This window comes from Streptomyces malachitofuscus (assembly GCF_055571035.1).
In genome coordinates this window covers 1-57,671 of record NZ_JBVIGA010000039.1, presented here as the reverse complement: position 1 = coordinate 57,671, position 57,671 = coordinate 1, and the positions used below count along the sequence as shown (strand labels likewise).

At 72.2% G+C, this 57,671-nt stretch carries 34 protein-coding genes, 3 pseudogenes and 1 riboswitch (1 of these 38 running past the window's edge); of the genes and pseudogenes, 19 read left to right on the top strand and 18 right to left on the bottom strand.

Going from position 1 to position 57,671, the window contains the following annotated elements:
• On the top strand, positions 1–449 hold the 3' portion of the coding sequence (locus ACZ44S_RS36395; protein WP_466937176.1) for a carbohydrate ABC transporter permease. The gene continues 394 nt to the left of window position 1, outside the view; 449 of the gene's 843 nt are visible here — the last part of the coding sequence; its start codon lies beyond the left edge, outside the window; it ends in the stop codon at positions 447–449.
• On the opposite strand, the gene ACZ44S_RS36390 is transcribed toward ACZ44S_RS36395, so the two are convergent.
• The gene (locus ACZ44S_RS36390) at positions 439–1,926 is read right to left on the bottom strand and encodes a sensor histidine kinase (protein WP_466937174.1); all 1,488 of its coding nucleotides are present in this window, start codon (positions 1,924–1,926) and stop codon (positions 439–441) included. The genes ACZ44S_RS36395 and ACZ44S_RS36390 overlap by 11 nt on opposite strands.
• Positions 1,913–2,593, bottom strand: a complete 681-nt coding sequence (locus ACZ44S_RS36385; protein ID WP_466937172.1) for a response regulator transcription factor — start codon at positions 2,591–2,593, stop codon at positions 1,913–1,915. Before ACZ44S_RS36385 ends, ACZ44S_RS36390 begins: the two co-directional genes overlap by 14 nt.
• 128 nt (positions 2,594–2,721) lie before the next feature.
• Here ACZ44S_RS36385 and ACZ44S_RS36380 point away from each other — a divergent pair.
• Positions 2,722–4,209 (top strand): annotated as a pseudogene (locus ACZ44S_RS36380) (glycosyltransferase family 39 protein); the annotation flags it as partial.
• 132 nt (positions 4,210–4,341) lie between these two features.
• On the opposite strand, the gene ACZ44S_RS36375 reads toward ACZ44S_RS36380, so the two are convergent.
• The 6 genes from ACZ44S_RS36375 to ACZ44S_RS36350 all read right to left on the bottom strand — a co-directional run bounded on the left by ACZ44S_RS36375 (position 4,342) and on the right by ACZ44S_RS36350 (position 11,377).
• Positions 4,342–5,877: a glycoside hydrolase family 43 protein gene (locus tag ACZ44S_RS36375; RefSeq protein WP_466937170.1), complete on the bottom strand. Its 1,536-nt coding sequence runs from the start codon at positions 5,875–5,877 to the stop codon at positions 4,342–4,344.
• Between the two features lie 44 nt (positions 5,878–5,921).
• Entirely contained in the window at positions 5,922–6,626 is a 705-nt protein-coding gene (locus ACZ44S_RS36370) for a methyltransferase domain-containing protein (protein WP_466937168.1), read from the bottom strand.
• A complete protein-coding gene (locus ACZ44S_RS36365; protein ID WP_466937166.1) occupies positions 6,623–8,491 on the bottom strand; it encodes a prenyltransferase/squalene oxidase repeat-containing protein in 1,869 nt (622 codons plus the stop codon). Before ACZ44S_RS36365 ends, ACZ44S_RS36370 begins: the two co-directional genes overlap by 4 nt.
• An 11-nt stretch (positions 8,492–8,502) precedes the next feature.
• Positions 8,503–8,979, bottom strand: coding sequence for an SRPBCC family protein (locus ACZ44S_RS36360; protein WP_190162291.1), 477 nt, complete (start codon positions 8,977–8,979; stop codon positions 8,503–8,505).
• 49 nt (positions 8,980–9,028) lie between these two features.
• The gene (locus ACZ44S_RS36355; RefSeq protein WP_466937164.1) at positions 9,029–10,081 is read right to left on the bottom strand and encodes a polyprenyl synthetase family protein; all 1,053 of its coding nucleotides are present in this window, start codon (positions 10,079–10,081) and stop codon (positions 9,029–9,031) included.
• Positions 10,082–10,159: 78 nt separating this feature from the next.
• The gene (locus ACZ44S_RS36350) at positions 10,160–11,377 is read right to left on the bottom strand and encodes a cytochrome P450 (protein WP_466937162.1); all 1,218 of its coding nucleotides are present in this window, start codon (positions 11,375–11,377) and stop codon (positions 10,160–10,162) included.
• A 255-nt stretch (positions 11,378–11,632) separates the two neighbouring features.
• Between ACZ44S_RS36350 and ACZ44S_RS36345 the strand changes: the two genes are divergently transcribed.
• The 10 genes from ACZ44S_RS36345 (at position 11,633) to ACZ44S_RS36300 (ending at position 22,991) form a co-directional block, all read left to right on the top strand.
• Positions 11,633–12,565 carry a UbiA family prenyltransferase gene (locus ACZ44S_RS36345; protein ID WP_466937160.1) on the top strand — a complete coding sequence of 311 codons (933 nt, stop codon included), beginning with the start codon at positions 11,633–11,635 and terminating at the stop codon, positions 12,563–12,565.
• Positions 12,566–12,634: 69 nt separating this feature from the next.
• Positions 12,635–13,657, top strand: coding sequence for a type III polyketide synthase (locus ACZ44S_RS36340; RefSeq protein ID WP_466937158.1), 1,023 nt, complete (start codon positions 12,635–12,637; stop codon positions 13,655–13,657).
• A gap of 44 nt (positions 13,658–13,701) precedes the next feature.
• The gene (locus ACZ44S_RS36335; protein ID WP_466937156.1) at positions 13,702–14,568 is read left to right on the top strand and encodes an SDR family oxidoreductase; all 867 of its coding nucleotides are present in this window, start codon (positions 13,702–13,704) and stop codon (positions 14,566–14,568) included.
• Positions 14,565–15,773, top strand: coding sequence for a nitroreductase/quinone reductase family protein (locus ACZ44S_RS36330; RefSeq protein WP_466937154.1), 1,209 nt, complete (start codon positions 14,565–14,567; stop codon positions 15,771–15,773). The genes ACZ44S_RS36335 and ACZ44S_RS36330 overlap by 4 nt, the downstream gene beginning before the upstream one ends.
• 1 nt (position 15,774) lies before the next feature.
• On the top strand, positions 15,775–16,467 hold the full coding sequence (locus tag ACZ44S_RS36325; RefSeq protein WP_466937152.1) for a class I SAM-dependent methyltransferase: 693 nt from the start codon (positions 15,775–15,777) through the stop codon (positions 16,465–16,467).
• Between the two features lie 246 nt (positions 16,468–16,713).
• On the top strand, positions 16,714–17,763 hold the full coding sequence (locus ACZ44S_RS36320; protein WP_466937150.1) for a Rieske 2Fe-2S domain-containing protein: 1,050 nt from the start codon (positions 16,714–16,716) through the stop codon (positions 17,761–17,763).
• A gap of 85 nt (positions 17,764–17,848) precedes the next feature.
• Positions 17,849–18,196 (top strand): winged helix-turn-helix transcriptional regulator, encoded by a 348-nt coding sequence (locus tag ACZ44S_RS36315; RefSeq protein WP_190162283.1) that lies wholly within the window; start codon positions 17,849–17,851, stop codon positions 18,194–18,196.
• Between the two features lie 158 nt (positions 18,197–18,354).
• Entirely contained in the window at positions 18,355–20,055 is a 1,701-nt protein-coding gene (locus ACZ44S_RS36310) for an ABC transporter ATP-binding protein (protein WP_466937147.1), read from the top strand.
• Complete coding sequence (locus ACZ44S_RS36305; RefSeq protein WP_466937145.1) at positions 20,052–21,839, top strand: ABC transporter ATP-binding protein; 1,788 nt, start codon at positions 20,052–20,054, stop codon at positions 21,837–21,839. Before ACZ44S_RS36310 ends, ACZ44S_RS36305 begins: the two co-directional genes overlap by 4 nt.
• 81 nt (positions 21,840–21,920) lie before the next feature.
• Positions 21,921–22,991 carry an iron-siderophore ABC transporter substrate-binding protein gene (locus ACZ44S_RS36300; RefSeq protein WP_466937143.1) on the top strand — a complete coding sequence of 357 codons (1,071 nt, stop codon included), beginning with the start codon at positions 21,921–21,923 and terminating at the stop codon, positions 22,989–22,991.
• Positions 22,992–23,052: 61 nt separating this feature from the next.
• Here the strand turns inward: ACZ44S_RS36300 and ACZ44S_RS36295 are convergent, their stop codons facing one another.
• Together ACZ44S_RS36295 and ACZ44S_RS36290 are read right to left on the bottom strand one after the other, a co-directional pair.
• Complete coding sequence (locus tag ACZ44S_RS36295) at positions 23,053–23,262, bottom strand: MbtH family protein (protein ID WP_466937141.1); 210 nt, start codon at positions 23,260–23,262, stop codon at positions 23,053–23,055.
• 23 nt (positions 23,263–23,285) lie between these two features.
• Positions 23,286–42,050, bottom strand: coding sequence for an amino acid adenylation domain-containing protein (locus tag ACZ44S_RS36290; RefSeq protein ID WP_466937139.1), 18,765 nt, complete (start codon positions 42,048–42,050; stop codon positions 23,286–23,288).
• Positions 42,051–42,225: 175 nt separating this feature from the next.
• On the opposite strand from ACZ44S_RS36290, the gene ACZ44S_RS36285 reads away from it, so the two are divergent.
• The 3 genes from ACZ44S_RS36285 to ACZ44S_RS36275 are packed head-to-tail and all read left to right on the top strand — an operon-like array spanning position 42,226 to position 45,279.
• Positions 42,226–43,269: a FecCD family ABC transporter permease gene (locus tag ACZ44S_RS36285; protein WP_466937137.1), complete on the top strand. Its 1,044-nt coding sequence runs from the start codon at positions 42,226–42,228 to the stop codon at positions 43,267–43,269.
• 35 nt (positions 43,270–43,304) lie between these two features.
• Positions 43,305–44,414 carry a FecCD family ABC transporter permease gene (locus ACZ44S_RS36280; protein WP_466937135.1) on the top strand — a complete coding sequence of 370 codons (1,110 nt, stop codon included), beginning with the start codon at positions 43,305–43,307 and terminating at the stop codon, positions 44,412–44,414.
• Between the two features lie 4 nt (positions 44,415–44,418).
• Positions 44,419–45,279 carry an ABC transporter ATP-binding protein gene (locus tag ACZ44S_RS36275; RefSeq protein ID WP_466937133.1) on the top strand — a complete coding sequence of 287 codons (861 nt, stop codon included), beginning with the start codon at positions 44,419–44,421 and terminating at the stop codon, positions 45,277–45,279.
• 33 nt (positions 45,280–45,312) lie between these two features.
• Here ACZ44S_RS36275 and ACZ44S_RS36270 read toward each other — a convergent pair whose 3' ends face one another.
• Positions 45,313–46,260 (bottom strand): methionyl-tRNA formyltransferase, encoded by a 948-nt coding sequence (locus ACZ44S_RS36270; RefSeq protein ID WP_466937180.1) that lies wholly within the window; start codon positions 46,258–46,260, stop codon positions 45,313–45,315.
• A gap of 121 nt (positions 46,261–46,381) precedes the next feature.
• On the opposite strand from ACZ44S_RS36270, the gene ACZ44S_RS36265 reads away from it, so the two are divergent.
• Together ACZ44S_RS36265 and ACZ44S_RS36260 are read left to right on the top strand one after the other, a co-directional pair.
• Entirely contained in the window at positions 46,382–47,725 is a 1,344-nt protein-coding gene (locus ACZ44S_RS36265; RefSeq protein WP_466937131.1) for a lysine N(6)-hydroxylase/L-ornithine N(5)-oxygenase family protein, read from the top strand.
• Positions 47,726–47,802: 77 nt separating this feature from the next.
• Positions 47,803–48,317, top strand: a pseudogene (locus ACZ44S_RS36260) (ABC transporter permease); the annotation flags it as partial.
• Between the two features lie 35 nt (positions 48,318–48,352).
• Here ACZ44S_RS36260 and ACZ44S_RS36255 read toward each other — a convergent pair.
• The 6 genes from ACZ44S_RS36255 to ACZ44S_RS36230 all read right to left on the bottom strand — a co-directional run bounded on the left by ACZ44S_RS36255 (position 48,353) and on the right by ACZ44S_RS36230 (position 55,400).
• Positions 48,353–48,595, bottom strand: a complete 243-nt coding sequence (locus ACZ44S_RS36255; protein ID WP_466937129.1) for a DUF5302 domain-containing protein — start codon at positions 48,593–48,595, stop codon at positions 48,353–48,355.
• Positions 48,596–48,710: 115 nt separating this feature from the next.
• Positions 48,711–50,117, bottom strand: coding sequence for a DEAD/DEAH box helicase (locus ACZ44S_RS36250; RefSeq protein WP_466937127.1), 1,407 nt, complete (start codon positions 50,115–50,117; stop codon positions 48,711–48,713).
• Between the two features lie 177 nt (positions 50,118–50,294).
• Positions 50,295–51,317 (bottom strand): ABC transporter substrate-binding protein, encoded by a 1,023-nt coding sequence (locus ACZ44S_RS36245; protein ID WP_466937125.1) that lies wholly within the window; start codon positions 51,315–51,317, stop codon positions 50,295–50,297.
• Positions 51,318–51,356: 39 nt separating this feature from the next.
• Complete coding sequence (locus tag ACZ44S_RS36240) at positions 51,357–52,130, bottom strand: ABC transporter ATP-binding protein (RefSeq protein WP_466937123.1); 774 nt, start codon at positions 52,128–52,130, stop codon at positions 51,357–51,359.
• Positions 52,130–53,233 carry a FecCD family ABC transporter permease gene (locus tag ACZ44S_RS36235; protein WP_466937121.1) on the bottom strand — a complete coding sequence of 368 codons (1,104 nt, stop codon included), beginning with the start codon at positions 53,231–53,233 and terminating at the stop codon, positions 52,130–52,132. Before ACZ44S_RS36235 ends, ACZ44S_RS36240 begins: the two co-directional genes overlap by 1 nt.
• 120 nt (positions 53,234–53,353) lie before the next feature.
• A riboswitch (cobalamin riboswitch) is annotated at positions 53,354–53,464 on the bottom strand.
• A gap of 37 nt (positions 53,465–53,501) precedes the next feature.
• Positions 53,502–55,400 (bottom strand): ABC transporter ATP-binding protein, encoded by a 1,899-nt coding sequence (locus tag ACZ44S_RS36230; protein WP_466937119.1) that lies wholly within the window; start codon positions 55,398–55,400, stop codon positions 53,502–53,504.
• 129 nt (positions 55,401–55,529) lie between these two features.
• Between ACZ44S_RS36230 and ACZ44S_RS36225 the strand changes: the two are divergent.
• Positions 55,530–56,051, top strand: a pseudogene (locus tag ACZ44S_RS36225) (helix-turn-helix domain-containing protein).
• 18 nt (positions 56,052–56,069) lie between these two features.
• On the opposite strand, the gene ACZ44S_RS36220 reads toward ACZ44S_RS36225, so the two are convergent.
• The gene (locus ACZ44S_RS36220) at positions 56,070–56,690 is read right to left on the bottom strand and encodes an HAD family hydrolase (RefSeq protein WP_466937117.1); all 621 of its coding nucleotides are present in this window, start codon (positions 56,688–56,690) and stop codon (positions 56,070–56,072) included.
• Between the two features lie 166 nt (positions 56,691–56,856).
• Here ACZ44S_RS36220 and metK point away from each other — a divergent pair.
• Positions 56,857–57,671: methionine adenosyltransferase (gene metK, locus ACZ44S_RS36215; RefSeq protein WP_466937115.1), on the top strand; the 815-nt coding region annotated here is incomplete at its 3' end.

Below are 57,671 nucleotides of genomic sequence, written 5' to 3'. Positions count from 1 at the left end.
CGCTGTTCTACATGTTCAACGGTCAGCGCAACACCCTGTTCATCCAGGCGCTGCCGTTCGTCGCCAACGCCTTCGCCGTCTACCAGTTCCACACGTTCTTCCGGAAGATCCCGCCGAGCATCGAGGAGGCGGCCCGGCTGGACGGCGCGGGACCCTGGCGCACCTTCTTCGCGATCGTCGTGCCGATGTCCAGGCCGGTGTTCGCCTCGGTCGCGATCCTCACCTTCCTCATCCAGTGGGGCTCCTTCCTGTGGCCGGTGCTGATGGTGTCCGACCCGTCGGTGCGTCCCCTTCCCCTGGAAATGAGCGTCTTCCAGGGTCAGCAGCCCCCGGACTGGGGCCAGATCCTCGCCTTCGGGGTCCTGCTCGTCCTGCCGGTCCTCGTCGTCTTCGCCTTCTTCCAGCGCTGGTTCGTCCAAGGGGTGGCGAGCTCCGCCGTCAAGGGCTGACCGCACTCGTACGTGGTTCCTCGGCCGGAGCCGGGGCCTGCGGCAGGCGTAGTGCGAAGCACGCTCCGAGGGTCTGGGGAGTGAGGGTGAGGGTCCCTCCGTGGCGGTGGGCCAGGTCGCGGGCGATGGCGAGGCCCAGGCCGGTGCCGCCCTGGTCGCGGGAGCGGGCGTCGTCGAGTCGGACGAAGCGTTCGAAGACGCGCTCGGCGTCCTCGACGGGCACGCCCGGTCCGTCGTCGTGCACCGTGAGGACGACCTGGTCGTCCTGGTTCCGGACGGTGATCTGGATGCGGTGTGCGGCGTGGCGGGCGGCGTTGTCGATGAGGTTGCGCAACAGCCGTTCGAGGTCGTCGGGGTTTCCGCGGGCGTATGCGAGGGCGGTGCCGTCGCAGGTGAGGGTCAACGGCCTTTCGGTGAGGGGGTATTGCTCGGTCAGCCGGGAGGCGAGGGCGGTCAGGTCGACGGATTCCGTACCGTCGGCCGTGGGGGCACGCGTGTCGAGGCGGGCCAGGAGCAGCAGGTCCTCGGCGAGCGCCTGGAGCCGGCGGGTCTGCCGTGCGGCGGTGCCGGCCGCGGCGGGCCAGTCGGTGCGTTCCGGATAGGCGAGCGCGACCTCCAGGCTGGTCAGCAGGGTGGTGAGAGGGCTGCGCAGTTCGTGGGCGGCGTCCGCGACGAAGCGGCGCTGCTGGGCGGCTGCGTTGTCGAGGCGCTGGAGGGTGGTGTTGATGGTGGTGGCCAGGGCGGTGATCTCATGGCCGGTGGCGGGGACGGTGACGCGTTCGCGCGGGTCGTTCGCGGTGACGGAGGCGGTGAGCACGCGTATGGCCTCGACCGGCCGGAGGGCGATGCGGACGGTGAAGTAGGCGACGGCGGCGATCAGTACGAGGCCGACGAGGCCGGCCCGCAGCAACATGGCGTCGGTGCTCTCGGTGATGTCCTTGGCCGCGCTGGGAAGAACCACCACATAGACCCGCACCCTGGCATCGTCGGCGACGCCCAGCGCGGCGGCCGCTTCGCCGCTCAGTTCGCCGGGTTCGATGTCGGCCGTGACGACCTGCTGGATTCCGCCGGCCACGTCGCCCTTGAGTCCGGGGTTGTAGTCACGGTTCACCGGCAGCCGGACGTGGTTGGGTGCCCCTCGTCCGGTCGGAGAGGGCATGACGTGCCGGGTGCCGGGACGGAAGTCGTCCATGCCTCCGCCGTAGGCGACGGCGGTGCGCCGGCCGGTCGCCACGACCTCGTACGGCACGATGCTCGTGCGTGTGGGGACCACCCCCTCCTTCAACTGCTCGACCAGCGACCAGACATGGACCGCGGCCTGCTCGGCGGCGACCTGGGTGTTCTTGCGGTAGACCTCGCGGTGCACCCACCAGCCGATGCCCGTCAGGAGGACCGCGGCGGCCACGGCGGCGGCCAGCGCCGCACGGGCTCGTACCGAACGGGGCCACCAGCGGCGGCGCGGCTCAGAGTCGTTCACGGTCGTCCACCAATCGATAGCCGATGCCCCGTACGGTCTGCAGGGACTTCCGGTGGAACGCGGCGTCCACCTTCTTGCGCAGCGAACTGACGCGTGCCTCGACCAGGTTGGGATCCAGAGCCTCGTCGGGCCACGCGTGATAGAGCAGATCCCCCTTGGTGACCGCCTGGCCCGCCCGGCGAGCGAGCAGTTCCAGCACGGCGAACTCCCTGGGGGTGAGGTCCACCCGGGTCCCGGCCCGGCGGCACACCCGGGCGGCCACGTCCAACGACAGGTCACCGACGGCGAGTACGGGTGGTGCGGCCGTCACGGCCCGTCGGACCAGGGCTCGCAGCCGTGCGACGAGCACCGGGTAGGAGAAGGGCTTGGCCAGGTAGTCGTCGGCCCCCGTGTCCAGTGCCTCCGCCTGGTCCCACTCCCCGTCCTTGGCCGTGAGCACGAGGATGGGAGTCGGGTTGCCCTCCCGGCGCAGCTGGGCGCAGACCTTGTAACCGTTGAGGCCCGGCAGCATCAAGTCCAGTACGAGCAGGGCGTATTCGCCGGTCCGTGCCATCCACAGTCCCTGCCGGCCGTCCTGGGCGAGGTCGACGGTGTAGCCCTCGGCGGTCAGGCCGGTGCGCAGGGTGTGGGCCAGGTCGACCTCGTCCTCGACCACGAGTATCCGCATGCGGTGCAGCCTCGCACAGCGCCGGTCCGCCTTCCTGATCAGCCGGTCAGGTTGGATCAGCGGCCGGTCAAGGAGGTACGGGCACGCTTGCGGGGCTTCCTCGCCCCTGCTGAAAGGCCCTGTCGTCGATGTCCGTTGACGAACGCGTCCCCGCCGTGATCAGGACGGCCCTCTCCCCCGCACCCACCGCCCGCCGGTCGTCACCGGTCGCGGCCCGAAGCGTGGTCGCCCTCGCGCCCCTCCTGCTGACCATCGCTCTCGGGCTCTGGGGCATCCGCAGGAGGAACACCCTGTGGGGAGACGAGTCCGTCACCCATCAGCTCGCGCAGCGCGACCTCTCGCAGATATGGCACACGGTCCAGCATGTCGATCTGGTCCATGCCCTGTACTACGCGCTGATGCATGGGCTCTTCGGTCTCTTCGGCGACGGGCTGCTGACGTTGCGGCTGCCGTCCGTGCTGGCCATGTCCGTGGCGGCGAGCGGAGTCGGGCTGCTGGCGCTCCGCCTGTCGGGGCCCCGTGCCGGGCTGCTGGCCGGGCTGGTGTTCGCCGTCCTGCCCCAGGTGCAGAAGTACGCGCAGGAAGGCCGCTCGTATGCCTTGGTCTGCGCCCTGGTCACCTGGGCCACCTGTGCGCTGGTGGCCGGCGTCACGCATCGCGCCCGGTGGCGGTGGGCGGTCTACGGCCTCACCATGCTGCTGGCCTGTCTGCTGCACGAATTCGCGGTCCTCGCCCTGGTCGCACATGGCGTCACACTGGTCGTCTCCCGTGTGCCACGACCGGTGACGAGGGCGTGGGCCACGGCTGCCGCGGGTGTCGTGGCCGGGCTGTTGCCCCTGGCGGTCCGCAGTGCGGGGCAGTCGGAACAGGTGTCGTGGATCGACGGGCCGGTGCGGCTTCGCTACTTCCTCGTCGTGGCGGTCGTGGGCGTGGTGTGTGCCCGGGCACCCCTGGGGGTCAGGGGGCCTGTACGGCTTTCCGCGGTGGCTCTGCCGATTCTTGTGCTTCCCGGCCTTCTGCTGCTGCTCGCCTCACTGGTCAAGCCCTTGTTCGTGGACCGGTATGTGCTCTACAGCAATATCGGGATCGCCGTGCTGCTGGGCGCCTGGATGGACCACTTCCACGGACTGCGGCGGTCCCGCCGCTACGCGTGGATCGCGGTGGTCGCCGCAGTGGCCGCGCTCGTCCCGCCGAGCCTTTCGCTGAGGACGCCCCAGAGCCGGAGCAATGACGTGACCGCCATCGGCGCCGCCGTGCGCGAGGTGGGCCGTCCCGGCGACGGGCTGCTCCATCTCTCCGGCGGGCACCGGATCCTGACCGCGGGCGACCCCGGGGACACCGGAGTCCTGACGGATCTGGCCCTGGCACAGGACCCGGTGTCGTCGAACACCCTCGCAGGTGTCGAGCTTCCCGCCCAGGACATCGCGGCACGCATGCTGACGTTCGACCGGATCGTCGTGGTCCGTGCGACGGGTGCGCACTCGTTGGCGGATCCGAAGGAGAAGGCGAAGACACGTACCTTGCGGCGCCACTTCCGCGCGTCCGGTACGGCCCACGTCCACGGGGCGCGCGTCACCGTCCACGTGCGGGACCACGTTCACCACGCTCGTTCCGGCGGTCTTGGCCACCAGGGACAGGGGGGGCGCGTTCCGGCCGGTCGGGGTGGCATGGGGGACAGATTGGCCCAACCGGTGAGGACGCCGTCCGGGCGGGTGCCCCCGGGCCGCGGCACCCGCACACCCCTGGGGTCACGCGGAGGGCGCCGGGGCCGGTACGTACTCGAACCAGTCGAAGGCGACCGTGCCCTCGGTGGCGTACATGCCGATCACGCGGCCGGTGAAGCCGCAGGCGACTTCGGTGGAGAGGTAGCGCCCGTCCAGTTCGGCGAGCGGCCGTGCGTCGGGAGCGTCCGGATCGCCGAGCCAGAAGGCGATGGTGTCGGGGCCCGTGGTGCCGCCGTCGGTGAGTTCGGGCGACGCGGGCACGAGGCCGGAGGTCCGGATCGTCACCGTGAGGGGCAGCGGCCCGGGCGGAACCGGCCGGCGGGCCACCGTCTGACGCAGCGGCCCGATCCGGGCGACGACGCGCACCTCCCCGTCGCCGGCCTCCAGTTCGTAGTGGTGGGCCTCGTCCAGGCGCACGCAGAGACCACCGCGTCCCGTGCCCGGGTCGGTCAGGGCGGTGACGCGGCAGTCGTGGTGCTGCTGGCGGCGGCCGACGAAAGTGTACCCGGGGCGGTCGAGGGTGGGGCCGGTGGCGTTGAGGACCAGCCGGCTGGGGCGCTCGGTGAGGGACCAGGAGCCGTCCGTGCGGGCGAACGGCGAGATCCAGTACGGCGCGAGAGCGGGCCCGTCGAAGTCGTCGCGGGCGGGCGGGGCCGGAACGGGATGCCAGGCACCGGCCGGGGCCGCATGCCTCTCGGGGACGGGCGCCACGACCGGCCAGCCGTCCTCGTCCCACTGCACAGGAGTCAGGTACGTCTCGCGGCCGAGCACGTGCACGTCGGGCGTGAAGCCGCGGGGGCGGACCCCGAGCAGCACCATCCACCAGCTGCCGTCGGGAGCCTGGACCAGGTCGGCGTGGCCGGTGTTCTGGATGGAACGGGCGCTGCCGCTGTGGGACAGCAGGGGGTTGGCGGGTGCGCCCTCCCAGGGGCCGCGCGGCGAGCGGCTGCGGGCTACGGACACGGCGTGGCCGCGTTCCGTGCCGCCTTCCGCGATCAGCAGGTACCACCAGTCGCCGATGCGGTAGAGGTGCGGCGCCTCGGGGTACTTGAGGCCGCTGCCGGACCAGGTGGCGAAGGGCCCTTCCAGCACCTTGCCCCCGACCGGGTCGATCCTCGCCATGTTGATGCCGCCTCGAGGACCGGAGAAGGCGCACCAGCAGGTGCCGTCCTCCTCCCAGGCCAGGTCGGGGTCGATCCCGGACAGGTCGATCCACACCGGGTCGCTCCACGGCCCCTCGGGCCGCTCGGCCGTGACGACGAAGTTGCCGCCGCCGTCGACGTTGGTGTTGATGACCCAGTAACGGCCGTCGTGGTGGCGGATCGTGGGGGCGTACAGGCCTCCGGACGCCTTGGCGCCGGGGAGGGGCAGCGGCAGTTGCCCGGGCCGGTCGAGCACGTTGCCGATCTGCTCCCAGTGCACGAGGTCCTTGCTGTGGAAGAGCGGCAGCCCGGGGAAGTACTCGAAGCTGGAGCACACCAGGTAGTAGTCGTCACCGACCCGGCAGACGCTCGGATCGGGGTGGAACCCGCTGATCACAGGGTTGTCGTACACATGCACGGAAACGTCTCCCCCTCGAGCCGCCGGGCGCCGTGCGGGCGATTCTAGGGGACGGGTTTCACCCCGGACACTCCGTAGAGGATGCTCGTCGAGCGGGCGCGGCGCATGCGTACGTCGTCTCCGCGGCGCAGTGACCAGGCGATCAGGTCCCGTGTGCTGGGCACCAGTCCGAAGACGTCCACCGGTACCCCGTGTGCGGCACAGGCGTCCGCCAGCGTCCGGGGAGCGATGAAGAGCCGGTGGTCGTGGGTGCCCTTGGGCGCGGCCCAGGTGACGGGGATGTTCTCGCCGAGGGTGATGACCGCCAGGCGGGCCAGGAGGGTGTCCGCGATGGTGTCGATGATGAGGGTGCCGCCGGGCCTGAGCAGCCGGCAGCACTCGGCGACCACGTCGAGTGGGCGCTCGACGTGCTCGAGACAGTGCCCGGCGACGACGACGTCCGCACAGGCGTCGTCCAGCGGGATGTCGTTGATGTCGGCGATAACGACCTCGTCGACGCCGTGCCGCAGGGCGACTTCGGCGCTCTTGGTGGACACGTCGACCCCGACGTGCCGGTACCCCTTTCCGGCGATGAACGGATGCAGCAGCCCGCCGCCGCAGGCGACGTCGAGGAGCACGGCGTCGGCGCGGGCCGCCGGCGGGATGTGCTCGGCGCGGGCGCGGGCGATCCAGCGCAGGGTCGAGAACGGGCCGCGGCGCTGCCACCACAGCCCCGACCAGGTGTCGTACTCGGGAACCGTGGTGGTCATCGGACCTCCCCCTGCTCGGTGTGGCGGGCGTGCAGGGCCAGCGCCCACAGGGCGTAGGCGTTGGTGAGGGCGTCGTCGACGGCGTAGACGTTGTTCGGGATGATGATCATCCACTCCCGCTCGTCGGTCCAGCCGCCGTCCTCGCGCTGGTGTTTGATCAGGTACGCCACCGCGGCGTCGAGGCGCGCGTCGTCCACCACGCCGGTCGTGTGGGCGGCGATGACGCACCATGCGGTCTGTACGACCATGCTCTCGCCCGTGGCGCGCGGGGCGGCGTCCAGGGACGACGGTATGTCCTCTCCCCAGCCGCCGTCGTCGTTCTGGTGCTGGTAGATCCATTCCATGGCCGCCGCGACGGCGGGGTGGTCGCTGCCCAGTCCCGCTTCCCTCAGGGCGAACAGCACTTGCGCGGTGCCGTACAGCCGTCCGCCCCAGCGGGCCGGCCAGGAGCCGTCGGTGTCCTGCTGGTCGAGCAGCCAGCTCAGCGCCCGCCGCACCTTGGGGTGCCAGCCGTACCCTTCCAGGCACAGCATCTCCACGATGTGCGCGGTCACGCACGGCGAAGGGGGCTCGATGAAGCCGATGCCGGTCAGGGCCCGTTTGCCGATGAGCGACCAGCGGTAGACCCCGTACCCGGACCAGCCGCCCGAGCCGGACTGCCACTCCAGGATCCAGCGGATGCCCTCCGCCACGGCGGTGTCGGTCTCGCGGGACCGCTGCACGCCCACCTGGTGGAAGGCCGCGATGACCATCGCCGTGTCGTCCACGTCCGGGTTGACGGTCGGAATGCCCTCGTAGTCCCAGGCCATGGCCGCCGGATGGGCCGCGTTCGCCGTGGAGTCGCTGCGGTGGGTCATCAGCCAGTCCACCGCGCGGTCCACGGCGGGGTCGGAGCCGGCGCGGCCGCCCGCCGCGGCGAGCGCGCGCAGGGTGATCGCGGTGTCCATCACGGTGCAGGGGAAGATGCGGACGCGACGGGTGCCGTCGCCCAGGATGCAGTAGCGGTCGCAGGCTTCCAGGGCGGCGGCGATCACCGGATGCCGGGTGCCGTAGCCGAGTGACCACAGGGCCAGGACGCAGACCATCGTCTCCGTCCAGCTGCCGCCCCAGCTTCCGTCCTGTTCCTGACGGGTCAGCAGCCAGCGTTCGGCCCGGTGCAGCGCCTTGCGGCGCAGGGGTGGCGGGGACGTGCGGTTGAGGGCGTTGGCGGCCTTGACGAGTACCGTGCCTGCGGTGCGTCCGAGTGGCGTGCGGCGGGCGGTGGCCGTGCGGCGCAACGGGCCGGCGTCGACGGGCAGTTCGCGCACGGGCCGGACGACGCCCAGGATGCCGATGGCGACGACCAGTTCACGCGCCAGGGGCTCGAAGTCGTCCACGGTGCCCGGGAACCACGAGGGCAACAGGATCAGTTCCGGAGGAAGGGGCGGTATCTCGTCCCAGCCCACGACTCCGGTGAGCGCCAGCCAGAAGCGGGTGGGCACGAGTTCGGCCGCCTCGATGCCGCCGTTGTCCCTGACGAAGCGTGCGGCGCGGCCGAGGCGGTCACGGTCCTCGTCGTGTCCGGCGAGCTGGAGCGCGCAGTGCGTCAGTACGGTGCAGGAGAGGTCCGACGGTCCCCCGGTGTAGAGCGGGAACCCTCCGTCGTCGTTCTGCTGGGCGAGGATCCAGGCGCGCTGTTCGGCGATGTGCGCCGGGTCGGGGGTGCCCAGGACGTGCTGCATGAGGATGTCGGCGGACTCCCAGGAGGTGCCGCCCGTGGCGAAGTCGCCGGCCCAGCCGCCCTCCTTGTCCTGCTGGTCGCACACGGCGGTGCGGCCCGCGGCGAGGGCGGCGGACACGGTCGGGGCATGTGCAGCGGAGTTCATGGTGCTTCCCTTCACCGGCGTTGCTCGTCGCGTCGTGCGGGGGCCGTCTCCTCCGCCCGCCTCTTGACCGCGTCCATGGTCGTGGCCACCTTCCGGCCGATCAGGTGCTTCGTCACCGACTGCGGCATCTGCCAGCGCAGGGACAGTTCCTGGCGCAGGGTCAGTTCGGTCCCGCCTCCGTCGCGTGCGCCGACCGTGTACTCGGCGTCGTTCCTGGAGAGGAAGTCGCCCTCCAGCAGGGTCCACCGCATGGTCCGCTCGTCGTGCTCCAGGGCGAGTGTGAGGGCGGACTTCATGCCCATCGAGGTGACGGTGAGCTGCGCCTGGACCGGCAGTCCCCGGCCGTCGCGGCGCAGGAGTCGTACGGCGCTGATGTCGTCCTGCCAGTCCGGGTAGGCGGCGAGGTCCCTGAGCACCGCCAGGACGTGGGCGGGCGGAGCGTCGATGGTGATGTGATAGGTCGCGGCGTCGTCCGTGGATGCGTCCACAGGTGGGAAAGCCTCCCTCGGGTGGGGTCCGTGCGGTGGGGCACGTCGGTCAGGGGCGGAGCGGATCGCCGTTGCCGCCGGCGGTCTCCGGCAGCAGGTGGCCGATCTCCGGCATCAGCCGTCGGGCGACCTCGACGAGGGGGGACACGGCGTCCACGGACGGTTCGAGGCCGCGTACCCCGGTGAGCGCGTCGGTGATGTAGCCGCGGGCGGTCTCGACCGCGCGTTCGCGCACCCGCAGCCGGTCGAGGACCTGGACCGTCTCCTCGTGGAGCTCCGCGGAGTACGGGCGTCGGCGCAGCAGACGGGACAGCTCGGGGCGCTCCTCGCGCAGCGCATGGATCACCGGCAGGGTGAAGACGCCGTTCTCGATGTCCTGGCCGCTGGGTTTGCCGGTGAGGCCCGGCGGCGCCCAGATGTCCAGCACGTCGTCCCAGATCTGGAAGGCCATGCCCAGACTGCGCCCGAAGGAGGCCATGGTCTCCTGGGCCGGCGCGGAGGCCCCCGCGAGGGCCGATCCCACGCGTGCGCACGTGGCCATCAGCGCGGCGGTCTTGCCCGAGACGGCGGAGAAGTAGTCGTCCTCGGTGCGCTCGAGGTTGCCGACGTCGGCCATCTCCAGCATCTGGCCGAGGCAGATCTGCTTGAGCGTGTCACCGGCCACCCGCATCTCGTGTTCGCCCAGCCGGGAGAACAGCGACGTGGCGCAGGCGAGGAGGAGGTCACCGGTCAGCAGTGCCGTGTCGTCCCCGAAGGCGGCGTTGACGGTCGGGTGCCCGCGGCGGGTGGCGGCCCTGTCGCACAGATCGTCATGGCACAGGGTCGCCAGGTGCAGGAGCTCCATGCCCGCTGCCGCGTCGACGACCCGGTCGGACCGGGGCCCGGACCGGGCGGTGTCGAAGACGTAGGCCGAGACCAGTGTGAGCACCGGCCGGAAGAGCCGTCCCGGGCGCTTGACGTAGTGGGCGAGCGGGCCGCCGATCCGGCGCGGGCCGACGGCGGTGGTGTCCTCCATCGACCGCCGGACGCGCCGCAGGTCCGCCTCCAGACGGGCGAAGAGGGGTGGTGCCGCCGCATGCGCCGGGGGCACGAGTTTCTCCATGGTGCCGTCCTCACTCCCCCGCGGCACGGGCCGCCGGGGGTCCGATGGTCGGATGTCGTCCGGCCGACGGGCGCCCGGTCACCAGGCGACGGGCAGTGCCACGGGGCCGCGGAACAGCAGGTTGCTCTTCCACTCCACGTCGCCGGGGTCGACGGCGAGCCGCAGCCGCGGGAGTCTGTCGAGCAGCAGGCCGAGCGCCACCTGGAGTTCCATGCGCGCGAGGGAGGCGCCCACGCAGTGGTGGGCTCCGTGGCCGAAGGCCAGGTGGTGGTCGACCGGGCGCGTGATGTCGAGACGGTCCGGGTCGTCGAAAACCCGGGGGTCCCGGTTGGCCGCGTTGGTCGACGTGAGGACCGGCTGTCCCTCGCGCACGGTGCCGTCGCCGAGGTCCACGTCGGCCGAGGCGTACCGCGGGAACGCGGCGGACACGCTCAGCGGGGTGAACCTCAGCAGTTCCTCGACGGCGTTGGGCAGCAGGTCGGGGCGCTTCCTCAGCAGCGCCAGCTGGTCGGGACGGGTGAGCAGCAGGTGGACGAAGTTGGCGATCTGGTTGGCGGTGGTCTCGTAGCCGGCGACGAGCAGCAGCATGCACAGGAAGATCAGCTCCTCCTCGGACAGCCGCTCCCCTTCGTCCCGCGCCAGCACCAGTTCGCCGATGAGGTCGTCGGTGGGCTCGGCGCGCCGCCGCACCACCAGATCGCCCATGTACGACATCAGCTTGGCGATGTTCTCCATCCGCACCTCGGCGCCGTCGCCGGAGAGCATCCGGTTCATTTCGACGATCCACTGGTGGAATTCGAGGCGGTCCTCGTACGGCACGCCGAGCAGATTGCAGATGACGCCGATCGGCAGGGGAACGGAGAAGGCCTCGACCAGATCCGCGGGTGAACCGGATTCCATCATGTCGTCGATGAGTCGGCCGGCGAGCCGTGCGGCCTCCGGCCTCTGTCGTTCGGCGCGCCGTGCGGTGAATGCCGCGGAAATGAGCCGGCGAATCCGTGTGTGTTCGGGCGGGTCCATTTCCATCAGACCCATCGGAATGACGTCGGGAGTGACCCGAGGCTGGTCGTGTCCGGGAGGAATGGCCCGGCGGAAACGGGGGTCCCCGAGGACCGTCCTGACGTCTTCGTACCGGGTGACCAGGACGGCCGGCTCACCGTACGGCATGCGCACCGGGCACACGGGTTCGTCGGTCTGGAGCACCCGGTACAGATCATGCAGGTCGAGTCCGCCGCAAGGGCCGAACGGATAGCGCTTTTCCTTCGTCCGCTCCGAGTGCCATTCCTCTGGGCTCACGCCTCACCCCCGCCGATGGGAAACAACTTCTCAGCACTAGCAGGACGATCGCGGCCGGACACTAGCAGACGGTCCACGGCGGTGATAAGGACACTCGTGTCCCCACCGGACAACCGTGTCTCTGGACACGCGGACGCCGGGAAATTTTTAATCGGCAATGGCCTGGGAAACATGCCTCCGTGAAGCCGCCGGGCCAGCGCGATATTTCGACGAATCGCTCACCACCGAAATCGCCATCACACTGGAGAATTCTGGATGACGGAGTCCCGGGCGGAACGGTCGCCCCTCGCGCCTGCCGCGAAATCCGCGGCATCACGTCCGACCGGTCCGGCCCGTGCCTGGATCTCCGCACTCGGTCTCCAGATGACGCTGGTGGTGCTGCTCCAGGCCGCCTACGCACTCGCCGTCGCCCGGCAGCTCGGTCCCCTCTCACCGGGACGTGCGCTGCTGACGATGGCGCTGTTCATACCGGAGAGCATCGGCCGCCGGCTGATCAACGACTACGACGACTACCGGCGCGGTGTCGACCGTGTGGAGGACGCCCGTCCCGGCAGCGCCCTGGCCCTCGGGCTGCCGATGCGTCAGGTGCGCGTGGTGGGGCTGGTCAGCTTCTCGGTCGCCGTCGCGGCCATGACCTACCTGCTGTACACGACGAGTCCTCTGTCGGTGCTGATCCTGCCGCTCGCGTTCGTGACGCTCTTGTACTCGGGGGGCCCGTCGCCGCTCGGCCACCGGGCGCTCGGCGAGGTGATCGACTTCCTGCTCACGGGCTTCCTCGTGGTGGCCGCGGTGATATGGGTGAACGTCCATCGCCTCACCCCGGGCGCCGTGCTGACGGCAGTGGCGGCGGGGTTCCTGTTCACCGCGACGATGTTCCACAACGACCTGCGCGACAGCGCCGACGACCTGCGGGCGGGCAAACGCACGCTCGCCCACGCCCTCTCCCCGCGGGCGGCGAAGGCCTGGTACACGGTCTTCGTCGTCGCGCCGTATCCCTGCGTGCTGTACGCCGCCTACGAGTTCGAGTCCGTCCGCTACGCCGCACCGCTGCTCACGCTGCCCTACGCGGTCTACGTCGTCACCGCCGTGGTGCGCTCGCGCCTGGGCGCCACGATGCCGTCGTGGTTCCACCTGCCCCGGCTGCTCGCCTCCTTCTTCGCCCTTCTCGCGCTGGCCGCGTGGATCTGACGAACGCGCGCTGCTTCATCGCCCCGTCAAGGTAGAGGTGGTCACCGCATGCCCGTCCTGTGCCGTCCAGTGACACATTTCCCGGAACACGAGATCACCCTCGAGGACACCCTCGGGGCGGCACGTCGGCTGCATCCGGACCATCCGCGTCTGGAGACGGCGTTGCGCCTCATCGAGCACACGGGGGTGCGAACGCGCCGCCTGCTCCAGCCCCTGGAGCGGACGCTGTGCCACCCGGGCGTCGCCGCCCGCACCGAGCTCTACCGCGAAGCGGTCCGCCGGTTCCTGCCCGGCCTCGTCACGGAGGCGCTCACGGAGGCGGAGCTGTCCCGGGAGCAGATCGACGCGGTGGTGTTCGTGTCCTGCACCGGCTTCACCATGCCGTCCCCCATCGTCTGGATGATCAACGAGCTGGGGTTCCCGACGCACATCGATCAGCTGCCCGTCGCCCAGCTCGGCTGCGCTGCGGGCAGCGGCGCGATCAGCGGCGCGGCCCGGTACTGCCGGGCGCACCCGGACCGCAACGCGCTGATCGTCGCCTTCGAACTGTGCTCGCTCTGCTACCAGCCCACCGACACCGGCGTCGGCTCGCTGCTGTCGGCGGGCCTGTTCGGCGACGGCTTCGCCGCGGCCGTCGTGAAGGGCACCGGGGACCGCGGTATCAGCATCGAGCGGTCGGCCGCCGAGACCGTCTCGCACACCTCGGACTGGATCTCGTACGACGTCAGGGACACCGGTTTCCACTTCCGGCTGGACAGCAGGGTGCGGCACACCATGCGCGCCGTCACCCCGGCGATCACCAAGCTCGTCGAAGAGGCGTCCTGGACCACCGGCGAGCTGGACTTCGTGATCGCGCACGCGGGCGGTCCCCGCATCCTCGACGACCTGACCCGCTTCCTCGACATCGATCCCGCGCTGCACCGGTTCAGCCGGGCCGCCCTCACCGAGCACGGGAACACAGCGAGCGTCCTGGTCTTCGACTCCCTGGCGCGCTTCTTCTCCGAGGGCACGGCCACGCCCGGGGCCCGGGGGGTCATCGCCGGCTTCGGCCCGGGAATCAGCGCCGACTTCTCGCTGGGGGTCGTCCTGTGAGCCGCCGGAGGGAAGCAGCCGCGGTGCCGTCGGAAGGAGACCGGATGCCCGTGGTCCTGATCACCGGGTGCTCCTCCGGCATCGGGCGTGCCGTCGCCCTGAGCGCCGTGGGCCGGGGATTCACGACCATCGCGACGTCGCGGAACACCGAGTCGCTGCACGACCTCGAGGCGGCGGGTTGCGTGGTCCGCCGGCTCGACGTCACCGACGACGCGGCGCGCCGGCAGATCGTGGCGGAGTCGGTCGAGTCCTTCGGGGCGATCGACGTCCTCGTCAACAACGCGGGCTACGGCGAGCTCGGGCCGTGCGAGGAGGTGCCGCTCGACCGGTGGGACCGCCAGTTCCGCACCAACGTCTTCGGGCCGGTGGGACTCATGCAGTTGGTACTCCCCGGGATGCGTGCCCGTGGCTCCGGCCGGATCGTCAACGTCAGTTCCATGGCCGGGGAGCTGGTGCTGCCCGCCGGGGCCGCGTACCACGGGAGCAAGTACGCGCTGGAGGCGGCCACCGAGGCGCTCAGGCTCGAGGTGCGCCGGTTCGGCATCGGGGTCTGCCTGGTGCAGCCGGGCGCCGTGAACTCCCGGTGGGGCGAGAACGTGCCGGCGCTGAAGCAGTACGCGTCCGGCGCCTACGGCGACCTGATGAGCGAGATGGAGCAGCAGATCGCCCGGCGGCTGCCGCGGGGTGTGTCCCCGCAGCGCGCCGCGGCCGTGGTCATGCGCGCCGTCACGGCACGGCGTCCGCGGGCCCGCTACCGGGTGGGGCGGGACGCGCACGTGCTGCTGCCCCTGCGCCGGCTGCTGCCCTCGGCCGTGTGGGCCCAGTGCGTGCACACCCAGTTCCCGTCGCTGCGGCGTTCCGTCGTCCCGACGCCCGGTCACACGACGCACGGGGCGGGGGGAGGGCGATGACGGCATCCGTGAACGCCGACCCGGCCGCTGCGGGTGCGGGTCCGGCGGCACTGCTGGCCGCCGCGGGGGTTCCGCTCACCGCGGCCGGTCTCGCCGCTGCCTTCCACGGGCCGTCGTCGGCACACTGGCGCAGGCTCGCCCTCACCCACGGAACGCTGGGCCTGGGCGCGCTCGTCGTCCAACCGTCGGTCCGGCCCGGCAGGTTGACGCGGCACGACGCCCTGGCCGCCGCCGGGCTGGCGGCGGGGATCCTCCTCGCGGGCTCGTTCGCGGACGCGCGGGCCCGCGGCTCCGTGGAACGCGTCGCCGACGACGCGGCGGCTCTGCGCGACCTCTCCAAGGTGATCGGACCGGCCCGTATGTGCGCGTACCTGGCGCTGGTCGTGGCGCCGGGCGAGGAGCTGTTCTGGCGGGGTCTGCTCCAGGACCGGCTCACCCGGCGCTACGGCACCGGGCGCGCGGCCGTGCTGACCAGCGCGCTGTACACGACCGCTCATGTGGCCACGGGCAACACCGCGGTGACCGGTGCGGCGATGGGCATGGGCAGCGCCCTGTCGTTCATGCGGGCGAGAGGGGCGGGCGTCGGGCGTCTCGCCCTCGCCCACGCCCTGTGGGTCGTGCCGACGCTGCTGCGCGAGCGGGCACGAGGTCCCGCGGGGAGCGCCGGGAGCGGGGCGGTGACCGGCGCGAAACCGGAGGACGCCGACGGTGAAGGGGAAAGGGACATGGCAGCTTTCCGGCACAGCACGGCCACGGGGCGCGAGGTGTCCCGGTGGAGCAGATGGGTGCAGCGCGTGAACAACGTCGCCCATGTCGCGCTCTACGAGCGGACGAACGGGCGCCTGGGCAAACGGATGCTCGGGAATCAGGTGGGAATCCTGACCACCCTCAGACCGCAGGGCGGCGATCCCTATTCCGTGCCGCTGTTCACCTTCCCCGACGGTGAGGACGTCGTGGTCGTCGCCTCCTACCGGGGGTCGGTCCACCATCCGAGGTGGTACCGCAACCTGCTGGCCAATCCCGACGCGGTCCTGCGGGTCGGCGGGCGGGTGCGGCCGGTGCGTGCGACGGTGCTGGAGGGGGACGAGCGGGCCGAGTGGTGGCAGCGCATCGTGGGGCGTTTCCAGGGCTACGCCGAGTACCAGCGCCGTACGAGCCGGGAGCTCCCACTGGTGCGCCTCACGCCGCGGCCGGACGCCGAGTGACATGGCCGCCTTCGACGCGACCTCGGTCCACGCCGGGCAGGCGGTGTACACCCGCTCGTTCCTGCGTGCCTACAACGCCTTCGTCTACGGCTTCAACTCTCCGCTCGCCTGGCGCTGTCCGAAGGACCGGCTCGTCGGCCTCTACGACCGCCACGTCTCGGCACGGCACCTGGACGTCGGAGTGGGCACCGGGCTGCTGCTCGACCTGTGCCGCTTTCCGTCCCCGGACCCGTCCCTCACGCTGATGGACCTCAACTCCAACTCGCTGGCCGCCGCGGCGAGCCGTCTGCGCCGCTACGCACCGCGCACGCACCTGGCCGATGTGCTGCGGCCGTGGCAACTGCCGTGCGACGGTGTGGACTCGGTGGGCATGGTCCACCTCCTGCACTGTCTGCCGGGAACCTTGGCCGACAAGGCGGTGGTCTTCGAGCATGCCCGCGCGGTGCTGAGACCGGGCGGCACGCTGTTCGGCGCCACCATTCCGGGACAGGGGGTCGGTCACAACTGGCTGGCGAGACCGCAGCTGGCGGCGGCCAACCGGCGCGGCATCATGTGCAACCGGCAGGACCGGCTGGAGGACCTCGATGCGGCTCTGGACCGTGCCTTCGACTCCCATGAGGTGACCGTCGTGGGCTCGGTGGCCCTCTTCTGGGCACGCGTCGGCCCCGGCGTGCGGGGTCCCGGCATGCGGTGAACGCAAAGCAGTGGGAGCGGAATTCGTATTCTCAATTGAGGCCGGCAAAAGCAAAGGATCAGCGACGGAAGCAGTCGGCAATACGAACCGTTGACCCCACTCCGCACCGCATGATAGGAACAGGTGTTCCATTTTCCCATCCGGTACGCCAGTTGTCGATCGTTGCTATTGCGCGCCGCGCCACTCGGCAAGATCAGAAATGGACGAGCTGCGGGAGGGCCTGTGTTCGGGCTGAGGAAAAGGGACTTGACTCGCGAATCACCCGTGTCCGCCGACCGGCCCAGGCTTCCTTATCCCGACGGCTGGTTCGCGGTGGCATTCAGTGACGAAGTGCGCCCCGGACGGGTGGTGCGGCGTCGCTTCATGGGTGAGGACATCGTCGTTTACCGCACCCGGCAGGGCATGGTCCGCGTCGTGAATCCCTATTGCCCCCATCTCGGCGCGCATTTGGGCTTCGGCGGCCGGGTGGAAGGAGAGGATCTGGTCTGCCCGTTCCACCACTTCGCCTTCGCTCCCGACGGCAGATGCGTGCGGACCGGGTACGGCACCCGGCCGCCCAAGGCCTCCCTGACCCAGCTGACGGCCCGGGAGGTCAACGGGGTGGTCATGGTCTGGAGCCATGCCCGCGGCGAGGCCCCGTCCTGGGACGTGCCCGTCGTCCCGGCGCAGGATTTCCCCCCGCCGGCCAGACACTCCACGATCCTTGTCGACCACCCGCAGGAGGTGGTCGAGAACTCCGTCGACATCGGCCACTTCGGGCCCGTCCACGGTACGTCCGGTGCCCAGGTCACCAAGCCGCTGGAGCTGAACGGTCCGAGGCTGACCCTCGGCACGACCGTCCACCGCATGACGCCCCTGCTGGGCCGGTTCGACGTGGATTTCGACGTGGAGGCCAACGGCCTCGGCCATATCCACGTCGTCGCCCGTATGCCGCGGATGGGCCTGTCGGCCCTGGTGCAGATCATGCCCACGCCCCTGGATCCCTGCCGCATCGAGACCCGGTTCACCGTGAGCGCGCGCCTGGGTACGGCCGGCGGCCGGGCCGGCAGGTACTCGTCGTGGCTCGCCACGCAGTTCTTCGCGCTCCCCTCGTGGCAGGGCGCCGCCCAGGACGCCCCGATCTGGCAGAACAAGACCTACCTGAGGCATCCCCGGCTCGCCCAGGGCGACGGCCCGATCATGCGATTCCGGCACTGGGCGGAACAGTTCTACCCGGATGAATTCCGGGAAAGCGGCGAAGCCGCGGTCGTCAGCGATCCCCTGCCCATCGAGAAAGGCCCGCACAGCTCCGCGTGAGGGCCCGCACGGACACCGCGCGACGGACGCGGAAACACTCCGCGGTGTGATTCCCGACGGCACCAGAGGAAAGGGACCCGACTCGGTGACGAGCCTGCACGGACACCAGGACGAACGCCAGCACTTCGAGGACGCCTACGAAGCCGCACGGATCCTTTCGGGCAAGTGGGTGCCCGCCGTGCTGGTCCAACTCGCCGGAGGCCCGAGATATCACAACGACCTCGCCCGGGCCGCCGGCCTGATGGAGAACAAGCCGCTGGACCGGGCACTGCACCGCCTCGTGCACATGCGACTCGTCGACCGCACGGTGCACAACCTCGGCGGCTCCGCGCCGCGGGTGCGCTACCGGCTCACGCCGCGTGGGCATTCCGTGCTGCCGATCATCGACGAGCTGGCGGGGTGGTGGCAGGCGGCGAACGCCGCGGAGAACTGACCGTCGCCGGCGGCCTCGTGGGAGGCCAGGCCGCGCGGGCCGGACCAGGCCCGGTGCGCGCGCTTCCCCAAGGGGGGTGACAGAGGAAGACAGTTTAGTTAGCCTTACCTAAGTTTGCGGAGGGTTTCCGAGCGCTGTGAATCCGGTCCGGAGGATGCGTGAAAAAAGCGGACCTGCCGGGACGGAACGTCCTGTGGCGCGCGGTGGGCGGTCAGCGCCGCGATGTCGTCGTCGGCGCGGTGCTGGGCATGGGTCATCAGACGGGCGAAGCCCTCGTGCCGGTCGTCGTCGGACGTGCCATCGACCGCGGTGTCGTGGACGGCGACGTCACCGGACTGCTGCTGTGGCTCGGCGTCCTGGCCGTCGTCTACGTCGGACTCTCCTACAGCTTCCGCTTCGGCGCCCGCGCCGGTGAGCGCGCGTCCGTGACGGCCGCGCACCGCCTGCGGACGGAGCTGACCGCCCGCGTCCTCGCGCCCGAAGGCGGCGCGGACGAGGGCCGGTTGCCCGGGGAACTGGCGAACACCGCCACGGAGGACGCCAAGCGGGTCGGCGCGGTCACGATGGCCCTCGTCGTCGGGATCGGGGCCGCGACCGGCCTGGCGGTCGGCGCGGTCGTACTGCTGCGCATCTCCCTCCCCCTCGGTCTCCTCGTGCTGCTGGGCACGCCCCTGCTGTTGTGGCTGGTGCACCTGCTGAGCAAGCCCCTCGAGCGGCGCAGTGAGACCGAGCAGGAACGCGCGGCGCACGCGTCCGGCGTGGCCGCCGATCTGGTGGCCGGACTGCGGGTGCTCAAGGGCATCGGCGCCGAACCCGCGGCGGTCTCCCGCTACCGGCGCATCAGCCAGGACTCGCTCACCGCCACGCTGCGCGCCGCACGTGCCGAAGCCTGGCAGAGCGGCGTCGTGACCATCCTGACCGGAGCGTTCCTCGCCCTGGTCGCCCTGGTCGGTGGCCGGCTCGCCGCACGCGGCGACATCGGCCTCGGCGAGCTGGTCTCCTCCGTCGCGCTCGCCCTGTTCCTCATGGGGCCGCTGTCCGAGTTCTCCTGGGTCAACGCGGAGTTGGCGCAAGGGCGTGCGTCCGCCGCACGTATCGCCGAGGTCCTGGGTGCCGAGCCCGCCGTGCGGCCCGTCGCGCCGTCCGACGCCCCCGCCCTGCGCCGGGTCGAGGGCCGGCTGCGGCTGCGCGGCCTGTCGTACGGCTCCCTGCGCGGCCTGGACCTCGAGGTCTCCCCCGGCGAGACGGTCGGCGTCGTCACCGCCGACCCCGCCGACGCGACCGCTCTGCTGCACTGCCTCGCCCGCCGCACCGACCCCGACGAGGGCTGCGTGGAGCTGGACGGGACGGACGTGACCGCCCTGGGCCTGGCGGAGCTGCGGGCCGCGGTCCTCGTCGCCGAGCACGACGCCGACCTGTTCGAGGGAAGCCTCCTGGACAACATCACCGTCGCCCGTGCGGATGCCCCGGTCGCGGCCGCGATCGCCGCGTCGGGCACCGACGAGGTCGCCGGCGCCCTTCCCGACGGCACCGCCACGGCCGTCACCGCGCGGGGACGCTCACTCTCCGGCGGCCAGCGCCAGCGTGTGGCCCTGGCGAGGGCGCTCGCCGCCGACACCCCGGTCCTCGTCCTCCACGAGCCCGCCACAGCCGTCGACGCCGTCACCGAGGTACGGATGGCGGCCGGAGTCAGGGACATCCGCAGGGGCCGCACGACCGTCCTCGTGACCAACAGCCCCGCTCTCCTCGCGGTGACCGACCGGGTCGTCCTCGTCGAGGGCGGCAGGGTGACCGCGAGCGGCGGCCACGACCAGCTCGTCCACGACCGCGCGGACTACCGTACGGCGGTGCTCGCATGACCGAGTCCCGCGAGGCACCGCGGGCCGAGTCGGCGCTGCTGCCCGTCGCGACCCCCGCGCGCACCCGCGCCGCGGTGGCCGAACTATTACGCCCCCAGAGGGCGTTGGCTCTGACCGCCCTGGCCGTCATGGTCGGTTCCACCGCGGTCGGACTGCTGGTGCAGCCGCTGCTGGGCCGGATCGTCGACCTGGCCGCGGACCGCGGGGCCGTCGACGCCATCACCACCACCGCGGCACTGCTGGTGGCCGTCGCCGCGGCGCAGGGCGTGAGCGCCGGATACGGCCTGTCGCTGGTCTCCCGGCTGGGCGAGACGACGCTGGCCCGGCTGCGCGAGAAGTTCGTCGAACGGGCCCTGGGGCTGCCGCTGGACCGCGTCGAGAAGGCCGGCGCCGGCGATCTCACCGCCCGGGTCACCGCCGATGTGTCCCTCATCGCGGACGCCGTGCGCAACGCCCTGCCGGAGCTGGCCCGTTCGCTGCTGACCATCGTCCTGACCCTCGGTGCCATGGCCCTGCTCGACTGGCGGTTCCTGCCGGCCGCGCTGCTGGCCGTGCCCGTCCAAGTGGCCACCGCCCGCTGGTACGTGGCCCGCGCGGTCCCGCTCTACGCCGAGCAGCGGGTGGCCGCGGGAGCCCAGCAGCAGCAGCTCCTCGACACCGTCGCGGGTGCCTCCACCGTACGGGCGTTCCGGCTGGAGCGGGAGCACACCGAGAGGGTCACCGAACGGTCCCGGTCCGTGGTCGCGCTGACCATGAAGGGCGTGCGGCTGGTCGTGGGCTTCTACAGCCGCCTGCACATCGCCGAGTACATCGGGCTGGCCGCCGTCCTGTGCACCGGCTACTGGCTGGTCCGCCAGGGCTCGGCGTCCGTGGGCACGGCGACCGCCGCCGCCCTGTACTTCCACAGTCTGTTCACCCCGGTCAACGCGGCCCTCGTCCTGCTCGACGACGCCCAGTCGGCGACGGCGGGCCTGGCACGGCTCGTGGGCGTCACCGACGAGCCGGGGCCTGAGGCACCGGCCCGCCCGGCCGGGACGAGCGGCGTCGAGGTCACCCTGCGGGGACTGAAGCACGCCTACCGGCCCGGACACCCTGTGCTGCACGACCTGGACCTGACGATCCGTCAAGGTGAACGGGTGGCTCTTGTCGGTGCCAGCGGAGCGGGCAAGACCACCCTGGCGAGACTCGTGGCCGGCATTCAGCCGCCCACCGCCGGGACCGTCCTGGTCGGCGGCGTGCCGCCGACCGAACTCGACCCGGCCGTGGCCCGCCGCACGATCGCCCTGATCACCCAGGAGACCCATGTCTTCGCGGGCCCGCTCGCCGACGACCTCCGCCTGGCCGCGCCCGACGCGACCGAGGACGAACTGCGCGCCGCGCTCGACCGCGTCGACGCACTCGGATGGGCCGAGGCGCTGCCCGACGGCCTCGCCACCGTGGTCGGCGACGGCGGTCATCGCCTCACGGGCGCCCAGACACAGGCCCTGGCCCTCGCCCGGCTGGTCCTCGCCGATCCGCCCCTGGTGATCCTCGACGAGGCCACCGCCGAAGCGGGCAGCGCCGGAGCGCGCGTCCTGGAAAAGGCCGTCGCCCGCGCCGTGGACGGACGTACGGCGCTGATCGTCGCGCACCGCCTCAGCCAGGCGGCGACCGCCGACCGGATCGTCGTCATGGAGTCCGGGCGGATCGTCGAGACCGGCACGCACGACCGACTGCGCGCCGTCGGCGGGCCCTACGCGGCGCTGTGGGCGGCATGGTCGAACTCCCGCGCCACCGGCTCCTGACCGCCCCACGAACTCCCCGCCCCACGCAGTCCCCACCCCCGCACCGCCCCGCACCACAGGAACCGAACCGGAGGACCACCGATGTTCCGCTCCCGCACAGCGCCACGGCTCGCCGCCGCGCTCGCCTCGACCCTCCTGCTCCTCACCGCCGCCACGGCCTGCGGCGGTGGCGACTCCGGATCCGACGCCGCCGATGCCGGTGCGAAGGCGGGCGCCTCCGGTGAGGCCGCCTTCCCCGTCACCCTCGCGCACAAGTACGGCAGTACGACCGTCAAGGCCGAACCGCAGCGGATCGTCACCGTCGGCCTCACCGACCAGGACGCGGTCCTGGCGCTCGGCAAGGTCCCGGTCGGCACCACCGAGTGGCTGGGCGGATACGAGGGCGCGATCGGCCCGTGGGCCGAGGACGAGCTGGGCGGGGGCAAGACACCCACCGTCCTGAAGGACACCGGCACCGGCCCTCAGGTGGAGAAGATCGCGGCCCTCAAGCCGGATCTGATCCTCGCGCTCTACGGGGGCCTGACCAAGGAGCAGTACGAGCAGCTGTCCAAGTTCGCGCCCGTCGTCGCCCAGCCGAAGGAGTACAACGACTACGGCATCCCGTGGCAGGAGCTGACGAAGACGGTCGGCCAGGCACTCGGCAAGCCGGACGAGGCCACGAAGATCGTCGAGGACACCGAGGCCACGATCAAGGCCGCGGCCGACGAGCACCCCGAGTTCAAGGGCGCCAGCGCGGTGATGGCCACCCCGTACGAGGGCATGTTCGTCTTCGGCAGTCAGGACGCGCGCTCCCGGATCCTGACGGACCTCGGCTTCTCCCTGCCCAAGGACCTGGACAAGGCGATCGGGGACCGGTTCGGCGCGAACATCAGCAAGGAGCGCACCGACCTGCTCGATCAGGACGCCGTCGTCTGGATCGCCGGCGACGTCGCCAAGGACACCGACACGCTGCACAAGGACGCCTCCTACAAGGATCTGAACGTCGTGAAGGAGGGCCGCGAGGTCTTCGTCGACGAGAGCAGCGACTACGGCAACGCCACGTCGTTCGTCTCCGCCCTCAGCCTGCCGTACGTCGTCGAGCGACTGGCCCCGCAGCTGGCGGCGGCGGTCGACGGCAGGCCGGACACCAAGGTGGAGCAGCCGGCCCCCTGACGGCGCAGGAGGTACAGCGAAAGGGGGGCGGCCGCCCCCCTTCTCTTGCGTGTGTACCGTGTCAGCGGTCCATGGCCTCGGCCAGGCTCCGCGGCCGCATGTCGGTCCAGTGGGTCTCGACGTACTCCAGGCACTCCTGCCGGTCCGCCGGCCCGTGGACGGTCCTCCAGCCGCCCGGCACGTCGGCGAACTCCGGCCACAGGCTGTGCTGGTTCTCGTCGTTGACGAGCACCAGGTAGACCCCATCGGCGTCCTCGAACGGATTGCTCATCGCTTTCCTCTCCTCACGGCCCCTTACGGCCGACGGTTCCTCATGGCCCGCACGACCAGTCCCTCCAGCGCCCGGAACCAGGTCCCGGCGAGGTCCTCGACCGTCTCGCGCGGCAGCAGCCCTTGAAGATGGGACCAGTGGGCGGCCAGCACCGGCCCGTCCTCCCGATCCTCGGTCACCACGTTGATGCTCAGCGCGTGCCCCTCCCGCATGTCGGCCTCGGGCCCGATGTCGGCCGCGTCCTCCTCGGGAGCGTACGACCAGTCCGTGTCCTCCGGGATGCCGAACCGGCCCAGGTAGTTGAACTCCACGCGGGCCGCTTCGCGGGCCGCCAGCACCTCACGGGTACGGGGGTTGAGGTGCCGCAGCAAACCGTAGCCGACGCCGTTCGCGGGCAGCTCCGCCAGATGGTCGCGCACCCGTCGTACGGCTTCCTCGGCCGCCGGGCCGCCGGCGAAGGCGTCGGCGGGGTCGGCCGGGCCCGCGTCGAGCCGCACCGGGAAGACGCTGGTGAACCAGCCCACCGTCCGGGAGAGGTCGACGTCGTCCCCGGCCAGTTCGGCTTCGCGGCCGTGTCCCTCCAGGTCGACCAGGACGGAGGTGCCGGATCCGCCGGCGCGCCTGCGCCAGTCGGCGAAGGCCAGCGCGAGACCGGCGAGCAGTACGTCGTGGACGCCGGCGCCGAACGCGGCGGGCACCGTCGAGAGCAGCGGCCCGGTGAGCTCGGCGGGCAACCGCCTGATCACTTCGCGCTGGGTCGCGGTGGTGTCCCGCTCGGGGTCCAACGGGCGGGCGAGCGGGAAGGGTTCGCCGCCGCCGTCCAGGAGCGCCGTCCACACGGGCAGCTCCGCCTCGCGCTCGGGGGCCTCGGCCAGTTCGGTCAGCAGCCGTGACCAGCGGGCGAACGACGTCCCGACCGGGTCGACACGCGCCGCACGTCCCGCGGAGACGTCCTGCCAGGCCGTCGCCAGGTCCGGCAGCAGCACCCTCCAGGACACGCCGTCGACCACCAGGTGGTGGGCCATCAGCAGCAGCCGTCCCGGAGCATCGCCGGCGTCGAACCACACGGCCCGGACCATCGCCCCGGCGTCCGGATCCAGCAGCGCCCGCGCCGCGTGCGCGTGCTCGCGTACGGCCTCGCCCAGTGCCCCGGCGTCGAGCCCGGTCACGTCCACCCGGTCGATCCACCGGGCGGCGTCGACCGCGCCGACGGGCGGGACGTACAGCGACCAGTCCTGGGTGTCGTCCCGCGAGGGCCGCTCCAGGGTGGCCCGCAGCAGGTCGTGCCCGTCGGCCAGGGCCTGGAGCACGGCGGTCAGCCCTGGCAGGTCCAGGGCGGCGGGCGTGCGGACGAGCGCGGCCTGGTGGTAGGTCGAGAAGGGGCCGCCCAGTTCGCGCAGCCAGTGCATCACCGGGGTGAGCGGCACGGTGCCGGTCCCGTCGTCCTCGCGGCGGACCCCGGCGGTCCCGGCCGACTCGGCGACCGTGCTCAGCGCGGCGGCCGTGCGGTGCCTGAAGACGAGGCGCGGGGTAATCCGCACGCCCGTCGCCCGGGCCCGGGCGACGAGTTGCATCGCGACGATGCTGTCGCCGCCGAGGACGAAGAAGTCGTCGTCCACGCCGACCCGTTCGAGCCCGAGCACCTCGGCGACGACCGCACAGAGCGTCTCCTCCATCGGGGTGGCGGGGGCGCGGTGGGAGGACAGGGCGGAGAAGTCGGGGGCGGGCAGGGCGGCCCGGTCCAGCTTGCCGTTGGCCAGCTGCGGGAACCGGTCGAGCGGCACGACGGCGGCCGGGACCATGTGGTCGGGCAGCCGGGCGGCGACATGGGCGCGCAGCTCGGCGGGGTCGGCGCCCCGGGCGACCACGTGGGCGACCAGCAACGTACGCGCTCCCTCCTGGCTTACCGTCACCACGGCCCGGGCCACGGCGGGATGGGCGGTGAGCGCGGACTCGATCTCGGCGGGTTCGATGCGGAAGCCGCGGATCTTGACCTGGTCGTCGGCCCGTCCGAGGAAGTCGATCCGGCCGTCGGCCGTCCAGCGGGCCAGGTCGCCCGTGCGGTACAGACGGGAGCCGGGCGCGCCGAAGGGGTCGGCCACGAACCGCTCGGCGGTCAGGGAGGGCGCGCCGAGGTAGCCGCGGGCGAGTCCGCCGCCCGCGAGATACAGCTCGCCCGTCACACCGGGCGGCACCGGTTGCAGCCGCTCGTCCAGGACGTACGCCCGCGTTCCGGCCACCGGACGGCCCACCAGCGGGCGGTCGCTGTCGCCGACCCGGGCGACCAGGGCGTCCACGGTGGACTCGGTCGGCCCGTAGAGGTTGAACGCCTCGGTGCCGCGCAGCCCGGCCAGTTGCCGCCACTGCGCGACGGGTACCGCCTCGCCGCCGACGCCGACGACGGCGAGGGGGCAGTCGTCGCCCTCCAGCAGACCGTTCTCGGCCATCCGGGCGAACAGGGACGGCGTGACCTCCAGGAAGTCGAACCGGTGGTCGCGCACGGCCGCGGCGAGGAGTTCGGGGTCGCGCCTGACCTCCTCGGACACGATGTGCACGCAGTGCCCGTCCAGCAGCCACAGCTGGGGCTGCCAGGAGGCGTCGAAGAAGAACGACCAGGCGTGCCCGGCGCGCAGGTTCCGCCGTCCGGTGGCCTCGATCGCGGGCCGGTACAGCGTCTCGCGGTGGCTGTGGAAGAGGTTGCCGAGGGTCTCGTGGGTGACCACGACGCCCTTGGGGCGGCCGGTCGAGCCGGAGGTGTAGATGACGTACGCCGGGTGGCGAGGTGTCAACGAGCTGGTCAGGTCGGAGTCGGACGGGTCCTGGGCGGCGATCCGCCCGGCCGTGCCGGGCTCGTCCAGCACCAGGCGGCGGGCGTCCGGGGGCAGGATGTCCGTGAACTCGCCCGTGGTGAGCGTCACGACGGGTCGTGCGTCGGCGAGGGCACCGGCGGTGCGCTCCAGCGGCGCGTCCGGGTCGAGCGGCAGGTACGCCGCGCCCGCCTTGTGCACCGCGAGCACCGCCACCAGGAAGCGGGCGGTGCGGGGCAGTGCGAGCGCCACCAACCGCTCCGGGCCCGTGCCGAGTTCGCGCAGCACCCGGGCCAGCCGGTTGGCCTCGGCGTCGAGTTCGGCGAAGGTCAGCTCGATGCCGTCGGAGGCCACAGCAGGGTGCCCCGGGAACTCGCGGACGCGTGCCGCGAAGAGTGCGGGCACGGTCGTCGGCGGCGCGAGGACGGGGCGGCTGTGCCAGCCGTCCGCCAGGCGCCGCCGCTCCTCCGGGGCGAGGATGTCCACCCGGCCCACGGTGAGCTCCGGGTCGGCGGCGACCGCGCGCAGGACGCGGCGCAGCCGGTCGGCGAAGGACTGCGCGGTGGCGGGGTCGAACAGGTCCGCGCTGTACTCGAGGACGCCGTCGACGCCGCTGCCGTCGGCGCGCTCCACGAAGTCGAAGGACAGATCGAACTTGGCCGTAGTCTGGGCGACTTCGTCGCGGCGGGCGTCCAGTCCGGGCAGGCCCGCGCTCTCGTCACCGGCCGCCAGGTACACGACCATCACCTGGAACAGCGGATGCCGGGCCAGTGAGCGGGCCGGGTTGAGCACCTCCACCAGCCGCTCGAACGGCACGTCCTGGTGGTCGAAGGCCGCCAGATCGGCCTCCCGCACCCGGGCCAGCAGTTCGTGGAAGGTCGGGTCGCCGGAGGTGTCCGTGCGCAGCACCAGCGTGTTCAGGAAGAAGCCGACCAGGTCCTCCAGGGCCGCGTCGGTGCGCCCGGAGATCGGGCTGCCGATCGGGATGTCGTGACCGGCGCCCAGCCGGGTGAGCAGGGTCGCCACGGCGGCTTGGAGCACCATGAACACACTGACGCCGTGGTCGCGCGCCAGCCGGTGCAGGTCGGCGGCCAGCTCGGCGTCCAGGGACAGGTCCGCCGAACCGCCCCGGTAGCCGGCCTCCAGCGGCCGGGGCCGGTCGAAGGGCAGCGCCAGCTCCTCGGGCAGACCGTCGAGCGTCTGCCTCCAGTACGCGATCTGCCGCTCACTGACCTGGTCGAGCAGCTTCTGCTGCCAGAGCGTGTAGTCGGCGTACTGCACGGGCAGCGGCGCCCAGTCCGGCTCGCGCCCCTGGGTGCGGCAGGCGTAGGCGAGGGCGAGGTCCCGGTTGAGCGGTGCGTCCGACCACTCGTCGCCGGCGATGTGGTGCAGCAGGACCAGCAGGGTCCAGTCCTGCTCGCCGGTGCGGAACACATGGACGCGCAGAGGGGGCTCCCGGTCCAGCTCGAAGCCGTACGCCCCGGCCTCCGCCAGCCGCTCGGCGAGCCGCGCTTCGTCGGTGTCCTCCACCTCGAACGGGACGCGGACCTGGTCCGGGCCGAGGACCAGCTGGTACGCCCGGCCGTCCTCGTCGGGGAACACCGTGCGCAGCGTCTCGTGCCGTACGACGAGGTCGTGCACGGCGGCCCGCAGCGCGTCGACGTCCAGCGCACCGGTCAGCCGCCAGGCCGAGGGGATGTTGTACGTCGCGCTGGGGCCCTCGACCTGGTACAGCACCCACAGGCGCTGCTGGGCCGACGACAGGGGCAGCCGTTCGGGGCGGGTGCTGACCGTCAGCGCGGGGCGGGCCGTGCCGTCCGCCGTGCTCCCGGTGGCCAGGCGCTCGGCCAGGCGGGCGACCGTGGGCGCGTCGAACACCGTGCGCAGGGACACCTCGGCGCCTAGGGCGGCGCGGATGCGCGCGGTCAGCCGCATGGCCAGCAGCGAGTGGCCCCCGAGGGCGAAGAAGTCGTCGTCGATGCCGACCTCGGGGACGTCAAGGACCGCGGCGAACGCCTCGCACAGCACGTCCTCGCGCGGGTTGCGGGGCCTGCGTCCCGAGGTGAGCGCGGCGAAGTCCGATGCGGGCAGCGCCTTCTCGTCGAGTTTGCCGCTGACGGTGCGCGGCAGGGCGGGAACGGTGACGTAGGCGGCCGGGACCATGTGGGAGGGCAGCGCGGAGGCCGCGCGGGTGCGCAGGTCGGCGGGATCGGGGGTGCGATCGCCGGCGGGGAGGAGGTAGGCCACCAGCCTGCGTACGCCCGGTGTGTCCTCGCGCACGACGACAGCGGCCGTGGCCACGTCCGGGTGCTCGGCGAGCAGGGCCTCGATCTCACCGAGTTCGATGCGGAAGCCGCGCAGCTTGACCTGGCCGTCGGCCCGCCCCAGGAACTTCAGGGAGCCGTCGCGGCAGCGGCGGACGAGGTCACCCGTGCGGTACATACGGCTGCCGGGCGCCCCGAAGGGGTCGGCGGTGAACCGTTCGGCAGTCAGGCCGGGACGGTTCAGGTAGCCGCGGGCCAGGCCCTCGCCCGCCAGGTACAGCTCGCCCGTGACGCCCACCGGGACCGGGCGCAGGGCGCGGTCGAGGACGTGGGCGCGGATGTTGTCGAGCGGCGCCGCCCAGCGGCCGGAGGCGTCTGCGTGCCGGCCGTAGGCGTCGACCGCGCACTCGGTGGGGCCGTACAGGTCGTGGACCTGGACCCCCGGCAGGGCGCACAGCCGTTCCCACAGCTGGGCCGGGGTGGCCTCGCCGCCGACGCTGAGCACGCCGGGGAGGTGGCCGCCGGGCTCCAGGAAGCCGTGATGGAGCAGCTCGCGCAGATAGGTCGGGGTGACGTCGAGGTAGTCGACCCGCTCCCGGTTCACGTAGGCGAGGAGGGCGGCCGGGTCGGCCATGGTGGCCTCGTCGGTCACATGCAGCTCGTGCCCGGCGGGCAGCCAGAGCAGCGGGTCCCAGGAGCCGTCGAAGCTGAACGAGGCGGCGTGCACGGCCCGCAGTCCGGCGCGTCCGGCCGCCTGCTCCGCCGGGCCGATCAGGTCGTCGCGGTGGGCGCCGTAGAGGTTGCTCAGGCCCCGGTGGGTGCCGATCACGCCCTTGGGGGTGCCGGTGGAGCCGGAGGTGAAGATGACGTACGCGACGTGGGACGGGTCGGGGTACGGCGGCAGCGGTGTGCCGTCGTCACCGGGCCGCTCGGTGCCGTCGAGCAGGACGCGCTCGCAGCCGTCCGGCAGCTTGGCGGCGAGGGCGGACGTGGTGAGCACGCAGCGCGCCGAGGCGTCCCGCAGCATGAACTCCAGCCGCCCGGCCGGGTATTCGGGGTCCAGTGGCAGATAGGCGGCGCCGGACCTGAGGACGCCCAGGACGGCCGGGACCATGAGGTGGCGGGGCAGCGCGAGGCCGATGACCGTCTCGGGTCCGGCGCCCTGGCCCAGCACCAGCCGTGCCACGGCGTCCACCTGCTCGGACAGCTCCCGGAAGGTCAGCCGGGTCTCCCCCGCGACCAGGGCGGTGGCGTCCGGGCGGGCGCGCACCGTGTCGTCGAGGATCTCCGGGACGGTGCGGGTCTCCAGCGGCCGTGCGGTGTCGTTCCACTCGGTCGTGGCGGCCCGCTCCTCCTCGCCGGTGAGAACACGCAGGCTGCTCACCGGTTGGGCCGGGTCCCGGGCGATCTGCTCCAGCAGTCCGAGCAGCCGGTCGACCAGGGCGGTCGCGGTTTCCGCGTCGGTGAGGTCGGTGGCGTACTCCAGCAGGAGCGCCATGTCGCGTCCGGCGCCGTGGTCGACGAAGGTGAAGTCCAGGTCGAACTTGGCCATGCCGGTGTCCATGTCGAACCACTCGGTGGGGAGCCCGAAGAGGTCGGGGTCGCCGTCGGGCCGGTGGTGGTAGCCGAGCATCACCTGGAACAGGGGGTTGCGGTCGGCGACCCGGACCGGGTTGACCGCGTCCACGACACGGTCGAACGGCACGTCCTGGTGCTCGAAGGCGGCCAGCGCCGACTCCTTCACCCGGTCGAGGAGTTCGGCGAAAGTCGGGTCGCCGGACAGGTCGGTGCGCAGCACCAGCGTGTTCACGAAGAAGCCGACCAGGTCGTCGACCGCACTGTCGGTGCGCCCGGCGATCGGCGCGCCGAGCGGGATGTCGTCGCCCGCGCCGAGCCGGTGCAGCAGGGCCGCCGTGGCCGCCTGGAACAGCATGAACATGCTGGCCTGCCGGGAGCCCGCCAGCTCCCGCAGGGCGTCGCCGGTGCTGTCCGGCAGCGCCTTGCGGACGACGGCGCCCCGGCCGGTGATCCGCGCCGCGCCCGGGCGGTCCAGGGGCAGCGGGATCTCCTCGGGCAGATCGCGCAGGGTCCGCGTCCAGAAGTCGAGCTGCCGCTCGCCGACCTCGGTGAGCAGGGCCTCCTGCCACAGGGTGTAGTCGGCGTACTGCGCGGGCAGCGGCGCCGCCCAGTCGGGCGCACGCCCGGCCGTGCGGGCGGCGTAGGCGTGGTCGAGGTCGGCCAGGAAGGGGCGGTCGGACCACTCGTCGGTGGTGATGTGGTGCAGCACCAGCGCCACCACTGCGTCATCGGCGCCCAGGCACAGCACCTCGGCCCGTACCGGGAGTTCGGCGCTCAGGTCGAAGGGGCGCCGCTGGGCGGCCTCGATCAGTGCGGGCAGCTCCTCCTCGGTGCAGTCGACGACCCGGAACTCGGGCTCGGCCTCACCGGGCGCCGCGATCCACTGGTACGGCTCACCGTCCTCCACCAGAAAACGGGTGCGCAGGGACTCGTGACGGTGGGTCACATCTCCCAGCGCGCTCCGCAGGGCGTCGGAGTCCAGCGTGCCGCGCACCCGGACGACGAGGGGGAAGTTGTAGGCGACCCCGTCGCCGGTGATCCGCTCGACGAGCCACAGCCGCCGCTGGGCCGCCGACAGCGGGATGCGTGTGGGCCGGTCGGCCGGGGCAACGGGCTCCAGCACCGGACGTGCGGGCCGTCCGGCCTCGGCGCGCAGGGCCAGTTGCTCGGGGGTGGGGGCCTCGAACAGGTCGCGGATCGCCAGCTCGGCGCCGAGTTCGGTGCGGGCCCGGCTGATCAGCCGGGTGGCGAGCAGTGAATGCCCTCCCAGGTCGAAGAAGTTGTCCTCCGCGCCGGTGCGGGGCAGCCCCAGCACCTCGGCGAAGAGCCGGCACAGCACCTCCTCGACGGGGGTGCGCGGGCCGCGCCCGGCCGACAGGGCGACGGCGGGCTCGGCGTCCGGCAGGGCCCGCACGTCGAGCTTGCCGTTGTCGTTCATCGGCAGGCGCGGCAGCACCACGAAGGCGGCCGGGACCATGTAGCCCGGCAGCCGCTGCGCCAGCTCCTCCCGGATACGGCGCACCAGCGCGCCCTGACCGCGGGTGGCGGTCGGGGTGTTGGCGTACGGCTCGGTGCCGCGTCCGGCGCCCGGGCGGTACAGGCCGAGGGTGCGGCCGGTGCGCGCGGCGGGCACGAACACGGCGTCGAAGAAGCCCGGTTCGTCGGACCAGGTGGTCAGTACCCGGAAGCCGTGGGCCTCCCCCGACTGCCGTACGTCCTCGGGCTCCTCGCCCGCTGCCGGGACGGGCTCGGCGTCCATCGCGCGCATCGCGGCGAGGTCGGCTGCCGTGCGGCCGTCGGGGATGCGCCGGACGCGGAAGGGCTCGGCCCCGCTCAGGAGTCCGGCCAGGTCGGCGCCCCACTCCGCCTCCGGTACCTCGTCCAGCCGGAGGGCGTCGGCGGTGTCGGCGTACAGGACGACGTCGTAGCGGTAGCGCGTCAGCTCGTTGTGGTGGCGTCCCCGCTTGGTGCGCAGGTCGACGCCCACACCCAGGGTGGTGAACCAGCCGGGGTCGACGAGGAGTTCCTTCTCCAGGGCGAGCCCGCGGTCCACGGCCTGCCGCAGCGGCTCGGCCCGGCGGGCGACCTGGATGCCGGTCTGGAGGACGCGCGCCTGCCGCAGGTCCCGTACGTCGCCCAGGAACAGGGCGCCACCCGGGGCGAGCAGGCCCATCGCGCCCCAGATCACCTTGCGCAGGTGGTCCAGGCTGGGGAAGTACTGGATGACGGAGTTGATGACGATGGTGTCGAAATGGCCGACGGGCAGCCCGTCCGTCACCTCGGCGGCCTGGCAGCGCAGACGGACCTTGGAGGCCAGACCGGGGTCGGCCTTCAGGTCCTCGCCGAGCTTGCGGATCACGGGTGCCGCGAAGTCGGTCGCCCAGTACTCCTCGGCGTCCGGGGCGAGCCGGGAGAGCAGCAGACCGGAACCGACGCCGATCTCCAGGATGCGGGCGGGCCGCAGTTCCTTGATGCGCTCGACGGTGGCCTCGCGCCACTCCCGCATGTGCTCCAGCGGGATGGGCGTGCCATCGTAGGAGCTGTCCCAGCCCGCGAAGTCCTCGGTGAAGACGGCGGTGCCGATCTCGGAGTACTCGGCGGAGTAGATCTCCTGCCACTCCCCGATCTGCTCCGCCTCCGCCACCTGGCGGGCCCCGGCGTCCGGTTCGGCAGGGACGACGTACCCCACGAGCCGCTTGGTGCCGGGCGCTGAGGTGTCGTCGCGGGCGATGACGGCGGCCTGGGAGACCTCGGGGTGCTGGGCCAGCGCGGTCTCGATCTCACCGAGTTCGACGCGGTGGCCGCGGATCTTGACCTGGTCGTCGGTGCGGCCGAGGAAGTCCAGGTTGCCGTCGGGGCGGCGCCGTACGAGGTCGCCGGTGCGGTACATGCGCTCGCCGGGCCGGCCGTAGGGGTCGGCGACGAACCGCTCGGCGGTCAGGCCGGGCCGGTCCAGGTAGCCGCGGGCCAGGCCCACGCCGGCGATGTACAGCTCGCCCGCCACACCGTCCGGGACGGGCCGAAGCCAGGGGTCGAGGATGCGGGCGCGGGTGGCGCGGATGGGCTTGCCGACGGTCGGGGTGGCGCTGTCGTGGGTGCCGCCGCCGAGGGTGTTGATGGTGTACTCGGTGGGCCCGTAGAGGTTGTAGCCGTAGGTGCCCTCGGTGTCCCGGAGGGTGTTCCACACGGTCTCGGTGACCGCCTCGCCGCCCAGCAGCACCAGTGGCGGCCGGTGCCCCTCCAACAGGCCTTCTTCGATGAGAAGATGGGCGTAGGTCGGCGTCACGTTGACGACGTCGACGCGGTGTTCCTCGCAGTACGCGACCAACGCGGTGGCGTCCCGGCGCAACTCCTCGTCGCAGAGGTGCACTTCGTGGCCCTCGACGAGCCAGAGCAGCTCTTCCCAGGACATGTCGAAGGCGAAGGACACGGTGTGCGCGATGCGCAGCCGGCGTCCGCCCGCCGAGGCGACGGCCGGGGCGAAGATCTCCTTCTGGTGGTTGAGCTGCATGTTGGTCAGGCCGATGTACGGCGTGACCACGCCCTTGGGGCGGCCGGTGGAGCCGGAGGTGTAGATCACGTACGCGGGGTGGTCCAGGCTGAAGGACACCTGTACGGGTTCGGCGGGCAGGGCGGCGAGTTCGGCCTGCGTGACCGGATCGTCCAGGAGCACGCGCGGCATGCCGCCGGTGAGGGTCGCCGAGACGGGCCGGGTGGACAGCAGGAGCAGCGGACGGGCGTCGGCGAGCATCAGCGACAGCCGCTCGGCCGGGTGGTCCAGCTCCAGCGGGAGGTAGGCGGCACCCGTGCGCAACACCGCGAACAGCGCCACGACGGTGTCGACGGAGCGCGGCAGGCCCAGCGCGACGACCTTCTCCGGGCCTGCGCCCCGCGAGATCAGCAGCCGGGCCAACCGGTTGCAGCGGGCGTCGAGTTCGGCGTAGCTGACGGGTCGCTCACCGAAGACGAGGGCCGTGGCGTCGGGCGTGCGGGCGGCCTGGGCGGCCAGCATGTCGGCGACCGTCTCCTGCGGCACGGGCTGCCGGCCCGCCTCCTCCTCGCGAGCCGCCGCGGCGGCTTCGTCGGGCAGCTGCGCGGACAGCGAGCCGACGGGGGCGGAGGAATCGGCCACGAGCCGGTCGACCAACAGCACGAACCGGTCGATCAGGCGCTCGGCGAAGACGTCCTCGATCAGGTCCGGGCGGTAGGCGAGGGTGACGCGGACGTGCTCGCCGGGGGTGACGACGAGGTTGGCCGGGTAGTGGGTGGCATCGACGTTGGCGACCGCGGTCGCCCCGTGCCGTTCGCGCAGTCCGGCGAGCCGCTCGTCGGTGTCGGCGTTGCGCAGCACGAACAGCGTGTCGAACAGCTGTCGGTGTCCGGTCTCGGCCTGGAGCACGCCGAGGCCCAGGTGCTCGTACGGCATGACCTCCAGCCGCTCGCCCTGGACGCGGCGCAGCAGGTCCAGCACCGGCTCACGCGGGTCGAAGGCGATACGGGCGGGCACGGTGTTGAGGAACATGCCGATGACGTTCTCGACGTCCGGCACCTCGCTGGGCCTCCCGGCGACCGTGGTGCCGAAGGCTACGTCGGTACGGCCGCACACGCTCGCGAGCACCAGGCCCCAGGCGGCGTTGAGCACGGTGTTGAGGGTCAGTCCGTGCCGCCGGGCGGTCTCCCGCAACCGAACGGCGGTGTCCGGGTGCAGCTCGGCGTCCAGCTGACGGGGGATGACCGGCTCCGGACCCCCGTCGTCGACCGCCGGGGCCAGCAGCGTCGGTTCCTCGAAACCGGCCAGGGCGGCACGCCAGGCGCGCCGGGCCTCGGAGTCGTCCTGGCGCTCCAGCCAGGTCAGGTAGTCGCGGTACGAGCCGGGGCGGGCGAGCCCGGCCGGGTCGCCGCCGCTCTCGTACAGGGCGAACAGCTGGTCCAGGAAGAGCCAGGCCGACCAGCCGTCCCACAGGATCAGATGGCGGCCGACGATCAGCCGGTCACCGCGCTGCTCGCCGAGCCGGATCAGCAGCATCCGGAAGAGCAACGGGCGGCCGAGGTCGAAGCGGCGGGCGCGCTCCTCGTCCAGCAACTCGCCCATGCGCCGGTCCTGTGCGGCCGCCGTCAGCCCGGACAGGTCCACCTCGGTGAGCGGGATGTCGGCGTCCCGGACGATGAACTGCACCGGTTGGCGCAGTCCTTCGCTGGTGAACCCGGCGCGCAGGGAGGGGTTGCGGTCGAGCAGGGCGCGGGTGGCGGCGCGCAGCCGGTCTGCGTCGACGCGCCCGGCGAAGTCGAAGGACTCGTGGACGGTGTAGACGTCCAGGGCGCTGTCGTCGTAGGTGGAGTGGAAGAACAGGCCCTCCTGGAGCGGTGCCAGGGGCCAGACGTCCTCGACGCGGCCGGGGGCGAGCAGGTCGACGCGGGCCCGCTCCTCGTCGGTGAGGGTGAAGGCGGAGGCCTCCCCTGCGTCGCTCATGTCCTCCAGGACCGCTGCCGCCTCGGCGAGCGCGGCAGGTGTGCGGTGCTCGAAGACTTCTCGCGGTCCGATCGCCAGCCCCGCCCGGCGGGCGCGGCTCGCCACGGCGACGGAGCTGATGCTGTCACCGCCGAGGAGGAAGAAGTCGTCCTCCACTCCGGCGTCGGCCAGCTTCAGCACGGCGGCGAAGATGTCCGTGAGCAGCTGCTCGCGGGGGTTGCGCGGGGCACGGGACTCGGCGCGCACGGCATGCGGCGCGGGCAGCGCGTTGCGATCGAGCTTGCCGCTCGGGGTCAGGGGCAGGGCGTCGAGGACGACGTAGGCGCTCGGAACCATGGGGGCGGGCAGGGCGCCTTCCAGCGCCGCGCGCAGGTCCTCCCCTGCGGCTGCGGCGGACAGGACCACGTAGGCGACGAGGGCGTTGTCCCGTACCGTCACCGTGGCCTGCGCGACGGCGGGCAGGCGGGTCAGGGCGGCCTCGATCTCGCCGGGTTCGATGCGGTTGCCGCGCAGCTTGACCTGTCGGTCGGTGCGGCCCAGGTACTCGATCACCCCGTCGGGGCGGCGCCTCACGAGGTCGCCCGTGCGGTACATGCGGGTGCCGGGCGGGCCGTAGGGGTCGGCGGTGAACCGTTCGGCGGTCAGCGCGGGGCGGGCGTGGTAACCGCGGGCGAGCTGGACGCCGGTGAGGTACAGCTCGCCGGGGACGCCGTCGGGCACGGGGCGCAGGCAGGTGTCGAGCACGCGCAGGCAGGTGTTCCAGACGGGGCGGCCGATGGGCACGGCGGATCCCTCGTCGGTGCCGTCACAGGGGTGGTGCGTGACGTCGACGGCGGCCTCGGTGGGGCCGTACAGGTTGTCCAGGGGGACGCCGGTCAGCTCGCGCCAGCGCTGTGCGGCGGCGGTGGGCAGGGCTTCGCCGCTGCTGAGGACGCGGCGCAGGGAGGTGGCCCAGGAGGGGTCGGCGGTGACCTCGTCGGACTGGAGGAACGCCTCCAGCATCGACGGCACGAAGTGCATCGTCGTGATGCCCTGCTCCCGCACGAGGGTCGCCAGACAGGCGGGGTCGCGGTGGCCGTCGGGCCGGGCGAGCACCACGGCGGCGCCTTCGAGGAGCGGCCAGAAGAACTCCCACACGGAGACGTCGAAGCTGGACGGCGTCTTCTGCAACACCCGATCGTCGGCCTTGAGCTCGTACGCACCCTGCATCCAGGCGAGCCGGTTGACGATGGCGCGGTGGGTGACGATCACGCCCTTGGGCAGACCGGTGGAGCCGGAGGTGTAGATCAGGTACGCCGGATCGTCCGGGTGGGCGGAACGTGCGGGTGCGGCCGGGGGCTCGTCGGCGTCCTCGCCGTCGAGGAGGAAGACTGCCGCCCCGGGCTGCTCCGGCAGCCGGTCCGCGATCGGGGTGAGCGTGATCACCGTGGTGGTCCCGGAGTCGGCGAGCATGTGGGCGACGCGGTCCGCCGGGTAGTCCGGGTCGACCGGGAGGTAGGCGGCGCCCGTCTTCAGAACGCCGAGCAGGGCCACCATCAGTTCGGTGGAGCGAGGTACGGCGACCGCGACGAACCGGCCGGGACCGGCTCCGCGAGCGCGCAGCCGTACCGCCAACCTCTCGGCTCTGACGTCGAGTTCGGCGTAGGTGAGGCGTTCGTCCGCGAAGACGACGGCCGTGGCGTCCGGCGTGCGGGCCGTCTGTGCGGCGATGGCCTGGGCGAGGGTGGTCTCCGGGACCGGGCGCTCCTCGCCGGCCGGGTGGGCGCGCAGGGCCTCGTCCGAAGTGAGCAGGTCCAGGGCAGCCGCCCGCTGCTCCGGGTCGGTGGCGAACTCCTCCAGCAGGCGCGCCAGTCGGTCGCCGAGCAGGCGTACGGTGTCGCCGTCCAGCCGCTCGGTGTGATGCTTGAGCCGCAGGTCGAGCCGTTCGCCCGGCTTGACGACGAGGGCGAGCGGATAGTGCACGGCGTCGTGGAAGGCGTCGCCGGTGATGCGTACGGTGCCCGAGGGGTCCCGCAGGCCGGTCGCGGCGGGGTAGTTCTCGAACACGACAAGGGTGTCGAAGAGTTCGCCCTCTCCGGCGTGCCCGGCGAGCCGCTGGATCTCGGCGAGTCCGAGGTGCTGGTGGTCCAGCAGGCGTGTCTGTTCTTCCTGGAGCCGGGTCAGCAGGGTGCCGAGCGAGTCTCCCGGCGACCACCGCAGCCGGGTCGGCACGGTGTTGATGAGAAGGCCGACCATGGAGGCGATGCCCTCGACCGCGACTTCGCGGCCGGAGACGGTGGTGCCGAACAGGACGTCGTCGCGGCCGGTGAGCCTGCCGAGGAGGAGGCCCCAGGCGGTCTGGACGACGGTGCCGAGGGTGACGCCGTGCTCGCGGGCGCGGTCCATCAGGCGGGCGGTGGTGCGTTCGGGCAGCTCCACCCGGAGGTGGGCGGGCCGTACCGGGGCCCCGGTGGCGGGGGTGTCGACCAGACGGGTGGGGTCGTCGAGTCCGGCGAGTGCGGTGCGCCAGGCGTCGCGGGCGGCCTCGCGGTCCTGTCCGGCGAGGCTGCGCAGGAAGTCGCGGTAGGGGGCGACCTCGGGGAGCGCCGGGCCCTCCGTGCCGTAGCAGGCCATGAGTTCGCGGTGCAGGACGGGCAGGGACCAGCCGTCGGCCACCGCGTGGTGGAAGGTCAGGACGAGTCGGCTGCGGTGTTCCCCGAGCCGGACGAAGGCGCAGCGGAGCAGAGGCGGTGCGGCCAGGTCGAAGCCGGCCGCGCGCTCGTCGGCGGCGACCGCCTCGCCGAGCGTCTCACGGGTCTCGCCGTCCTGGGCGGACAGGTCGACCTCCCGCCAGGGCAGCTCGGCGTGCCGGGTGATGATCTGCACGGGGGTGCCGTCCGGGCGCCGGCGGAAGGCGGCGCGCAGGGGCGCGTGCCGGTCCAGCAGGAGCTGTGCGGCGCGGCGCAGGGCGGTGCCGTCGACCGGGCCCGCGAGGTCGAGGACCTGCTGGACGACGTAGACGTCGCCGCCGTTGCCGCTGGTCAGGGAGTGGAAGAAGAAGCCCTGCTGGAGCGGGGTGAGCGGGAGGAACTCCTCGATGTCCAGGGGGCTTGCGCCCTGGATCTCGGCGAGTTCACCAGGGTCGACCTCCACCAGGGGTGCCTGCGCCGCGTGTTCCTCGACGCGCTCGACGGCCGCGCGGGCGAGGGACTCGGCGGTCCGGTGCCGGAACACGTCGCGGGTGGTCAGCTTGAGCCCGGACTCACGTGCCCTGATGAGGAGTTGGATGGCGGTGATGCTGTCGCCGCCGAGGGCGAGGAAGTCGTCCTCCGCGGTGACCGAGTCCAGTCCGAGCACCTCGGCGAACAGGGCGCACAGGAGTCTTTCGCGCGGTGTCCCGGGCGCGCGTCCGGAGCTCATCGCGCCGTAGTCGGGGGCGGGCAGGGCCCGGGCGTCGATCTTGCCGCTCGGGGTGACCGGCAGGGCGTGCAGGGGCACCAGTGCCGACGGGACCATGTAATCGGGCAGCCACTCGGCGGCGTGCGCGCGCAGGGTCCGCATCAGGGCATGCACGTCGCGGAAGGGGGCGGGGCGGTTGGCGTGCGGGTAGGCGTTGGCACCGCGGTAGAGGCCGGGGTGCGGGTCGGTGAGGGCGAGAACCGCGTCGAGGGCGCCGTCGTCTGCGGTGCCGTTCCAGGTGAGCGCGGCGCGGTAGCCGTGGCGCTCGGCCTGGGCGTGCAGGTCCTCGGGGTCGGCGCCGGGGGAGGCCTCACGGCTGCTGCCCTCCAGGGCGCGCAGGTCGGCGAGGTCGTCGGCGAGCCGGGCGTTGGGGATGCCGGTGACGCGTAGCCGTGCGGGCCGCTCGGCGAGCAGCGCATCGAGCGGTGCCGCGCCCTCCCAGGGCACCTCGTGCTCGTCCGGGGCGACCGCCTGCGGGCCGGGGTGCAGGACGACGTCGTACCGGTAGCGGGTCAGCTCGTTGTGGTGGGCGCCCCGCTTGACGCGGATCTCCGCGGCGAACCCGTCGAGGGCGGCGAAGTAGTCGGGGTCCAGAAGCAGTTCCCCCTCCCAGCGCACCGACTGCTCCACGGCGGCGCGCAGGGCGCCCTTGTCGTCGGTGGTGGCGCGCCGGGTCTCGACGGCGGCGCGCAGGGTGCGCAGCAGCCGTAGGTTGCGTACGTCGCCGAGGAAGATCCGCCCGCCCGGGGCGAGCAGCCGGGAGGCGGCGCGCAGGACCTCGGTGAGGTGGTCGACGCTCGGGAAGTACTGGGCGACGGAGTTGATGACGACGGTGTCGAAGTGGCCCTCGGGCAGTCCGGTGGTGTCGTGGGCGGGCTGGGCGCGCAGTTCGACGCCGGGGAGGTCCACGTGGGCGCGCAGGGCGGCGATCGCCTCGGAGGAGAGGTCGGTGCCCCAGTACTCGTCGCAGTCGGGGGCGGTGCGGGAGAGGATGAGTCCGCTGCCGACGCCGATCTCCAGCACGCGGCGTGCGGGGCCGAGTCCGCGGATGCGGCGGACGGCGGCCTCCCGCCACTCCCGCATCTCCTCCACGGGGATCGGCAGCCCGTCGTACATGCTGTTCCAGCCCGCGAAGTTCTCCTGGGAGCCCTCCGAACCGGCGGCGCCGTAGAGGAGTTCGTGGACCTCCTTCCACTCATCGACGTGGGTGGCGGAGCCGTCGAGGGCGGGGACGACGTAGCCGACGAGGCGGCGGTCGCCGGGACGGTCCTCGCGGGCGACCACCGTGACCTGGTCGACGGCCGGATGCCCGCGCAGTACGGACTCGATCTCGCCCGGTTCGATGCGGAAGCCGCGGATCTTGACCTGGGCGTCGGCGCGGCCGAGGAACTCCAGGCGTCCGTCTGCGCGCAGGCGCACCAAGTCCCCGGTGCGATACAGGCGTTCGCCGGGTGCGCCGAAAGGGTCGGCGACGAACCGTTCGGCGGTCAGGTCGGGGCGGCCGAGGTAGCCGCGGGCGAGGCCGGCGCCGCCGAGGTACAGCTCGCCGGTGAGTCCGGCGGGGACGGGGCGCAGGTAGGCGTCGAGGACGTAGGCGCGGGTGCCCGGGTCGGGTACGCCGATGGGCACGACGGAACCGGCCGGGATGTCCGGGTCGCACCGGCCGAGCGTGGAGTTGGTGGTGGCCTCGGTGGGGCCGTAGGCGTTGAACATCATCCGGCCGCGGGCGTAGCGGCCGACGAGTTCCGGAGAGACGCGTTCGGTGCCCGCCAGCAGGGTGGCGGTGGGCGGCAGGTGGACGTCGTCGGGCATGGCCGCGAGCAGGGCGGGCGGCAGGATCATGAAGGTGACGCCGTGCGCGTTGGCGTAGTCGGCGAGCGGGGCCGCGGGCACCCGCAGTTCGGCGGGTACGACGACCAGCCGGCCGCCGGAGAGCAGGCCGAGGCACAGGTCCCAGAAGGCGACGTCGAAGCTGGGCGAGGCGAACTGGAGCACCCTGCTGTGCGGGCCGATGCCGAATCGTTCGCTCTGTGTGGCGACGAGTTTGGCGACACCGCTGTGCGCGAGCACGACGCCCTTGGGCCGTCCGGTGGAGCCGGAGGTGTAGATGACGTAGGCGGCGTTGTCGACGGCGATCGGGGCGCCGGGGTCGTGGGCCGGACGCTCGGCCAGTTCGGCGGCCGTTGCGGGGTTGTCGAGCGTCAGGACGGTCATGCCCTCGCGCTCGGGGAGGTCGCGGGCGGTCTCCCCGGTGGTGACCATGCAGACGGGGGCGGCGTCGCCGAGCATGTAGGCGATGCGGTCGGCCGGGTAGTCGTGGTCGATCGGCAGGTAGGCGGAGCCGGACTTGAGGACGGCGACCTCGGTGACGATCAGGTCGAGCGAGCGGGGCAGGGCCAGGGCGACGATCCGCTCGGGGCCGGCGCCGCGTGCGAGCAGGGCGTGGGCGAGCCGGTTGGCACGCTCGTCCAGCTCGGCGTAGGTCAGTTCCTCGTCCTCGAAGACCAGGGCGACGGCGTCGGGGCGCAGGCGTACCTGTTCGGCGAACATCGCGGGCCATGTGTCCGAGGGGACCGTGTGCTCGGTGGCATTCCAGTCGAGGACGACCCGCCGGTACTCGTCCGGCCCCATCAACTCCAGTCTGACGACGGGGGTTTCCGGGTCGTCCAGCGCGGCCGTCAGCAGGGTTCGGTAGTGGACGAGGAGGCGTTCGACGGTCGCCTCCTCGAACAGGCGCGGGTCGTACGTCGCACGCGCCTCGCCGTCGGTGACCTCCAGCAGCAGGTCCACCGGGCCCGGCAGTTCTCCGGCGGGCCGGACCGCCGTGGCGAAGGCGGTGTTGCAGAGCAGCCCGCCGCCGCGTGTCGGCCGGGGGCGCAACGCGTCGATCAGCACACCGACGGGCACCCGGTGGGTTTCGGCCTCCTCCCACGCCTGGGCGACCCGCCGTGCCAGCTCCCGGAAGGCCGGGTCGTGCTCGACGGACACCCGCACCGGCAGACCGTCGTACCCCACGGTGAGGTCGGCCGCTCCGCTGTAGCGGTGCAGCAGGGCGAAGAAGGCGGTGAGCAGGGCGGACTCCGGGGCGTCCGGGACGCCGGCCAAGGTGCGGGTCTCGCGGGCGGGGGCGGGTTCCGACGGATGGGGCCGGTCGGCGGGGAGCGAGATCTCCAGCGGGCGTGGTGTCATCAACCGCTGCCAGTAGGCCAGGACTTCTCCGGAACCGCACACAGGCGTGCACCCTCCCCAGCAGATCGGTCCCGGACCGGGCCGGGGATCGGCGCCATAGTAAGGTAAGGGTTACCTAATTCATAGGGTGTCAGTTTCCGGCCGGGGAGGGGACGGTGGCCCGACTCGTCCTCTACAGTCCCTCCCAGTAAGGCAAGCCTGACCAAAGGAAGATGACGTGGGGACCTCGGAGGCCGGGGCGGCGAAAGACCCCCGCGCGGTACTGCTGCTGCTCGCGCTGTCCGGCGCGGCGCTGCTCACGCTGTGCGCCCTGTCGATGGCGTTCGGCGCGCTCAGCGTTCCCCTCGACCAGGTGTGGCACACGCTCCTCGGTGACGCTCCCAGCGCCCGTGTGGACACCGTGATCTGGTCCGTACGGCTGCCCCGCACCCTCCTCGGCCTCGCCACCGGGGCCGCGCTGGGCCTGTCGGGCGCGCTGATGCAGGCCCTGACCCGCAACCCGCTCGCGGATCCTGGCATCCTCGGTGTGAGCGCGGGCGCCGCCTTCGCCGTCGTCCTCTCGGTGGGGATCCTCGGCATCGGCTCCGTCCACGGCTACATCTGGTTCGCGTTCGCGGGCGCGTTCGCCGCGAGCGTTTTCGTCTACTTCCTGGGAGGGCTCGGACGGTCGGGAACGACGCCGGTGAAACTCGCCCTGGCCGGCGTCGCCGTGACCTCGCTGCTGTTCTCGCTGACCAGTGCCGTCGCCCTGACCGACCCGGACGCCCTGAACCGCTACCGCTTCTGGTCCGCGGGCTCCCTGGCCGACCAGAACGACGAAGTCCTCCTGCGCGTCCTGCCGTTCCTCGCCGTGGGTGCCGTCCTCGCGCTGGCCTGCGCGCCCGCCCTCAACAGCCTCGCGCTCGGCGACGACGTCGCCAAGTCCCTCGGGCTCCGGCTCGGACTCGTCCGCATCCAGGGCGTGGTGGCGGTCACCCTGCTCACGGGCGGAGCCGTCGCCGTCATCGGGCCGGTCGTCTTCGTCGGACTGGTCGTCCCCCACATCGCCCGCGTCCTCGCCCAGTACGCCGGCATCGGCCCCGACCACCGCTGGCTGCTGCCCCTGTCGGCCGTGCTCGCCCCCTGCCTGCTGCTGGCCGCCGACATCGCGGGGCGGCTGCTCGCCCGACCGGTCGAGATCCAGGCCGGCGTCCTGGTCGCCTTCATCGGCGGCCCGTTCTTCATCGCGCTGGTACGCCGCCGACGCCTCGCGGAGCTGTGAGCCATGACGAACCCGACGCACGGAGCGGTGAGCCCATGACGACCGACCTCGCGCCCGTACCGGGCCGCAAGGACGCCGCGGACCGTGCGGCCTCCCGCCGCACGGCCGGCCGGGTCGCCTTCCGACTCGCCTTTCCGCCGGTTTCCGGCGTGCTGCGACCCCGGCTGGTTGCCGTGTGCGTGGTGCTCGCGGCCGCCGCCTTCGCACTGTTCCTCGTGGAAACCTCCGTCGGGGACATCTCGCTCCCGCTGACGGACGTGGTGCGGTCCCTGGTCGGCGCGGGCGACCCGGCCACCGAGCTCATCGTCCACGAGCTGCGCCTGCCCCGTGCCCTCGCGGGTCTGCTCGTCGGCATCGCGTTCGGCATCTCGGGCGCCCTGCTGCAGACGATGACGCGCAACCCGCTCGCCAGCCCCGACATGATGGGCATCACGCAGGGCGCGGGCGCCGCCGTGGTCACCGGCATCGTCCTCGGCTGGGACGGAGGCCTGAGCACCCAGGCGCTCGGGCTGCTCGGCGCGCTCGCGGCGGCGCTGCTGGTCTATCTGCTGGCCTGGAAGAAGGGCGCGACCGGCTACCGGATCGTCCTCGTGGGCGTCGGCATCGCCTGGATCTGCACGAGTGTCACCGACTACCTCATGGCCCGCGGTGAGCGCTTCCAGGCACAGGCCGCGCTGGGCTGGCTGGTCGGCAACCTCAACGGCCGTACCTGGCAGCAGATCACCCCGCTGGCCGTGATCATGGCCGTGCTGGTGCCGGTGGCGCTGCTGCTCGGGCGGGTGACGCGGACCCTGGAGCTCGGGGACGACGTCGCCCGGGGCCTGGGGACGCGCGTGCAGACCGTGCGGGTGGCGCTGCTGCTCGCCGCCGTGGGGCTGGTGGCCTTCGGGACGGCGACCGCCGGGCCCGTCGCGTTCGTGGCGCTGGCCGCTCCCCAGGTCGCCCAGCGTCTGGCCGGTACGGCTTTCCCGCCGCCCGTGGGCGCCGGGCTGACCGGGGCCGTGATGGTTCTCGGATCCGATCTCGTCGCACGGAAGCTCCTGACGGACACCGAGCTTCCGGTGGGGATCGTCACGGGTGTGCTCGGCGCGCCCGTACTGCTGTGGCTGCTCGTCCGCGCCAACCGCGCCGGTTCAGGAGGCTGACAACGTGTCGAAGACGAACCCCGCGCCGGGCGGCGGCGCCGGCCTGCGCGCCGAGGGACTGCGGCTGGCGTACGACGACCGGATCGTCGTCGAGGACCTCGATCTCGCCGTTCCCACCGGCAGGATCACCGTGATCGTCGGCGCCAACGCGTGCGGCAAGTCCACGCTGCTGCGCGCGCTGGCCCGGCTGCTGACGCCCAAGTCCGGTGCCGTACACCTCGACGGGCGCTCGATCCACGCGATCCCCACCCGGGCCCTGGCCCAGCGGCTCGGCATTCTGCCGCAGTCTCCCGTGGCACCCGAGGGACTGACCGTCATCGACCTGGTGGGGCGCGGCCGTTCGCCGCACCAGACGTGGTGGCGGCAGTGGTCGTCCGCGGACGAGGAAGCCGTGCACGACGCGCTGCGGGCCACGGCGATGACCGGACTCGCGCACCGGGCCGTCGACGAACTCTCCGGCGGACAGCGGCAGCGGGCCTGGATCGCCATGGCGGTCGCCCAGGGCACACCGGTGATGCTGCTGGACGAGCCGACGACCTACCTGGACCTCGCCCACCAGATCGACGTTCTCGACCTGGTCACCGACCTCAACCGGCACCAGGGCCGCACGGTCGTGATGGTGCTGCACGACCTCAACCAGGCGTGCCGGTACGCGGACCACATCGTCGCCATGAAGGCGGGCCGCGTCGTGGCCGAGGGTACCCCCGACGAGGTCATCAACGCCGCGACGGTGGAGGAGGTCTTCGGGCTGAGGTGCGTGGTCGGCGCGGACCCGGTCAGCGGAACGCCGATGGTCGTGCCCATGGGCCGGCACCACGAGGGCGCCGGCGCGGCCGCCGTGGCCGTTCCGGACGCCATCGGGTGACCCGGAGGGGGCAACGCCCCAACGGGCCGGACCTTACGGACGGGCCGTCAGATAGCCGCCCATGGTGCGGAAGTAGTCGGTGGCGGCGTACTCGGTGCCGTCCTCGGTGCGCACCCGCTCGACCACCAGTCCGGGCAGCCGCCCGGAACGTGCGTCGGCGCCGGCCACGATGACGACGCCGTCGCCCTCGCGGATGAAGATCCGGCCCGGCGTGCCGCCGTAACGGCCCTCCGAGACCGCCGCCTCGACGATCCGCAGCCGCTCGCCGCGGTGGTACGTGAAGGCGTTCGGATACGGGTCCGACTGGGCCCGCACGAGCCGCTCCAGGTCCTCGGCGGGCCAGGTCCAGTCGATGCGGCTGTCCTCCAGGGACCGCTTGTGGAAGAAGCTCGACCTGGAGCGGTCCTGCGGTGTCCACACGGCCTCGCCCGAGGCGATGAGGTCGAGGGATTCCCTGACGATCGGGCCGATGACGTCGACCGTGCGGTGGAACAGGTCCGTCGCCGTGTCGGTGGCACCGACGGGGACCGAACGCTGCATCAGGATGTCGCCCATGTCGAGGTCGGCGTCCATGCGGTGAGCGGTGACGCCGACCTGCTTCTCGCCGTTGACGAGCGCCCAGATGAGCGGAGAGAAGCCCGCGTAGGAGGGCAGCAGCGAGTCGTGGATGTTGAGTGTGCCGTGCGGTGGGAGGTCGTAGATCTCCGGGGGCAGCCACGTACGCCAGTTGTTCGCCACGATGAGGTCCGGCTGGGCCTCCTTGAGCGCGCGCAGCAGTTCCTCGTCCCCCGGCCGGTTGCGCAACAGCACCGGCACGCCGTGCTTTTCGGCCAGGTCGGCAACCGAGTCGTTCCAGATCCTTTCGTACACGTGGTCGCTCTCCGGATGGGTGACGACCAGGACCACTTCGTGCTCGGAGTCCAGCAGAGCTTGCAGCGTCCGGTGTCCCCAGGTCTGGTAGCCGAACATGACGACCCGCATCCAAGCCTCCTCAGCCATTGCTAGGTAAGGCTAACCTTATCTAGCATGTGCCTGCTGAGGGGAGCCTGTGTTCCTTCATGGAGAACACTGCGGCTTCCCCACTACAGGAGGCGATGACGCGGTGACGACGCTGCAGACTGGGCCGGAATCCATCTACGACGTACTGGGCATCGGTTTTGGCCCGTCCAACCTCGCACTCGCCATCGCGGTCCACGAACAGGGCGCGACCTCATCCGCCGGAGCCGGGCTGCACGCCGGATTCCTGGAACGCCAGCCGCGGTTCGGCTGGCACCGCGGCATGCTCATCGACGACGCCACCATGCAAGTGTCCTTCCTCAAGGACCTGGTGACGATGCGTGACCCCACCAGCGACTTCACCTTCCTGAACTATCTGCGCGAGCAGGGAAGGCTGGTCGACTTCCTCAACCAGAAGACGCTCTTCCCCCTGCGCATCGAGTTTCACGACTACTTCGAGTGGGCGGCCGCCCGCGTCGACCACCTCGTCGAGTACTCCGCGGAAGTGGTCTTCGTGAGGCCCGTCGCCGAGGACGGCGAGGTCCGCTGGTTCGACGTCACCACTCGCGATCCCGCCACCCCGGAGCTGCGGACGGTGCGCCGGACCCGCGCCGTCTGCGTGGCCACCGGCCTGGAGCCGCACCTGCCGCCCGGTGCCGAGCTGTCGGACCGGGTCTGGCACAACAGCGAGCTGCTCCCGCGCGTGGACCACCTCCTGCGCTCGGAGACACCGGTGCGCCGTGCCGTGGTGCTCGGCGCCGGCCAGAGCGCCGCCGAGGCGGTCGAGTACCTCCACCGCCGCTTCCCCGGCGCCGAGATCTGCTCGGTGTTCGCCAAGTACGGTTACACACCGGCCGACGACAGCCCGTTCGCCAACCGGATCTTCGACCCCGAGGCCGTCGACGTGTTCTACTCCGCGTCCTCCGAGGTCAAGCAGTCACTGATCGACTACCACCGCAGCACCAACTACTCCGTGGTCGACATGGACTTGATCGAGTCCCTCTCGCGGACGATGTACCAGGAGAAGGTCCGGGGCACACAGCGGCTGCGGATGATGAACGTCTCCCGGATCCGCGAGGTCGTCTCCCAGGCGGACGGCGTCCAGGTGACGGTGGAGTTCCTGCCCACGGGGGAACGCGAGACACTCGACGCCGACGTGCTCGTCTTCGCGACCGGCTACCAGCCCAGGGGAATCAGCGACCACCTCGGCGAGATCGCCAAGCTCTGCCTGCGCGACGAGGAGGACCAGCTCCGCGTCGGACGGGACCACCGCGTGGAAACCGCCCCGAACGTCACCGCGGGCATCTACCTCCAGGGCGGCACCGAGCACACCCACGGCCTCACCTCGACGCTGCTGTCCACCACCGCCGTCCGAGCCGGAGAGATCCGCTCCTCGCTCCTCGCGCACCGCTCGGCACCCGTCGCGAAGGCGAGCGGCCTCCGCGGGTAGGAACGACACGTGCTCGCGGCCACCACGGTGGCCGCCGTCCTCCGGCTCTCTCCCGACGAGTCGTACGGGCGCGTGAGGTCGTGACGGCGGGCGGGCGGGCGGGCGGCCAACTCGTCGTCGTGTCCGTGGTGATCGGCTGGGCCGTGCGCCACACCGCCGTCCTGATCGGGTTCCTGTTCCTCGTGCCCGCCGTGGCGACCCGTACCGCCGGAGGGCGCATCACCGCCGAGGCACCCGGTGGTGGGCGGCCCTGCCCATCGCACTCCCCGTGGCACCGGTCGTGGCCGCCCCGTCCCTGGGCCTCCCGGAGCGCGACGCCCACCTCGAAGTCGCCCGCGGCGCCGCCTCGGACGCGCTCCTGCCGGCGCTGGACCGGACCCGCACCGTCGCCCTGGTCACCCTGCCGGGTGCCTTCGCCGGCTTGCTCCTGGCCGGCGCCTCCCCCGTGCAGGCGGGCGCCGTCCAGGTCCTCGTCCTCATCGCCCTGCTCGCCGTCGAGGCCCTGTCCGTGGCCCTGACCGTCGAACTCGTCGCCCGCCGCCGGCTCCATCGCACGGGCGTGCCGGCGGGGCGGGCTCGCGGCGGGGAATGACCGGTGCGGCCGGCCACGCCGACCGCACCGCGTGCTCAGCCGCCGCTCTTGCGCCGGAACGACCGCTGGCTCGCCGCCGGACCGTGCGCCGCACGCACCTTCGACGCATCGGAGTTGACGGCGCCGGCGGCGGCGTCCGCCTGTGCACTGCGCTTGCGGGCCAGGGCTTCGCGGAACTTGCGCTTGAGGTCGTAAGTGCCGTCGGCGTCCGGCACGACAGGGGACGTCTCGGGAGCGGCCGGCTCCGAACCTTCCGTGGATGCGTGATCTGCGGTCATGGTGACCTCCTGGGTTCGGTGGGGCGGGCAGGCACAGCTTGTCATGCCGGGCGCGCTGCGGGGCGCCGACGCCGTCGTCCCGCTCCGTCCGGCCGCGCTCCCCGGGCAGCGCCGCTCAGCCGTTGCGACGGATCCGGGCGGCCCTGCGGGCCTCGGCGAGCTTGCGGGCCTCGCCGGCCTTCCGGGACGTGCCGCCGGCGCCGCGGGAGGTGTCCTTGCTGGTGCCGAGGCCGCGGAAGGGAGCGTGGGTGTTCTTGGGGCGTGGGGCGGGGGGCCCGCCGCCGAGCGGGGTGCCGGAGGGAGCCCTGGCGCCGGTGATCCGGCTCAGCTCCGCCTCGCCCGAGCGCACCTTGGTGACCGTCGCGTCGACACCGGCCTCGGCCAGCATGCGACCGGTCTCGCGGCGCCCGCCCGCCGTCACGAGGGTGACCACGCTGCCCGGCTCGCCGGCACGGGCGGTGCGGCCGGCCCGGTGCACATAGTCCTTGGGGTCGGTGGGCGGGTCGACGTTGACCACGAGATCGAGGTCGTCGACGTGCAGGCCACGGGCAGCGACGTCGGTTGCCACCAGAACGGTGAGCCGACCGTTCCTGAACTCCGCCAGGGTCCGTGTGCGCTGTGGCTGGGACTTTCCACTGTGCAGGGCCCCGGCGTGCACTCCACTGGCCCGCAGATGCCGGGTGAGCCGGTCGACGGCGTGCTTGGTGTCGAGGAACAGCAGTACGCGGCCGTCGCGGGCGGCGATCTCCGTGACGACGGCGTAGCGGTCGGGGCCGTGGACGACCAGAACGTGGTGTTCCATCGTCGTGACCGTGCCCGCGGACCGGTCGACCGAGTGCACCACGGGGTCGCGGAGGTGGCGGCGGACCAGCTGATCGACGTCGCGGTCCAAAGTGGCCGAGAACAGCATCCGCTGACCGTCGCTACGCACCTGGTCGAGCACGTCGGCAACCTGCGGCAGAAATCCCAGGTCGCACATACGGTCCGCCTCGTCCAGCACGGTGATCCTCACCCGTGCCAGGCGGCAGGCGTTGCGCTCGACCAGGTCGTGCAGGCGTCCGGGGGTGGCGACGACCACCTCGGCTCCCTGGCGCAGCGCGGCGGTCTGCCGGCCGATCGACATGCCGCCGACCACGGTGGCCATGCGCAGCCGCAGGGCCTCGGCGTACGGCGCCAGCGCCTCGGTGACCTGTTGGGCCAGCTCCCGGGTGGGCACGAGGATCAGGGCGAGAGGCTGCTTCGGCTCGGCGCGGCGTCCGGCCGTACGTGTCAGCAGCGGCAGTCCGAAAGCGAGCGTCTTGCCCGATCCGGTGCGCCCGCGTCCCAGTACGTCACGTCCCCGAAGGGCGTCGGGGAGCGTGGCGGCCTGGATCGGGAAGGGCTCGCGCACCCCGTGTCCGTCCAGGGCCCGCAGCACCTCCAGCGGCAGGCCCAGACCGGCGAAGGAGTCGGCCGGGGGCAGTGCCGGTGTCGTGGGCCCTGGACCGCCGTGAGCCGTGCCGGAGTCATCGGGATGCTTCATGAACAGCCTTCCGCAGGGAAACGTACCGAGGAAGGCCCGGCAGGAGGGAGCAGGAGGGAACGGCCCGCGCACGGGCGGGACCGAAACAGACAGCATCGCCCACCGCGACGACCACGCAAAAGCATGACGGTATCACGGCAAGACGTCGCCTCGCACATCGCCGCACGCCGAGCCCGTTCAGGCGCCGGGGCTCCTGAGGGCCGACGCGAGGGAGCTGATGGCCGCGGGGTTGCGGGGGCTCTCGACGAGGTCGGCGTAGTCGAGAACGACGATCCGGTCGTGTTTGACGGCGGAGACGTTCGCGAGTGGCTCGTAGGACATGAGGAACCTGCGCTTCTGTTCCGCGGTGGTGTCCCCGTAGTCGTTGATCACGATGACCTCGGGGTCGCGGGCGACGACCGTCTCCCAGCCGACGGTGGTCCAGCTGTCCCGGAGGTCCTTCATGATGTGGTCCCCGCCGGCCTTGGTGATGATGTCGTGGGGCCCGGCGAAGGCACCGGACGTGAACGGCTTGTCCTGGCCGCTGTCGTAGAGGAACACCCGCGGCCGGGCGGCGCCCCTGGGTGCCTTCGCCTGTGCCGCGGCGACCTGCTCGCGGAACGAGCCGATGAGGGTTTCGGCCCGTGCCTCGACGTCGAAGATCCTGCCCAGGTTCCGCAGGTCCGTGTAGAGCGCGTCGAGCGGTGGCATCACACCGCGGGCCGAGCCCCGTCCGTTGCGGCACGACTCGCTGAGCAGGTAGGAGTCGATGCCCAGGCGTCGCAGCGCGGCGGGCGTGAAGCCCTCGCCCTCGTTGAAGCCGTAGTTCCAGCCGGCGAAGACCAGGTCGGCGCGGGCGTCCAGGACCAGTTCCTTGGTGATCCGTTCCTTCGAGAGCCACGTGGCCTTCCGGTAGCCGTCCTTCCACGGCACCTTCGTGAGATCACCCTTGTCGTCGGGCATGACGTATCCCGCCATGTGGTCCTCGAGGCCGAGGGCGAACATGATCTCGGTGATGCCCACGTCGTTGGTGACCACCCTCCGCGGGGCCCTCTCGAAGGTCTTCGTCTCACCGCAGTTCTCGACCGTGACCGGATAGTGGTCGCCGGACGCCCGGTCGCCGCCCGTCTTCCCGTCGTCCGACGGGACGTCCGCCCCGCATCCGGTGACGGCCAGGAAGAGGGCGAGGGCGAGGACGGCGGGACGTGCGCGGTTCGGCATGGGGTGAGGACTCCTTCGAAGGCGGACCGGAGAGGCGGGTCACGGTGACGGCAGACGGTCGAAGAGGAGCTGGACCGCGGCTGTTTCGGGGTGGGGGACGCGGTGCGCCCGGACGCCGAAGACATCGGCCAGCAGGGCGGGCGTGAGGACGTCGTGGGGGGCGCCGGAGGCGACGATCCGGCCGCCGTCGACGACGTACAGGAGGTCGCAGTGGAGCGCGGCGAGGTTGAGGTCGTGCAGCGCGGCGAGCACGGTCGGCCCGCTCGCGCCGATCAGGCTCAGGATGTCCAACTGCTGTGCGATGTCGAGGTGGTTGGTTGGCTCGTCCAGCACCAGGACGCGCGGTTGCTGGGCGAGCGCCCGGGCGATCAGGACCCGTTGCTTCTCACCGCCGGAGAGGGTGAGGAAGCCCCGGTCGGCCAGGTGGCCGGTGCCGGTGGCCTCCAGTGCGGCGGCGCACGCGCGCCGGTCCTCGTCGGATGCCCGGGCCAGCGCGCTCTGGTGCGGCAGTCTGCCCATGGCCACGACCTCGGCAGCCGTGAAGTCGAACTCCGCGGTCGCTTCCTGCGGAAGGGCGGCGAGCCGGCGGGCGCTCTCACGGGCGGTCATGGCCGACAGGTCGTCGCCCCCGAGACGCACCGTACCGGCGGTCGGGCGCAGGGCCCGGTAGACGCAGCGCAACACGGTGGACTTGCCGCTGCCGTTGGGCCCGACGAGACCCACGAACCGGCCGCTGTCCGCCCGCAGTGAGATGTCCTCCACCACGCGGGCGCCGGAGATCTCCACGGTGACCGCGTCGATGTCGACCCGCATCACACGCCTCCGAACGTGTAGGTGCGGCGGCGCATGAGGAGCAGGAAGCACGGCACGCCGATCGCGGCCGTCAGTACGCCCAGCGGCAGTTCGGCGGGGGCGAGCACCACACGCGACAGGATGTCGACCCAGATCAGCAGCACGGCTCCGGCGAGGGGGGCGACGGCCAGCAGCCGGCGGTGATCCGCCCCGACCAGCATCCGGGCGGCGTGCGGAACCATCAGTCCCACGAAGCCGATCGCCCCGCTGACCGCGACGACGGCCCCGGTCACGGCGGCGGTCGTGAGGAAGAGTTCCTTGCGCAGCCGCCCGGGGTCCACCCCCAGCGCCGCGGCGGTCTCGTCCCCCGTCGCCAGGGCGTTGAGGCGCCGTGCCGAGAAGCCGAGGTGGACGAGGCCGCCGAGCACCGCGCCCGCGGCGATCGGTACGGAGGACCAGCTCGCACCGCCCAGACTGCCGAGCAGCCACATCATCGCCGACCGGGCCGCTTCACCGTGCTCGGCGGCGAACACCATGAACGTGGTCACGGCCGAGAAGCCGTAGTACAGCGCGGTGCCGGTCAGCACCAGCCGGAGCGGTGTCAGCCCCCGTGGGGTACGGGCGATGGCGTACACCAGCGTCATGGCGGCGAGCGCGGAGACGAACGCCGCCGTGGACAGCGCCCACACTCCGAGTGCGCCGAAGGCGCCGAAGATGAGCACGGCGTTGGCCCCCACCCCCGCGCCGGAGGAGATGCCGAGGACGAACGGGTCGGCGAGCGCGTTGCGGACCATGGCCTGGACGGCGACGCCGACGGCGGCCAGACCGGCGCCGACGACCGCGGCGAGCACGGCACGCGGGAAGCGCAGTTCCCACACGATGGTGTACGAGGAGACCTCGTCCGGGGTGATGGCGCCGCCGGTCAGGCCCGCCCGGAGGTGGTGCAGTGTCTCGCCCCACGAGAGCCCCGACGCCCCGATGCCCGCGCCGCAGGCCAGGGAGACGGGGAGCGCGGCGCACAGGCCGAGCACGAGCAGCGGCAACGGGACCCGCCGGGGTGGCGGGGGCCCGCCGCTCGGACTGCGGCGCGGTGCGGCGGGCAGGGGGTCGCGGAGCGTGGCCACCGGCGGTTCGCTTTCGCCTCGGGCCGTGCACCTGCGGTCGGGAAGGAGCGGCTCCGGGCGCCGGGCGCCGTGGCCAGCGCCCTCTCGCAGTCCACGGCGATCGACAGGAGCTTCACCACCGCGGGTGATCGGGCTCACGGATCGCTGTACGGCAATCCGCCTACCGTTGCGGGTCAGCGCCGGACTTCGACCGGACTTCCCCCGCGGGGCACTTGCAGCTTAGCGCCTGACCCACGCCGCCGGTCCACGGGGACGGCACGGTGCCGGGTCAGGTGCTCGCGCCGGTCGACGCCTCCCGGTTCACGGCCGGTTCGGCCGGTTCCGGCACTGCGGTGGGACCGGCCGGCGGCGGGGGGTCGCCGGGGTCCGGTTCGGCGTCCCCGCCGAGGAAGCCGCCCGACTGGTGCTGCCACAGCTTGGCGTAGGCGCCGTCCGCGGCGAGCAGTTCCTCGTGCGTGCCCTGTTCGACGACGCGTCCCCGGTCGAGGACGACGAGGCGGTCCATGCCGGCGACGGTGCTCAGGCGGTGGGCGACCACCAGGGCGGTGCGTCCGTCCATCAGCCGCCACAGGGCGTCCTGGACGAGGAGTTCGCTCTCCGAGTCCAGCGCGCTGGTCGCCTCGTCGAGCAGCAGGATCGGGGCGTCGCGCAGGATGGCCCTGGCGAGGGCGACGCGCTGGCGCTGGCCGCCCGAGAGTTTCACCCCCCGCTCCCCCACCAGGGTGGCGAAGCCGTCGGGGAGCCGGCCGGCGAACTCCGTGACATGGGCGGCCTCGGCCGCCGCGTGGATCTCCGCGTCGGTGGCGCCGGGCCGCGCGAAGGCGATGTTGTCCCGCAGGCTCCGGTGGAACATGGCGGGTTCCTGCGGGACGTAGGCGATCAGCGAGCGCAGGTCGGCCTGGCGCAGCCGGCTGATGTCCTGACCGCCGATCAGGACGCGTCCGGCGTCGATGTCCGACATCCGCAGCAGGAGCCGGGTGAGGGTGGTCTTGCCTCCGCCGGACCGGCCGACCAGGCCGATCCGCGCGCCTGCGGGCACGTCCAGGTCGAGGCCGTCGAAGATCGGCTCCGCACCGGCGTGGGCGAACGTCACGGCCTCGAAGCGGACGCCGGTGTCCCGTGGTGTCAGCGGTTCGGGGTCCGGTGGGTCGAGCACGGTGGGCGGGTCCAGCAGCAGTTCGGTGAACTGGGCGGCCTCGGTCATCGAGCTCTCCAGCCGCCGGTAGATCTGGTTGAACTCGAACATGATCTGGGTGGCGTTGGAGTAGTAGGTGAACGCCACCACGATCTCCTCCACCCCCTGTCCCTGCCCTCCGAAGGCGATGGCCACCAGCAGGCCCAGCACGTTGGTCAGTACGGACATGGGGGCGATGAGGGTGTCGACGCGCAGATTGCCGTAGTCCCACGACTTCAGCATCAGGCGCCGGGAGTCCGCGACGCGGCTGCGGTGCTCCTCGGCCTCCCGCCGCTCGGCGGCGAACGCCCGGATGGTCTCCATGTTGGTGAGGCTGTCGGCGACATGGCCGGAGACCCGGGCGATCGCCGCCTCGCGTTCGTTGACGAGCGCCTGGCGGCGGCGGACGAGAGGCGCGGCGGCCACCACGGTCACGGCGATCATCAGCAGCAGGCCGACGACGAGCATCGGTGCGTAGCTCCAGAGGACCACGGCGCCGAACACCAGGGGCACGAGGCTGCCCACGATCCGGTACGTCAGCGTGTCGACGAAGTCCTCGAAGCGCTTGCCGAAGCTCAGCACCCGTTTGGTCAGCGAGCCGGCGAAGTTCTCGTGGAAGAACGCGGCGTCCTTGGCGAGGAGTTCGTCCATGCCGCTGACGTACAGGTGCTCCATGCCGAGGGCGTCCACCCGGTTCAGGCAGTGCAGTCCGATCCGCCACAAGGCCTCGGCGAGCAGCAGAACCGCGCCGAAGCCCAGCACGTACGGCAGTGCGGAAGCGAGGGTGAGGCCGCCGTCGTCGGCGGCCTGCCCCGCCAGTTTGGCGATCAGCAGAGGGGCCACGTAGCGGATGCCGATGTTGCCCACGGCCGGCAGAAGCAGCGCGGGCAGGGCCAGCCTGCGCAGTCGGAACATCTCCTGGCCGTAGCGGCGCAGCGCGAGAACGACCGCGCTCCTGCCCGGCGTCGGCCTGTGTGCATCTGTGGTCGCCATCACACTCCCGGGGTCGGAATCCGGAAGTCTGCCGCGGGAGGACGATCCCGGTCCAGGCATTTACCGCGGATGGGCGACAACCGGACACTTCCCCCGTACGCTTCCCACGTCAGTCGGCAGGATGGCCGCATGGGCCCTGAAACGGACCAGGTGCTCGAAGGAGTGGGGCCGCGACTGCGTGCGCTGCGGCGCCATCGTGGCCTCACCCTCGCCGACCTGGCGATGACGACCGGTGTGTCGGGGAGCACGCTGTCCCGGCTGGAGAGCGGGCAGCGCCGGGCGACCCTGGAGTTGCTGCTGCCGCCGGCCCGTACCTACAACGTCCCGCTGGACGACCTGGTCGGTGTCCCGCGCACCGGCGATCCCCGCATCCATCTGACGCCGATCCGGAGGTTCGGGATGACGTTCGTGCCGCTGTCCCGGCGGCCGGGCGGGGTGCAGGCGTTCAAGGTGATCATTCCTGCCCGGCCGGAGCCGCCTTGACGCTTGCCGCCCGGCGAGGCAGCCGAGTTCGACACGTCCCTGCCGCACTGGCTGGGCAGCGCGGACGGCGGTGCGGTCGAACTCCCCGTCCTGTTCGACCCGCAGGGCATGCGCACCCATATCCATGCCGACCCGCACCGGGCCTCCGGCGGCGGAGGAAGGCCATGAACCCGGCGGGCGGCGGCGTCATCCCCCGCTGCGGGTCAGGGTCTTCAGCGCGGGGATCACCGCGCGCAGGTCGTCGCCCCGGACCGACGTGGTCGCACGGGCGCCGGCGGCGGGCGGGGCGTTGAAGGCGATGCCGAGGCCGACGGACTCGAAGAGGGGGCCGTCGGTGGCGCAGGCGCCCACCGCTGCGCAGTCCTCAGGGGTGACGCCGAGTTCGTCCGCCCGCCGACGGGCGAACTCGCTCTCGTCCGTGAGCACGGTCGTGTCGCCGGTCTTGCCCGTGAAGCGGCCGTGCGACGTCTGAAGCGGGCAGCCGAAGTAGGAGTGGGCGCCGAACCGGTCGGCGAGGTGTGCGCCGACCGGGGTCCAGGTGAGGCTGGAGATGACCGGAACCAGACCGTTGCCCCAGCACCAGCGGGTCGTCTCGGCGACGCCCGGGAGCATGGGCAGGCCCGTGAGCTGCGTGTGCAGGGCGCCCTCGGCGATCCCCGCCCAGCGCGCCGCGTCGGTCTCCCCGGTTTCATGCAGGCTCGACGGACCGCTCAGGCCGAGGCGCTCCTCGAGCAGGCGGGAAAGGCTGCCTCCCCGGACCAGGACGCAGTCCAAAGAGAAGAACACGGCGGCGGTGTGAGCAGACATGAGTCTTCGACTATGCCACCCGTGAGGGGGCTCACACCAGAGATGTGAGTGATCCTTCACGACCGGTCACACCGTGCTACCTCTAGGGATCTCCTCGTGTGTCGGGCGCGAGCATGGATGCCGCCGTCATCCGCCGTGCGCCGTCTTCCCGGCCGTCAGGAGAGTCATGTCCCGTCGACTGTTCACCTCGGAGTCCGTGACCGAGGGTCACCCCGACAAGATCGCTGACCAGATCAGCGACACCGTCCTCGATGCGCTGCTTCGTGAGGACCCGGCCTCCCGGGTCGCCGTCGAGACCCTGATCACCACCGGCCTGGTGCACGTGGCCGGCGAGGTCACCACCCAGGCGTACGCGGACATCGCGACGCTGGTGCGGGAGAAGATCCTGGAGATCGGCTACGACTCCTCGAGGAAGGGCTTCGACGGTGCTTCGTGCGGGGTGTCGGTGTCGATCGGCGCGCAGTCCCCGGACATCGCGCAGGGCGTGGACACCGGCGGTGCCGGTGACCAGGGTCTGATGTTCGGCTACGCGACGGACGAGACGCCGACGCTGATGCCGCTGCCGATCCACCTGGCGCACCGGCTGTCGAAGCGCCTGTCCGACGTGCGCAAGGACGGGACCGTCCCCTATCTGCGTCCCGACGGCAAGACGCAGGTCACCGTCGAGTACGACGGCGACAAGGCGGTCCGTCTGGACACCGTGGTCGTCTCCTCGCAGCACGCGAGCGACATCGACCTGGGCTCGCTGCTGGTCCCGGACATCCAGGAGCACGTCGTCGTCCCCGTGCTCAAGGAGCTGGCCGACGAGGGGATCAGGCTCGCGACGGACGGTCACCGGCTGCTGGTGAACCCCACCGGCCGGTTCGAGATCGGCGGCCCGATGGGCGACGCGGGCCTGACCGGCCGGAAGATCATCATCGACACCTACGGCGGTATGGCCCGCCACGGCGGCGGCGCGTTCTCCGGCAAGGACCCCTCCAA

Excerpts from the sequence above, each read along its gene's own strand:
- ACZ44S_RS36280 (WP_466937135.1), top strand. The coding sequence starts at position 43,305 with ATGACGACCGACCTCGCGCCCGTACCGGGCCGCAAGGACGCCGCGGAC.
- ACZ44S_RS36270 (WP_466937180.1), bottom strand. The coding sequence starts at position 46,260 with ATGCGGGTCGTCATGTTCGGCTACCAGACCTGGGGACACCGGACGCTG.
- ACZ44S_RS36355 (WP_466937164.1), bottom strand. The coding sequence starts at position 10,081 with ATGGAGAAACTCGTGCCCCCGGCGCATGCGGCGGCACCACCCCTCTTC.
- ACZ44S_RS36330 (WP_466937154.1), top strand. The coding sequence starts at position 14,565 with ATGACGGCATCCGTGAACGCCGACCCGGCCGCTGCGGGTGCGGGTCCG.
- ACZ44S_RS36250 (WP_466937127.1), bottom strand. The coding sequence starts at position 50,117 with ATGAAGCATCCCGATGACTCCGGCACGGCTCACGGCGGTCCAGGGCCC.
- ACZ44S_RS36370 (WP_466937168.1), bottom strand. The coding sequence starts at position 6,626 with ATGACCACCACGGTTCCCGAGTACGACACCTGGTCGGGGCTGTGGTGG.
- ACZ44S_RS36295 (WP_466937141.1), bottom strand. The coding sequence starts at position 23,262 with ATGAGCAATCCGTTCGAGGACGCCGATGGGGTCTACCTGGTGCTCGTC.
- ACZ44S_RS36335 (WP_466937156.1), top strand. The coding sequence starts at position 13,702 with ATGCCCGTGGTCCTGATCACCGGGTGCTCCTCCGGCATCGGGCGTGCC.
- ACZ44S_RS36240 (WP_466937123.1), bottom strand. The coding sequence starts at position 52,130 with ATGCGGGTCGACATCGACGCGGTCACCGTGGAGATCTCCGGCGCCCGC.
- ACZ44S_RS36365 (WP_466937166.1), bottom strand. The coding sequence starts at position 8,491 with ATGAACTCCGCTGCACATGCCCCGACCGTGTCCGCCGCCCTCGCCGCG.
- ACZ44S_RS36245 (WP_466937125.1), bottom strand. The coding sequence starts at position 51,317 with ATGCCGAACCGCGCACGTCCCGCCGTCCTCGCCCTCGCCCTCTTCCTG.
- ACZ44S_RS36300 (WP_466937143.1), top strand. The coding sequence starts at position 21,921 with ATGTTCCGCTCCCGCACAGCGCCACGGCTCGCCGCCGCGCTCGCCTCG.
- ACZ44S_RS36255 (WP_466937129.1), bottom strand. The coding sequence starts at position 48,595 with ATGACCGCAGATCACGCATCCACGGAAGGTTCGGAGCCGGCCGCTCCC.
- ACZ44S_RS36220 (WP_466937117.1), bottom strand. The coding sequence starts at position 56,690 with ATGTCTGCTCACACCGCCGCCGTGTTCTTCTCTTTGGACTGCGTCCTG.
- ACZ44S_RS36385 (WP_466937172.1), bottom strand. The coding sequence starts at position 2,593 with ATGCGGATACTCGTGGTCGAGGACGAGGTCGACCTGGCCCACACCCTG.
- ACZ44S_RS36345 (WP_466937160.1), top strand. The coding sequence starts at position 11,633 with ATGACGGAGTCCCGGGCGGAACGGTCGCCCCTCGCGCCTGCCGCGAAA.
- ACZ44S_RS36230 (WP_466937119.1), bottom strand. The coding sequence starts at position 55,400 with ATGGCGACCACAGATGCACACAGGCCGACGCCGGGCAGGAGCGCGGTC.
- ACZ44S_RS36305 (WP_466937145.1), top strand. The coding sequence starts at position 20,052 with ATGACCGAGTCCCGCGAGGCACCGCGGGCCGAGTCGGCGCTGCTGCCC.
- ACZ44S_RS36325 (WP_466937152.1), top strand. The coding sequence starts at position 15,775 with ATGGCCGCCTTCGACGCGACCTCGGTCCACGCCGGGCAGGCGGTGTAC.